The sequence below is a fragment of the Streptosporangium sp. NPDC002607 genome (assembly GCF_053592655.1).
Genome location: NZ_JBSFWD010000011.1, coordinates 57,672 through 115,342, shown reverse-complemented (window position 1 = coordinate 115,342; position 57,671 = coordinate 57,672). Strand labels below are relative to the sequence as shown.

Here is a 57,671-nt window from a genome sequence, read left to right as displayed (position 1 = left end):
CGCGGGCGGCACGGGAGAGTATTGACAATGTCCGCTCCTTCTTGCCGAGGTGGCGACGCCTGATCGGCCGGTGAGCCCGAGGTGGCCGGCAAGGGGGTAGGGGAAGACAGCGCTGTCGAGTTCACCCGGCCCGCTTACCGGACAGGAATCAGCGGCCGGCGGGGTAGTGGCCGGCGCGGCGGGCCGGGGAGGTGAGGCCGGCGACGGCGGCCACCACCTCGGAGGGGTTGGCGAGGTCGGGCAGGACCGCGTCCGCCCCGGCCTCGTGCAGCTCGGCCGCCAGGGAGCGCCCGGAGGCGACGCCGATCATCGCGGCTCCGGCGATCCTGGCGGCCTGGACGTCCCTGGCCGAGTCGCCGATCAGCACGGTGTTGCTCCCGTCGAAGATCGCCCCGTACTTCTGCTTGGCCCGGCCCTGCGCGACCTGCAGGAGGGTGGCCTTGGGATAGACCTCCTCGCCATAGCCGCCGATCGCGAAGTCGACGTACTTGTCGAGGCCGAACGCGGTCAGCTTGTGCACGGCGTTGCTCTTGATCGTGCCGGTGAGCACCGACTGGACCACGCCGTCGAGCTTTGCCACCGCCTTCAGCGCGTCGCGGGCCCCGGGCATCATCCGGCCGTCCTTGGCCAGGCGCCTGCGCCTGGCTCCGAAGGATTCGGCCAGCGCGTCGAGGAACCTGGGGAGGTGGTCGTCCCCGGCGACGATCCCGTTGATGGCGAGCATCTCGAAGACGATCTCAGAGTCCGGGCGCCCGTTGGGCTGGGTCAGCTTGACCAGGGGCCTGCCGGTGACAGCGCGGAAGGCCTCCGCGTATGCCTCGCGGGTGACGATGGACACGTCGACCAGGGTGAGGTCGATGTTCCAGAGAACGAGGCGGTTGATCGGAGCCTCCCGGAATGGGTGCGGATGCCCAGGGTACGGCCCGAGGCGCATGGCGACCGCCTCCGATGCCGAAAACATTAGTTTTTGGGTGGGATTGCCCTGTGGTGGTGCCCCCTCCACCATGCCGACCGGGAAACCCCACCGTTCACCTGTCCGGCCCGCGACCATTTTTCGGATACGGCGGCCTCCGCAGGCCCGAGGGGCAGAGCCTAGGCGTGGTCGAGGGCGTTCGCGAGGGTGTCGACGACCGGGACGCCGCAGGACATCAGGTCGGCGCGGCTGGTCATGCCGCCGGTGTAGAGGACCGCGCGCGCGCCGACGTGCTGGGCGGCGTGCGCGTCGTCCAGGCTGTCGCCGATCACGAGGACGTCGGCCGGGTCGATACCGAGCGCGGCCAGGTGGGCCACCATCGACTCGGCCTTGTGCCCGCCGGAGGCGCTGCGCAGACCGTCGATCCGGGTGAAGTGGTGGTCGATGCCAAACTCCGCGATCTTGGGAACCAGCCGGTCATGCGCCCACATGGACAGCAGCGACTGCCTGCCTCCCGTGTTCCCCCAGCTTTCCAGGGTGGAGAGCGCGTCGTCGGCCAGCCCGCACTCCAGCATCAGCCGGTGGTAGTTGTCGTGGAAGCCAAGATCGAGCATCTCCCACTCGCCCTCGTGGAGGGCACGGCCGAGCATGCGCTCGTAGGCGGCCCAGATCGGGCGCGTGTAGACGGCACGGAAGCGGTCCGCGTCGTAGGAGCCCAGCCCGTACGGCTCGAACACCGCGTTCGTCGCACCCACGACGGCGTCGATGTCGTGAAAGAGCGTGCCGTTCCAATCCCAAACAATGTGTCTCATATTGCCTCCCAGGATAGCGAAAACCCTCGCCGGAGCGGCGCCATGACAGGGTGGTCGACCCGCTCTCCGGACTCCGGACGCGAGAGGGGATCAGCCGACCAGGTCGGGAATCTCCTGGGTGGCGTACCAGAGGAGCTCGTTGGCCTCGACGCCGTCCACGGTGAACCTGGCGTCGTCGTCGCCCCGGTCGGCCGCGGGCAGCGCCGCGACGGCGGCCTCGACGTCCTTCACCGCCGACAGGTCGTCCACATGGACGGCGGCGATCCGCGCCAGCGGCACCGCCGCGGCGAGTCGTACCCGGGCGCGCTCGTCCAGATCGGCGCTCACGCTCACGTCGCCCTCCGGTACGTCGACGGCGACGACCACCCGCCGCGCGGCGACCTCCACCCCGTCTGCGCGGTCGGCGGCCAGCATCCGCAGGGAATCCCTGGCCGCCTCGGTCAGTGCGACGTACTCCAGTTCCTCGGTGTCACCCGAGACGTACCACTCGATCAACGCGGGTGTCACCGCGTAGCCGGTCAGCGGGGCCGGGCCGAGCTCCCCCACGGTGGCCACGCGGGCCAGCGCCGGGAGCGTACACGGCAGGTAGACGCGCATCCATGCCTCGATCTATCTCTTAAGACATCGGTGCCGGTTCGGCGCCGATTCACGCATCGAGTGTGCCAGTACCGGCGCCCCGCGGTGGTACCGCCCGCGCGGAGTGACCCGATCCGCTCCGGACCGGACGGGCGTCAGCGCAGCGAGACCCGCAACAGGGTCTCCAACTCGGCGATGGTCACCTCGGGGTCGCGGTGGTGCACGCCGACGATGCCGAGCCGCCGGGCGGCCTCGATGTTGGCCTCGATGTCGTCGACGAACACGCACTGCTCACCGGCCAGGCCGATCCTGCCGAGCGCGTGCTCGAAGATCCTCTGCTCGGGTTTGCGCATGCCGATCTCTCCCGAGATGACGACCTCGTCGAAGACGTCGTCCCAGCCCTCGCGGGGATACTCGTTCGCCCAGGAGTTGGAGAGCAGGCAGGTTCGCAGCCCGGCGGCACGGGCCACCCGGAGCATCTCGTACATCGGCTCGACCCGGTGGAAACGGGAGAACATCCTGTCCAGCAGGCCCTCGGCGACCGGCGGCACGCCGTCCGTGGTGACCAGCCGGGCGGCCAGGTGGCGTTCGAAGTCCAGCCCGGAGATCTCCCCCCGCTCCAGAGCGTGGATCACGTTCTCGCTGTTCTCCAGGCCCTCGTACGCGTGGACGACGAGCTCGCGCATCACCTGCCGGTAGTGGTCCGCGTCGAGTCTCTCGGCGACGATCCACTCCGCGACCGCCTCGGAAAGGCCGACGGTGAGCACGCCACCCCAGTCGATCAGCACGCCCTTGAGCATCTGTCCTCCTTAGTGGAACGGGTTCCAGGGTAAGTGTGGCCGGTGAACGATCGGAGAAGGGGTGGTGCCAAACTTGCCGCCATGGACTTCGCGCTCAGCGACAAGGCTCAGGAATACCTCGCCAATCTGACCGATTTCATGGCAACTCACGTATACCCGGCGGAGCCGGTCTACCATGCGTGGCGGCAGGCCAGGGGCTACGACAACCACGAACTGCCGCCGGTGGTGGAGGAGCTCAAGTCCGAGGCGCGCTCACGCGGCCTCTGGAACCTGTTCCTGCCCGATGAGTCGAACATGTCGGTGCTCGACTACGCCACCCTGGCCGAGGTCACCGGCCGTTCCATCGACCTCGCGCCCGAGGCACTGAACTGCGCGGCCCCCGACACCGGGAACATGGAGGTCCTGCACATGTTCGGCTCGCCCGAGCAGCGGGACCGGTGGCTCAAGCCCCTGCTCTCCGGGGAGATCCGCTCGGCGTTCGCGATGACCGAGCCCGCCGTGGCCTCAAGCGACGCGACCAACATCGCCACCTCCATCCGGCTCGACGGCTCCGAGTACGTGATCAACGGCCGCAAGTGGTTCATCACCGGGGTCGCCGACCCGCGCTGCGAGATCCTGATCGTGATGGGCAAGACCGATCCGGACGGCCCCCCGCACCGCCAGCAGTCGATGATCCTGGTCCCGATGGACACGCCGGGTGTGGAGGTCGTCCGCCACCTACCGCTCTTCGGCTACCAGGAGCAGCACGGCCACTCCGAGATCGTCTTCACGGACGTCCGGGTACCCGCCTCGAACCTGATCGCGGAGGAGGGTGACGGCTTCCGCATCGCCCAGGCCCGTCTCGGCCCCGGTCGCATCCACCACTGCATGCGTGCCATCGGCATGGCCGAGCGCGCCCTGGAGCTGATGTGCACCCGCGCCGCCAACCGGGTGGCCTTCGGCCAGACGCTGGCCCAGCAGGGCGTGGTGCAGCAGCAGATCGCCGAATCACGGCTGGCCATCGAGCAGGCCAGGCTGCTCACCCTGAAGGCCGCCTGGATGATCGACACGGTCGGCGTGAAGGCGGCCGCCTCGGAGATCTCCGCGATCAAGGTCGTCGCTCCGAGGATGGCGTGTGAGGTCATCGACCGCGCCATCCAGGTCCACGGCGGCATGGGTCTCGCCGACGACGTCCCACTCGCCACGATGTACGCCCAGGCCCGCGCGATGCGCATATTCGACGGCCCGGACGAGGTTCACATTCGCACCGTGGCCCGTCGCGAGCTCAAGCCGTACCTCTCCTAGGACGCTCCTGAACGGGGTGCATACGGTCCGATGGATTGGAGATTCCTCCCCCAATATCCGATTCAAAGGCCGGTACGAGTTTCACGGCTCCAATTCGAGGAAGATTACGAACATGGCACTCAGGCCATATAACTGCACGTAGAAGGCGTGATCGGCCTCCTGCGGGCTCCATTTGCACCTTCCCTCGGTTCCCATGAGGAGGGATCATGGCAGTAGCTCAGGCGAGCCGGTCACGCGCCCATACGGCGCGGAAGCCGACCACACCCGCCGCGTCCACCACGCACACACCGTCAGGCCGGAAGCAGGACAACCCCTCACTGAAGTTGAACCTTCCAATGATGACCGTGCAGTTCCGGCCGCCGCATGTTCACATGCCACACGTCAGCCGGCAGGAAGCGGGCCAAGCCGTCGACACCGCCAGGTCCTTCCTTCCGCCCCCTGAGCGCATCGTCTACTACGGAGGGCTCGGCGCCCTGGCTGTGGCGGGGTTGATCGAGTGGCCGGTGGCGGCCGCCATCGGGGTCGGGACGATGATCGCTCAGCGTGCCCGCGGGAGAGGCCGGGCCCCGGTCTCCGCGCCCCGGGCTCCGACGCCCACCGCACGAGCCGCCAAACCCACGGCGCGCGCCGCCAAACCCGCGGCACGGGCCACCAGGCCCGCGGCACGGGCCGCAGGCACCACCGCACGGCCCACAAGCACCACCGCACGGGCCGCCAAACCCGCGGCACGAGCCGCCAAACCCGCGGCACGGGCCACCAGGCCCGCGGCACGAGCCGCAGGCACCACCACGCGCGCCGCCAAACCCGCGGCACGAGCCACCAGACCCACCGCACGAGCCGCCGGCACCACCACGCGCGCCGCCAAACCCGCGGCACGAGCCACCAGACCCACCGCACGAGCCGCAGGCACCACCACGCGCGCCGCCAAACCCGCGGCACGAGCCACCAGACCCACCGCACGAGCCGCCGGCACCACCACGCGGACGACGTCCCGGACCACGAAACCCACCGCACGGACCGCCAAGACCACGTCACGCGCCACCAGGCCCACCGCACGAGCCGCAGGCACCACCACGCGGACCGCCAAGACCACATCGCGCGCCACCAGGCCCACCTCGCGAGCCGCGGGCACCACCTCGCGGACGACGTCCCGGACCACGAAGCCCACCTCGCGGACCGCCAAGACCACGTCACGCGCCACCAGGCCCACCTCGCGAGCCGCGGGCACCACCTCGCGGACGACGACATCCCGGACCACGAAACCCACCGCACGAGCCGCAGGCACCACCTCACGGACCGCCAAGACCGCGTCGCGCGCCACCAGGCCCGCGTCACGGGCCACCAGATCCGCATCGCGGACCTCGGCGTCCGTTTCCCGTGCCGCGAGCTCCGCCTCCAGGGCCACCAGGTCCGCCGCCCGCCCGAAGACCTCGACCCGCAGGAGCACCTCCAAGTGATCACAGTGATGGGGCCGATCGGGCCACGTGTAACCACGGCCTGATCGGCCTCGTCATCTCGTCTACTGGAGATCCGGATGTTCCTGCCCCGTCTGCTCTCACTTCCCGCGGAAACTCTCTGGGGTGCCATGCCCGAGGTGATCCGCAACGCCCTGAGGCATTCCCGAGGGAGGCGAATCTGTCCTGGTGGGCTCCGTATCGACCTGTACGTGATCGGCGGTCCTGGCAGCGGGCGGACGGCGCGACGGCTGGAGAACTCGCTGCTGAAGGTGGAGGGGGTCGAGCGGGCGGAGGTCAACGGCGCCCTCGGGATCGTGTTCGTGGGGTGCGACCCCGACTCGGTCGACCTGGAGAAGCTGGTGGCGGTCGTCGATTCGTTCGACAACGCTGACGACGGCGACGGCGACGGCGACGGCGAGCCGGACGTGGACGAGGACGCCGAGTTTGACGACGAGTCGCTGCCGGGCCCGGTGTCCCTCGCTTCCGAATACGCGGAGCACCGCATCGCCAACCCGGTGCGGAGCCACACGCGCATGGGCATCCGGCTCGGCGGGAGCCTGGTCGGAACGAGCATGGCGCTCGCCGGGCGGGTGATGCACGTGCTGCCGCTCACTCCGATCATTCCCGCCCTGCTGAGCCTGGCCGAGTCCACCCCGAAGGTCCGCACCGAGCTGGACCGCCACCTCGGCGTTCCGACCGCCTCCGCCCTGCTCGAGACGGCGGACATCGTCACCTACACGCTGGCGCTGCGTCCACTGGGGATGCTCGTCCAGTCGGCCACCGCCGTCGGCCGCTACCTTGAGACGCGCGACACGCGACGGGCCTGGGAGAGGCACGAGCACGAACTGGGTTCGTGGGGGGGCTCCTACCGCCACATCCGCGCGGCCAGGAAACCGCGCCCGTCCCCCATGTCCACCAGCCCCGTGCGACGGTTCGAGCACGTCGCGAGCCAGGTGGCGGTGGGCGCCACCGGGCTGACGTATCTCCTCGGCAAAAACCGGGAACGGACCATCGCCATGCTCACCGCGGCGACCCCCAACGCCGCGAAGCTGGGCCGCGAATCCTTCGCCTCCGCGATCGGGCGCGCCCTGGCGCGGCGCGGGGCGGTCGTTCTTAACAGCCGCGCCCTGCGTCACATGGACGGCATCGACACGGTCATCCTCGACGCCGACGTGCTCGACACGGGTTCCTGGGAGATCGACCGCATCGTACCCCTCGGCGACGCCGACACCGACGGACTGCACGCGCGGCTCTACGCCCTGCTCGACCTCGCCGACCCCGGCGCGCGGCGGGAACACGAGGAGTGGACGGCCGAGCCGGTGCCGGGCCCGGCCGGGCTCATCGCGGCGGACGCCGAGGAATGGGAGGCTCGGGGGCTCCGGGCCGTCCGCGTGGCGAGGCAGGGCGTTCCGGTGGCCCTGGTCGGCATGGCGCCGCAGGTGGGCCCGCTGGCCGACGCGATCGTCACCGCGGCCAAGGCCGCGGGCACCGTGCTGCTGGCGGGAGGTGATCTGGGGCTCGGCCTGCGGCTCGGCGTCGACGAGTTCGTACTGGACGCCTCCCGGCTGACCCGGTCGGTCCGCGAGCTCCAGGCGGACGGTCACGGGGTCGCCGTGGTGTCGGGACGCCGCATGACCGCGCTGGCCCACGCCGACCTGGGTATCGGCGTGCTGTCCCGCTCGGGCCGGGTGCCCTGGGAGGCGGACGTGATCGGCGCACTCGAGGAGATCCACCTGCTGCTGAGCTGCCTGGCACCGGCGAGGAAGACGAGCGAGCGGTGCGCATGGCTCGACGCCACGGGAGCGACCGCCGGAGGCGCGCTGACCGCCCTCGGGCCGCCGTCGCGGTCACTGGGCAGGGCGCAGCTCTCAAGTGACTGCACCGCGATGGCCGCCATCGTCACGGGTGTGTGGGCGGGCTGGCACGCCGGGCAGGAGACGCCGCCGGTCCGGGTGGACCAGACTCCCTGGCACGCGATGTCGACCAAGGACGTCCTGTCCCTGCTGGGCTCCTCGCCCAGCGGGATCACCGAGGCCGAGGCCATCCGGCGCAGGAGCTCGGCGGGATCCGCGGAGTCTGAGCGTCCCGCCTCGCTGCTCCGCGCGTCCGCCGAGGAGCTGGCCAACCCGCTGACCCCGGTCCTGGCCACCGGGGCGGGCCTGTCGGCCCTGGTCGGCTCGGTCTCCGACTCGGTGATGATAGCCACGGTGGTGTTCGCCAACGCGTTCATCGGAGGGGGCCAGCGGTTCACCGCCGAACGGGCGTTGCATCGCCTGACCGAGTCGGTCGCGATCCGGGTTCGGCTGCGCCGCCCCAACGAGGGCGTGAGCGTGACGGTCGAAGACCTCGTACCGGGCGATGTGCTCGAATTGCGCGCGGGCGACACCGTGCCGGCCGACTGCCGGGTGCTCAGGGCAACGGGCCTGGAGATCGACGAGGCCGCACTGACCGGCGAGTCCCAGCTCGTCACCAAGTCGCCGGCGCCCGTCAACGCACCCGCCGTCGCCGACCGGAGCTCGATGGTCTACGAGGGTACGACCGTGGCGGCCGGTAGCGGGCTGGCCGTGGTGGTCGCGGCGGGCGAGGCGACCGAGGCTGCCAGGACCGCCAGGCTCGCCAAGGAGCGGCCACCCGTCTCGGGCGTGCAGTTGCGACTGCGGAAACTGAGCCGCCGGATCCTTCCGGTCGCGGTCGGCTCCGGCTTCGTCCTGCTCGCCGCCGACCTGCTGCGCGGCAGGTCGATGGTCGAGGCGCTCGCGCCCGCGGTGAGCCTCGCCGTCGCCGCCGTGCCCGAGGGGCTGCCTTTCGTCGCCTCGGTCGCGGAACTCGCCGCCGCCCGGCGGCTGTCGACCCGCAACACCCTGGTGCCCAACCCCTCCACGATCGAGGCCCTCGGCCGGGTGAACGTGCTCTGCTTCGACAAGACCGGGACGCTCACCGAGGGGCGCATCAGCCTGCGGTGCGTCTCGGACGGGCAGGACGAACGTCTCGTCGAGGCGTTGACGCCCGAGATGAGGCACATCGTGGCCGCGGGGCTGCGCGCGTGCCCGCGGCACGATGAGGGGCGTCCCATCGCACACCCCACCGATCGCGCCGTGGTGAACGGGGCCGAGCAGCTGGGCGTGGTGCCCAGGGAGGGCACGGGGAGCTGGGAGAGGGTCGACGAGCTTCCCTTCGAGCCCGGGCGCGGCTATCACGCGGTACTCGGCGCGAGCGACTCGGGGCCGCTGCTGAGCGTCAAGGGCGCTCCGGAGGTCGTGGTCACCCGCTGCACGTCCGTACTCCGCGACGGCCAGGTGGTCCCCCTCACGGATTCCCTTGAGGCGGAGCTGGAGAAGGAACTCGACCAGCTCGCCCGGCAGGGCTACCGGGTGCTCGCGGTCGCGGAGCGCGCCGCCTCCGACCGTCGCGACCTCGACGAGTCCCGCATCCAGGGCCTGTGCTTCCTGGGCTTCCTCGGCCTGGCCGACCCGGTGAGGCCCACGGCGGCCGAAAGCGTCGGCCGGCTGACACGGGCGGGCGTACGCATCATCATGATCACGGGCGACCATCCGAGCACGGCGGAGGCGATCGGCGTCGAGCTGAACGTGCTGAACGGCGGGCAGATCATGACGGGGCCCGAGCTGGACGGGATGGACGACGAGACCCTGCTGGAGGCTCTGCCGGACGTGACGGTCTTCGCCAGGACCACCCCGGCCCACAAGGCCAGGATCGTCGGCTGTCTGCGCCGGGCCGGCAAGGTCGTGGCGGTCACCGGGGACGGCGCCAACGACGCCCCCGCGATCCGGCTCGCGGACGTGGGGATCGCCCTCGGCTCCCGCGCGACCCCGGCGGCCAGGGCCGCGGCCGACATCGTGGTGACCGACGACCGCATCGAGACGATCGTCGATGCGATCATCGAGGGCAGGGCCATGTGGGGGTCGGTCCGCGACGCCCTGAGCATCCTGCTGGGCGGCAACATCGGCGAGATCGTCTTCGCGGTCGGATCCAGCCTGATCAGCGGCCGGAACGTGCTGAACGCCCGGCAGCTGCTGCTGGTCAACCTGCTCACCGACATGCTGCCCGCGATGGCGGTGGCCTCCCGGCCACCGACCGCGACCAGTCCGGAGAAGCTGCTGGAGGAGGGCCCGGAGGCCTCGCTGGGAGCCTCCCTGACCCGGGACATCTACCTGCGGGCCGCCACCACGGCGAGTGCGGCGGGCGCGGCCTGGGCGATCGGCCGGATGACCGGCACGCGTGGGCGGGCGGACACGATGGGACTGGTCGCACTGGTGTCGACGCAGTTGCTGCAGACCCTGGCCCTGGGCACCCGGGATCGCACCGTGGTGCTGGCCTCGCTCCTGTCCCTCGGCGTTCTGGGCATGACCGTCTCGGTTCCCGGGCTCTGCCACTTCTTCGGCTGCCGCTTCCTCGGGCCGGTAGGGTGGTTCATCGCCCTGGGCAGTGCCGCCGCCACCACGGCCGCCGGAGTCGCCTTCCAGGCATCCACTCGACAGGTGTCACCGAACGTTCACCGAACGGTAATCTCCTAGCTGGTGACTTAGTCCTGTTTGGTATGGATTATCGCATTAAGCGATCCTTCTCCCTGCGAGGTTGTTATGTCCGGATTCCTCTCCACGGTGCTCGCCAAGGCGGCGGTCATGCTGATCGAGGCCCTCCTCATGCGCGTCATCCAGTCCCTCGTCGTCTCGCTGGCCAGGACCGGCAGCCTCCAGGCCGCCTGACCCGGTTCCGCGGCACGGACCCGGCCGTGACCGCGAGAGAACCGTGACCATGAGAGAACCATGGCCGGGTACACGACCATGACCACGGCGACCGGGGCCCAGGCCGCGGTCGCGATCTTAAAGCTCGCTCAGCGGGCCCGCGAGTTGATGAGCCGGGCGACCTTGAGGTGCCCGGCCGAGCGCAGTACCTGCTCGGCCCTGGCCGGGTCGGCTACCGGCGCCCTCTCCAGCAGGCCACGGGCGGCCTTCAGCTTCAGCAGGCGCCGGACGGACTGGTCGAGCCGCGCCTCCGAGATCTTCCCGGACTTCACCGCGGCCAGCAGCGCCCCACGGGCCTCGCGGTAGTCCGGCGGCATGAGCAGCAGGTCCACCCCGGCCTGGATCGCCCGTACCGCCACCTCCCCGTCGCCATACCTCTTGCGCACCCCCGCCATGTCCAGCGCGTCCGTCGAGACGACCCCGTCGAAGCCGAGCTTCTCCCTGAGCAGCCCGGTCAGAATCGGCTTGGAGAGGGTGGCCGGGTCGCCGGAGGGGTCGAGCTTCGGCATGACGACGTGCGCAGTCATGATCGCGTCGACGTCCTTGCCGATGGCGGCGGCGAAAGGCGGGGCGTCCAGCCTTTTCCACTGGGACAGCGAGTGCTTGATCACCGGCAGACCGGTGTGGCTGTCGACGTTGGTGTCACCATGGCCGGGGAAGTGCTTGGCCGTGGCCGCGACCCCCGCGTCGTGGAAGCCGCGGACCGCGGCGGCGACCATCGGCGCGACCTTCTTCGGATCGGAGCCGTAGGCGCGCGGGCCGATCACCGGGTTGCGCGGGTTGATGTTGACGTCGGCGACGGGGGCGAAGTCGAGGTTGATGCCCAGGACACGCAGCTCGCGGCCGGTCACCTCAGCGGCCCGGCGGGCCAGCGAGGGGTCGCCGGTCGAGCCGATGACCGAGGCTCCCGGCAGGTTGGTGACCAGCGGGGCGAGCCGGGAGACCTGGCCGTTCTCCTGGTCCGCGCCGATCAGCAGCGGGATCTCCGGCGACGCCTTCTGCAGCCCGTTGGTCAGCGCCACGACCTGCCTGACGTTCTTGACGTTGCCCGCCCAGGGGAACAGGATCACCCCGCCGGGGCGGTAGCGGGCGACCATCTTCGCCGGGGTGTCCACGCCGAACCGCGCCTGGTTCTCCCCCGACACCGTGTCGGCCGCCTGACCGTAAAGCACCGGCATGAAGAGCTGGCCGACCTTCTCCTCCAGGCTCATCGAGGCGAGCACTGCCTCCACACCGGCCGGCTTCGCCGTCCCGGGCTTCGCTGTCTCGGGCTTCGCCGTCTCGGCGGGCGCGGCCGCCGGGCCCGCGGACTCCGCCTGGCTCACGCTCGCGGAGGACTCACCGCCCCCGACCGCACCGGACGCCGGTGGAACGGCCCCTCCGGTGCCGACACACCCGGCCGCCATCGTCGCGATCACTGCGATCCCCGTCACACGCATCCACCGAGCCATGCCTCTTACGCTATCCGGGCGGATGTCCCGGTGCCCGCGCTCCGAACCGGCCGGCGAACCAGAGGCACCTCGGCTCACGGCGCCGACGCGATGCCCGCCAACTGGTCGAGAAGCTCCTCGGCGCCCTCGCCCTCGGCCCTGATCACCACTATGTCCCCCCTCCTGACGTCGAGTGCGAGGACCGACAGGATGCTCTTGGCGTTCACCGGTGAGCCGGCCCCCTTGGCGATGGTGACGTCCAGGGACGCCTTGGTCGCCGCCCGCACGAACGTCGCGGCGGGCCGGGCGTGCAGGCCGACCTCCGACGTGACGGTGACATGGCGCTCGGCCACGTGTTCCTCCTCAGAGTCGACAGTGCGGTCTAGACCACACGGTGTGTTTACCGGCCTTTGGCCATCCGATGGCTCAACACCATTTCACATTCTTCGCCATCTCCCGGTCCCGCGGGCCGTCAGACCGGATCGCTCCACTCGAAAAGCCGGTCACCGGCGTCCACAACCCCCTCGGCGAGGCCGACGACGGCGCTCGCGGTGGCGTCCAGCGCCACGACCGGGCAGATCGGACGGCGCCCACCCGCTTCGATCCCGGCCGGGTCCCACGCCACCACCGGCTGCCCGGCGCTCACCCGATCGCCCTCCGCGACCAGCAGCTCGAAACCCTCGCCCCTGAGCTGAACCGTGTCGATGCCCAGGTGGACGAGGACTCCCCTGCCGTCGTCGCCGACGACCACGAACGCGTGCGGGTGCAGCTTGACGATGGTGCCCGCGATGGGGGAGAACACCCGGCCGGGCGCCCTGTCCGGCTCGATCGCCATGCCGGGTCCGACCAGGCCCTCGGAGAAGACCGGGTCGGGTACCGAGTCGAGTCTCACGGCCACCCCCGCGACCGGTGCCAGAACCGTGGTCACCGCACTCCCCTCGGCATGCCCCCGTCCGCGAGAACACCTCCCTCAGCCGATGATGTCCTCGATGTCGCCGGCGATCGTGTCGGCCTCGGGGCCCACCACCACCTGCACGACGCCGCCGGCCACCATCACGCCGTGCGCGCCGGCCGCCCGCAGGGCCACCTGGTCGACCTTGGAGGCGTCACGCACCTCGGTGCGGAGCCGGGTGATGCACGGTTCGATCTCGATGATGTTGTCCGCACCACCGAGTCCAGCGATGATCGCGTCGGCGTCGGCCGCCATGTCGCCCTCCAGTTGTGATCACCCTGTCCCCAGGGCTATGGGCAGGCTAGAGGAGGTATCGCGATCAGTCGGTCTGGGTCACCTTGTTGAGACCACGTGGGGCGTCCGGGTCGATCCCCAGCCTGCGCGCGAGCGCCTCGGTGAGCAGCTGACCGGGGACGATCAGGCCCAGCGGCGCGACCCACTCGGGCAGGTCGGGGCCGTTCAGCGCGGCGGTGGAGACCGAGGAGAGCGCGGTACCGCCGCCGACCGTGTAGGCCGAGGCTCCCGCGCCGGTCACCCGCTCGGCGAGCGCCACGGTGCCGGCCAGGGTCGGGCCCTCGCCCGCCGCGACCAGGATCGCCGGGGTGTCGGAGTCGACCACGGCGATCGGGCCGTGCAGCAGGTCCGCGTACGACAGGCCCATGGCGTGCAGGTAGCACGCCTCCTTGAGCTTGAGCGCCAGCTCCAGCGCGGTGGAGAAGGCCAGCCCCCGGCCGGAGACCACGACGCCGGGCTTGTCCGCCAGCCCCTCGACGATCGCCTCCAGATCGCCCGGGTCGCCGACCAGCTTCTCGACCGCGTCCGGGACCCGCCGCAGGTCGCCGGGGTCGACGTCCGCGCCGAGACCGAGGGCGAGCACGGCGAGGGCGGCGAGCTGGGTGGTGTAGGTCTTGGTGGCGGGGACGGCCTTCTCCTCGCCCGCCACCGTGCACAGGGCGAGGTCCGCGGCCTGGGCCAGGGGGCTCTGCTCTCCGCCGTTGGTGATGGCCACGGTCCGGGCCCCACAGTCCTTCGCCCAGGCGAGGGTCTCGACGATCTCCTCGGTCCTGCCCGACTGGGAGAGGGCGACGGCCAGCACGCCGTCGAGGTCCAGCCTGCGCCGGTAGGTGGTGGCGATCGAGGGGGCGGCGAGCGTGGAGAGCCTGCCCGTGTGCGCCTCGGCCAGATAACGGCCGTAGACTGCGGCGTTGTCGGAGGTGCCACGGGCGATGAACAGCAGCTGGCGGGTCTGCCCCGCGAGCCGCTCCACCTCCCCGACCCTGGGGAGGAGGGCGTCGAGCGTGGCTCGCAACGCGGCGGGCTGCTCGGCTATCTCGCTGCGCATCTTGGTCGTCATCTCGCGCTCATCCTTCGGCTCGGACGGACGAGATCGGGCCGTTATCGATCCGTCTCCGGTCCGTACGTTGACACCCTTTTCCGGCCTGTGGTCTAGTCCGGACTAGACCAGTACGAACCATAACTCATCAGACACCTCAGATCGAGGGGGGAGGATCCTGTGGCCCAGATCGATCCGGACAGCCCGGTGCCCAAGTACTTCCAGCTGCGGGAGATCCTGCTCGATCTCATCGAGAACAACGAGCTGGCGATCGGCACCGCGATCCCGTCCGAGCGCGAACTCTGCCAGCGCTTCGGCCTGTCCCGCATGACCGTCCGGCAGGCCGTCGACCACCTGGTCTCCGAGGGCAGGCTCCAGCGGGTCGCCGGCAAGGGCACCTTCGTGGCCCGCCCCAAGATCGAGATGGCCCTGCGGCTGACCTCCTTCAGCGAGGAGATGCGCACCAGGGGCATGGAACCCGGCTCCCGCGACCTGGACCGCCGGGTGGTCAGGGCCAGCGCGCACCTGGCCAGGGAGCTCGGCATCCAGCCGGGCGACGAGGTCCACTTCATCGAACGGCTGCGGACCGCGGCGGGCGAGCCCATGTGCATCGAGCGGGCGCACATTCCCGTCTCCATCGCACCCGACCTCGACACCCACGACCTGACAGGCCGCTCCCTCTACGCCCTGCTGGAGACCCGCTACGGCCTGGTGCTCGACGCCGGCGAGCTCACCATCGACGGTGGCATCGCCGACCCCGGCGACGCCGACCTGCTGAAACTGCCACGCGGCGGGGCCGTGCTGCTGCTGCAGCGGCGCTCCTACGCGGGAGGCGTCTGCGCCGAACTCGGGGTCTCCACCTATCGCGCCGACCGCTACCAACTCCGTACGATCCTGGAGCTACCGACCCGCCGCGCCTGACCCCACCCTTCGCCGCACTCCTCCCTCCCACCCCCTGGAGGAAAGCCCGATGAGTCCCCCCTCGGCGGACGCGGGCCTGTCCGCCGCCCACCGGCCCGGGTCCGCCGCGATGAGCGTGCTCCAGCGCCTGGGACGTTCTCTGATGCTGCCGATCGCGGTCCTGCCCGCCGCGGGCCTGCTGTTCAGGCTCGGCCGGGACGACCTCCTCGGCCGGACCGACAGCGTCCTGCTCGACGATGTGGCCCGCGTCGTCGGCACGGCGGGCGGCGCGCTCTTCGACAACCTGCCCATCCTGTTCGCGATCGGTGTCGCCATCGGGTTCGCCCGCAAGGCCGACGGCTCCACCGCCCTGGCGGCGCTTGTCGGCTATCTGGTCTTCCACGCCGTCAGCATGAACATGTTCTTCATCCTGTTCGACGCCGACCTGAGGGAGTCCATCACCACCGAGGTGTTCGAGCGGGCCACCCCTGGCGTTCCCAGCGTGGTACTCGACCTCGGCGCGCAGAACCCGACCAGGGTGCTCGGCGGCATCATCATGGGCCTGGTCTCGGCACTGCTCTGGCAGCGCTACCACCGCACCAGGCTGCCGACCTGGCTGGCCTTCTTCGGCGGGCGCCGCCTGGTGCCGATCCTCACCGCCTTCGCCGGGCTCGTGATCGGGGTGTTCCTTGGCTTCGTCTGGCCGGTGCTCGGCGGCTGGGTCCGCGCCTCCGGGACCTGGCTCGCCTCCAACAGCGAACTCGGCGCCGGGGTCTACGGCATGGTCAACCGCGCCCTGCTCCCCCTCGGCATGCACCACATCGTCAACAACGTGATCTGGACCCAGGTCCCCGAGTGCGTGGTCGACGGCAAGAAACTCGCCGGGGACCTGATCTGCTTCAACAGCGGTGCCGTCGGCTACGGCGGCTTCGAGGCCGGTTTCTACCCGGTCCTCATGTTCGGCCTGCCGGCCGCCGCGATCGCCATCTGGCGGGCCGCACCGCCGCACCGGCGCACCGCGGTCGGCTCGATCATGATCTCCGCGGCGCTCACCGCCTTCCTCACCGGGATCACCGAGCCGATCGAGTTCGCCTTCATCTTCGTGGCTCCGGTGCTGTTCGTGATCCACATCGTGCTGACCGGCATCTCCTTGGCCCTCGCCTCCGCCCTGGGCGCCAAGCTCGCCTTCAGCTTCTCCTCAGGGCTGATCGACCTGGGCCTGTACGGGACCGCGCCCAACGCCCGGGGCATACCGATCGTCATCGTGATGGGGCTGGTCTACGCGGTGATCTACTACTCCGTGTTCAGCTTCCTGATCAGGAAGCTGAACATCATGACCCCCGGCCGCGAGCCCGAACCCGACATCGACTCCGGCGAGCCGGCCGCGCCCCCCGGTGCGGCGCCTGGCGGCCCTGACAGCGGGCCGCCCGGCTCCTGAAGCGGTTTCGGCCGTCCAGCGAAGATCACGGCTCGGGCCGGAACCCGCCCCCCTCGGGGATGGACCACTCCAGCTCAAGGTCACCTTCTCCGCCCGAAGGGACGAACCAACCGGGATTTTCAGAAAGTTGGCGGACCGCGTATCTGGGCAGTGGGCCGGAAACTCCTTCAAGTGTCAGTTTCCCCACCCGCAAGCCGAGCCCAATCGGAGTCACCCATGTCGCCCCCACGACGTCCGGCGCCGCTCCCCCGGATCGCGCCGTCCCCCGCCGCCGAGCCGCCCTACGACGAGGACCGCCCCGCGACGGACATCCCGGCCATGCCTCCGTACGTGCAGGGAACCCTCGCCCTCGCCCTCGAACCCGAGACTCCGGCACCTCCGACCGGGAAGCCGCTGATCTGGGGCCCGCCGGGGGCGATCCCCGACGAGCGGCGGCTGCGCGCCCTCGCGCAGGCCGTCGCCGAGATCCTGGCCGGCAGGCGACCGCCGGCGAGCGTCTCCTGTCACCTGACCGGCAGGGCCCAGGCCGAGCTGACCAGGAGCGGGAAGATCATCAACAGCGCACGCCCGCCCCGGGCGGGCAGGGCCCACATCTCCCAGCCCGAGGACGGGGTGGTGGAGATGTGCGCCGTGGTCGACTGCGGTGACCGCTCGCGCGTCCTGGCGCTCAGGCTGGAGCGCAGGGGCGTGCGGTGGCTCTGCACCGAGTTCGAGACGACTCCCTGACACGCCGGAGGGCCCGCACCATGGTGCGGGCCCTCCGGTCAGCGATCAGGCCTCGACGTTCTTGGGGTCGCCGTGGCAGCGCTTGTACTTCTTGCCGGAACCGCAGGGGCACGGCGCGTTGCGCTCGACGTTGCCGTACGCGTCACGCTCGGCCTTGGTGCTGATCCGGGTGTGCTCCACCTCACCGCTCTCCCCCGGAGCCGTGTACTCCAGCTCGGCGGGGCGCTGCGGGCCACGCAGGCCACGGGCGATGATCGAGCGGGTCTCCGCGACCGCCGCGTCCTCGGAGGGCTCGGCCTCCTCGACGATCGGGTTGCTCTGCACCTCGACCTCAAGGTTGAACAGGTAGCCGACCGACTCCTCCTTGATGCCCTCAAGCATCTGGGTGAACATCTCGAAGCCCTCGCGCTGGTATTCGATCAGCGGGTCGCGCTGGGCCATCGCGCGCAGGCCGATGCCCTCCTGGAGGTAGTCCATCTCGTACAGGTGCTCGCGCCACTTGCGGTCGAGAACCGACAGGATGACGCGGCGCTCCAGCACCCGCATGCCCTCCGGGTTCATGGCCTGCGCGTTGATCTCCTCCTCGCGACGGTCGTAGGCGGCCATCGCGTCGGCCTTCACCCGCTCGTTGAGGAACTGGGCGGTGAGCTCCTCGCGGCCCCCGGCCTCCTCGATGAGCTCGTCGGCGGTGATGCCGATCGGGTAGAGCTGACCGAGCGCCTTCCACAGCTTGTCGAGGTCCCACTCCTCGGCGAAGCCCTCGGCGGTGGCACCCGCGATGTACTCGTCGATCACGTCGTTGACGAAGCCGCGGATCTGCTCGTGCAGGTCCGCGCCCTCCAGCACCCGGTGGCGCTCGGCGTAGATCACCTTGCGCTGCCGGTTCATGACCTCGTCGTACTTCAGAACGTTCTTGCGGATCTCGAAGTTCTGCTGCTCGACCTGGTGCTGCGCGGAGGCGATGGCCTTCGAGACGATGCCCGACTCGATCGGTACGTCGTCCGGGATGTTGAGGCGCGTCATGATCATCTCGACCCTGGCCGAGTTGAACAGGCGCATGAGGTCGTCCTCAAGCGAGAGGTAGAAGCGCGACTCGCCCGGGTCTCCCTGACGGCCGGAACGGCCGCGGAGCTGGTTGTCGATGCGCCGCGACTCGTGCCGCTCGGTGCCCAGGACGTAGAGGCCGCCGAGTTCGGTGACCTCGTCGTGCTCGGCCTTCACGGCCTCCTTGGCCTTCTCCAGCGCCTCGCCCCAGGCCTTCTCGTACTCCTCCGGGGTCTCGACCGGGTCGAGGCCGCGGCTGCGCAGCTCCAGGTCGGCACGGAAGTCGGGGTTGCCGCCGAGCATGATGTCGGTGCCTCGACCGGCCATGTTGGTGGCCACGGTGACGGCGTGCTTGCGGCCCGCCTCGGCGATGATCGCGGCCTCACGGGCGTGGTTCTTCGCGTTGAGGACCTCGTGCTTGACGCCCTTGCGCTTGAGCTCCTTGGCCAGGCGCTCGGACTTGGCGACGCTCGTGGTGCCGACCAGGACCGGCTGGCCCCGCTCGTAGCGCTCCTTGATGTCCTCGACGCCGGCCAGGAACTTGGCGTCCTCGGTCTTGTAGACCACGTCGGCCTGGTCCTTACGGATCATCGGCCGGTTCGTCGGGATCGGGACGACGCCGAGCTTGTAGGTCTGGTGGAACTCGTTGGCCTCGGTCGCCGCGGTGCCGGTCATGCCGGAGAGCGTCTCGTAGAGGCGGAAGTAGTTCTGCAGCGTGATCGTGGCGAGAGTCTGGTTCTCGTCCTTGATCTTGACGCCTTCCTTCGCCTCGATGGCCTGGTGCATACCCTCGTTGTAGCGGCGGCCGTGCAGGACGCGACCGGTGAACTCGTCGACGATCAGGACCTCACCGTCGACGACGATGTAGTCCTTGTCCTTCTTGTAGAGCTCCTTGGCCTTCAGCGCGTTGTTGAGGAAGCCGACCAGGTGGGTGTGCTCGGGCTTGTAGAGGTTCTCGATGCCGAGCCAGTCCTCGACCTTCTCCACGCCGGACTCGAAGATGCCGACCGTGCGCTTCTTCTCGTCGACGGCGTAGTCGCCGGTGTTCTCCTCGCCGTCCTTGCCCTCGGTGCCCCTGCGGAGCCGGGGAACGATCTTGGCGAACTCGGAGTACCACTTGCCGGACTGCTCGCCGGGCCCTGAGATGATCAGCGGCGTCCTGGCCTCGTCGATGAGGATCGAGTCGACCTCGTCGACGACGGCGAAGTGGTGACCGCGCTGGACGCACTCCTCCAGCGACCACGCCATGTTGTCGCGCAGGTAGTCGAAGCCGAACTCGTTGTTCGTGCCGTACGTGATGTCGGCGTTGTACTGCTTGCGGCGCTCGTCGGAGGGCATGTTGGCCAGGATCACGCCGACCTCGAGACCGAGGAAGCGGTGGATGCGGCCCATCTCGTCGCCGTCGCGCTTGGCCAGGTAGTCGTTGACCGTGATGACGTGGACGCCCTTGCCCGAGATGGCGTTGAGGTAGGTGGGCAGCGTACAGGTGAGGGTCTTGCCCTCACCGGTGCGCATCTCCGAGATGTTGCCCATGTGCAGGTTGGCCCCGCCCATGATCTGCACGTCGAAGTGGCGCTTGCCCAGCACCCGCCGGGACGCCTCGCGAACGGTGGCGAAGGCCTCGGGAAGCAGGTCGTCGAGAGACTCACCGTCGATGTAGCGCTGCTTGTAGTCGGCGGTCAGCGCGCGAAGCTCGGCATCGGTCAGGCTCGTGAAGTCGTCTTCAATGGAGTTGACCTGGTCGGCGATCCGCTTGAGCTTACGCAGAAGCTTGCCTTCGCCGGCGCGAAGAATCTTATCGAGAAAGGCTGGCACTTTAGGTAAAGCTCCTCGCAGGTCTTCCGCGGCCGGACCGGCCCGGCTGAGGACGAGACATGGTTCTCCGCTGCCATCGTAGGCGGTTCCGCCACCAGACACAGCCACCCTGAAAGACGCTCTTGCGGCCTGTGGAGTTCCTTGCCCGCTTCTTTGAGAGAGTACGGCCAACTTCAAAGGGTATGTCGTCTTTTGTCATGTCCGCATCAGGTGATCGTGGGGACACGACACCGCCCCCCGGAGGGAGAGGCCGTGACGGCGAGGCAGAACCACTGGGGCAGGGCGTCATCCTGGCTGACGGTGACCGTGATCATGTTGGGTTTCGCCATCGCCGGAACCGGCCTCTGCATGGGTCCCGACTGGTTTCTCCTGTGGGCGGGCACGACGGTCTGCGTCATCGGGGTCATCCTGGTGCCGGTCTTCCGGGTCTTCCAGGACGTCGTCGTGGACGGGCCCCGCACGACGCGCGACCAGAGCGCCCGGGGCGTCCTCGGCTGACGCCGGGTGCGGTTCGCCCTCACCCGACCCGAATCCACCCCGTCCGGCGACGTTCTGACACCGGCATAGCATTTTCGTCGGTGTCAGGCGCTAGCCTCAGCCGCACACCGTGTTGTCTTCTCCCGGGGCGGTCAATGAAGCTCTCCCTCTCTTCGGACGAAGCCCGTCGTATCATCCTCCGCGCTCAGGGGTTCCTCGGCGCGGAGTCCCGGCGCGGCGGCGCCTCCGCGGCCCTGCGCCGCCTGGGTGCCGTCCAGCTCGACACGATCTCCGTGCTGGCCCGCTCCCACGAACTGGTCGCGTACGCCCGCCTCGGCGCCGTCGGCAGGCGGGAGGTCGAGCGGGCCTACTGGGACGAGCCCGCCAGGGCCTTCGAGTACTGGTGTCATGCCGCCTGCGTCCTGCCGATCGGCGACTGGCCGCTGTACGCCTTCAGGCGGAGGTATTTCCGGGCCAGGAAGTTCCGCTGGCACGAGGTGCCCGACAGTGTCGACAAGGTGCTGCAACGGGTCCGCGAGAGCGGCCCGATCACCACCGCCGACATCGGCGGAGCCAAGAAGGGCGGCCCGTGGTGGGACTGGTCCGACTCCAAGATCGCCATTGAGTGGCTGCTCGACACCGGCGAGGTCGTCTGCACGCGCAGGGTGGGCTGGCGCCGCGTCTACGACCTGGCCGAGCGCACGGTCCCCGGGCACCTGCTGGCCGAGGAGCCGTCCGACACCGAGTGCGTCACCCGGCTCGCCGGCATCGCCGGGCGCGCGCTCGGCGTGGCCACCCGCGCCGACCTCGTCGACTTCCTGCGTCTGAAGGCGCCCGAGGCGCTGCTGCTCGACAGGTGCCTGCGCGACGGGTCCGCCGGGCTGGTCCCCGTCCGCGTCCCCGAATGGCCCGAGCGCGCCGCCGACGCCTGGGCCGATCCCACCGCGCTGGAGACCGAGCCGAGGGGCCGGCACCGTACGACCCCGCTCTCCCCGTTCGACTCCCTCGTCTGGGATCGCGCGCGCACCGCCCGCGTGTTCGGTTTCAACCACCGCCTTGAGGCGTACGTTCCCAAGGAGAAGCGCGTCCACGGCTACTTCACGATGCCGGTCCTGGCCGGAGGCCGGCTGATCGGGCGTGTCGACCCCGCCCGCGAGGGTTCCACCCTGGTGGCCCGCCAGGTGAGCCTTGAACCCGGCGTCACCCCCGGCAGGGGCGCGACCTCGCTGGCCGGGGCGTTCTGGGAGGCGGCGAGCTGGGTCGGCTGCGATGCCGTCCGGGTCGAGCGGGTGGATCCCCTGCTGGCCGGTCCCCTTCAGGACGCCCTGAGCCGGGTGCGCTGAGCACGGGCGCACCGGGCCGACCGCTGAGCCGTGACGCTGAGCCGCCGGGCCGCCCGGGCGCCGCAAGGCCCCGGCCGTCGCACCCGTACGGCGGCACGGGTGCGGTGACCGTCCCGCGGTCACCGCACCGGGGGTGGGTCAGGTGATCTCAAGCATCCGCTCGCGGACCGCGTAGACCACCGCCTCCATCCGGGAGTGGAGCTGGAGCTTGTCCAGGATGTTCCTGACGTGGTTCTTCACTGTGTTCTCGGAGATGAACAGCTGCTTGGCGATCTCGCGGTTGTTCATCCCCTTCGCGACCAGGCGGAGCACCTCCATCTCCCGATCGGTCAGGCGCGGGACGGGGAGTTGTGGGGGCCGCTCGGCCTCCTTGCGGCTCATACTGGCGAACTCGCTGATGAGTTTGGCGGCCATCGCCGGATTGATCAGCGACTGTCCTTCGTGGACACCGCGTACGGCCTCCGGCACCTCGTCGAGCTGGACGTTCTTCAGCAGGTAGCCGGTGGCACCCGCCTTGATCGCCTCGAAAAGATCTTCTTCCTCGTCACTCACGGTCAACATGATGATCCGCGTGCTCGGCACCGAGGCCTTGATCTCACGAGTGGCCTCGATACCGCTTCTCCGTGGCATCCGGACGTCCATGAGCATGACATCCGGAGTGAGGCGGTCGGCGAGCTCGACCGCCTCTTGCCCGTCGCTCGCCTCGCCGACAACCTCGATGTCCGTCTCCGCGGCCAGCGCCATCTCCAGACTGCGGCGGATCAGCGCGTGATCGTCAACGATCAGCACGCGGATCGGTTCGCCGCGTCCGGTCGAGCTGGTTGCGTCGTCGGGTTCCGTCACGCCTCCTCCTCGGGGGGCCAGAGCCGGTGGACCGCCATGATTACACGGGTTTCATGGTCCTCGGTTGGTCGGAGAGGATCTTCGAGCGCGTCCGTCAGGGCTCGACGAGCCGCAGCACGCCGTAGTTGTACCCCTGACGCAGGTATACGACGCTCGGCTGCCCGCTCTCCTTGTCACGGAATAGGTAGAAGTCGTGCCCCACCAATTCCATCTCGAGAAGTGCCTGGTCGATCGTGATGGGATCGGCCTTGTGGAACTTCTCCCTGACCATCAACGGCCCGTCTCCGTCCATCTGGATCGGGATGATGGTCTTGTCCTCGGAAAGGTCGGCCTCGGCCGGCTCGGTGAGCGACCGCTCCGGGGCGCTCTCGAACGTCTCCGCGAGCGCGGTGGCCGTCAGCTCGGCGACCGAGGGGGGGCAGTGGTTGCCGTGGTGGATCTTTCTCCGGTCGGCGAGGCGCCGCAGCCGTCCTTCGAGCTTGCCGAGTGCGATGTCAAGGGCGGCGAAACGGTCGTCGGCCGAGGCCTCCGCCCGGACCGCTGGACCACGTGAATGAATGGTGAGCTCGACGCGCTCTCGCTGATCGACGATACGGGGATTACGTTCCTTGGACACCTCCACGTCAACGCGAATGAGCTTGTGGTCCAAACGCTCGATCCTGGCCAGCTTGGTGTTCACGTGGTCACGGAATCGGTCACTCACTCCGGTGTGCCGACCCTTGACGATGATCTCCATGCACGGCCCCCCTTCGAATCTCGACGGTGGTACTGCGGCACCCGCTCGGCCGACCTGGTCTTCGTCCCCACATCCGCCTGCTGAGGGTTTCGCAGCTCTTTGCCACTACATGCCCTTCTCTTCTGGCGAGGAACATCTGGCTCCCCGGGAAGGCAGGACTTACCTCTAAGCCGCACCGTGATCGATCGACGAAAAGTCGTCTTACGTGGACCGTTTGGCCTGCGGCTGGCATCGGCTAGCCGTGCCGGCCTCCTGTCGGAGGTCGGTCCGGCGCAACCACGGACCCGAGCGGGTGCCATGGCTCAGACGCTATCCGCATCCCGGCCGAATGTCAGCTTGGCGATCGGGTCAAGGATCACTTTGTGTGGTTCACAGCCTGGCGGCCGATCATCAGAGACCCTGCCCCCACGGGTGGGCGGTGCCGGAGGCGAGGGCCGCTCGCCACCGCTGAGCAGCCCAGAGGGCACGATCGAGACAGTGAGGTGTGGCGCTGGAGTGAGATGGGACGGCGAACCGCTCTTTACCCTCCGTCACGTTCGCCGGTTCGGACTCTCCGGCGTGTCGCGGCGACCGTGGCGGCGAAGGACGGCGTCACGCCGACCTCGCGCATCGCCCTCGCCGCCTCCGCGAGCGTCGCTCCGGTGGTGACGATGTCGTCGACCAGCACAATCGCCTCTGTGCCACCCCAGGAGCGCGGCACAGGCGCGTTGCGGCCGACCGTGACAGAGAAGGCCGCGGACAGATTCGCGGCCCGCTGGAGCGAACTCAGCCCCGCCTGGTCGGCGACACGCCGCCGCTGGGCGAGCACCCTCGCCACGGTCGCGGGCCAGCCGGCCTGGCGGAGGCAACCGGCCGCCAGCTCCGCGAGCCTGGCCACCGGATCGTGCCCGCGGCGCCGGTGGGCCGCTCGGGCGCTGGGCACCGGCACGAGCAGCACCGGCCGCTCGCCGGCCGCCGTGGCGACGGCCAGGGCGAGGGCCCCGGCCAGGGGAGGGGCGAGGGCCGTGCGGCCGCGCTCCTTGTAGGCGATGACCGTCCGCCGTACGGCAGGGGTGTATTCGGCCGCCGACCAGCACTCCGGCAGGCCCGGCGGGGCGGGGTCGGGCATCCGGCGCGCGGGCGTTCCGTGCAGCTCCGCCGCGCAGCGGGGACAGACGAGGGAGCCCGGCGCGTCGCATCCGGCGCAGCGGGGCGGCAGGATCAGGTCGAGCATGGCGGTCGTCACCAGCCCAAGGTGTCATATCGCACCGACAAAAAGCCCAGCCCAGGGCACCGGCCGGGACACCACCCCCGTCGCGGGAGGCCCGAGGCGGCCCGTGGCCGGCCCGTGGTCAAGGCGGCTCAGCCCAGGGGGAAGGCCGGCGAGGACGGGCCGTTCTCGGTGAAGTCCGTCGAACCGGTCTCGTTCTTGACCAGCGGCTCCCACTTGGTGGAGGTCCAGTAGAGGACCTGCCGGTTGCCCTGGTCGTCCTTGGCCCCGGCCAGCAGGATGCTGTCCAGCGCGGTGATGCTCTCTATCCCTATCCGCGAGTCGAAGGCCAGGGGCTTCGGCTCGGCGGTGACCGACGCCTCCAGCAGTTCCGACTTGCCGGTGAGCGCGTAGAGGGTCTTGCCGTCCTTCCAGGCTATGTCCTCGATCGTCCGCTTGCCCTCGCTGTCCACCACGATCTGGAGGTTGGCGATGCGCGTGTTCTCCCGCTCACCGATGACGGTGCCGACGTGGACCTGCTCGCCCAGCCCGTCCTTGACCACCACCGCGACGTGCACGCCGTCCCGCGCGACCTTCAGCGACTTGACGTAGACCGTCTCCAGGTCGGGGGCCGACACCCGGTAGCGGTGCTTGTTGTCACCGTCGTGCCTGGTCACGATCGAGGTGTGGTCGTTGGGCCGGTCGACGGTCCAGAGCGTGTTGTAGCGGTCCCACGACGGCTGGATGAGGGATTCGCCGGTGGCCCACACCCGCCACTCGCCGCCCGCGGCGAGTGGCGCGACGGAGACGTTCTTGCCGTCCTGGGCGAGCGCCGCCACCTGCTGCACCGGCTGGCCGCTGATCGCCGGGCGGGTGAGCCCGCTCTTCTTCTGGCCGGCCCTGCCCGGCACCGGCCGCCCGACGTTCTCCTTGTCCAGCAGCCACAGGGCGCCGTCGGCGAGATAGAACGAGGTGACGGTGTCGGGGGTCGTCCACGGGTCGAAGTGCGACTGCTCCTGGGCGTCGATCTGCAGCGGCGTGTCGGCGTAGTACGACTCGCCGTTGACCTTGACCTCGAACCCCCAGCCGCCCTTGGTGAGCGCGGTGAGCGTCGCGGCGAGCTGGGCCGACATCGGGTCGATCAGGTCGGGGTCCACCCGCCTGGTGAGGTCGACGACGACCCGGTTGTTCTCGGTGGTGACGTCGATGAGCCCGGTGTCGGCGAGGGCGGAGCGCACCGAGCCCTTGAGGGAGCTGCTCGGCCCCCGAAGCAGCCGCTCCACGGTCGTCTTGGCGAAGTTGGCGGCCGGGTCGATCGGTACCCGCACCTGATCGACCACCAACCCCTTCCAGTGGGAGTCGAGGAAATAGAGATCCACGGGGAGGTAGCCGCGGGCGACGTCGGCCTCGGAGAGCAGGAGCCCGTCGGGGGCCGCGCTGATGCGCCACTCCCCGCCCGCTTCCTTGGCGAGCGTGAAGGGCTGGTTCAGGGGGCCGCCGCTCGGACGGTAACGGCCGTCCTGATCGATGATGGCGGTTTTAGTGCCCTTGAGCGTGACCTGGGCATGCTTGTCCTCCTCCCGGAGCGGCGCGAACTTCTCGTAGTCGCCCTGCCGGTAGACCGTGACGCCGCCGTGCGGGTTCCACTTGTCCGCGAAGTCACCGGTGAGGTATTGGCGGGCGACCTTGAAGTCGGGGTCGTCGGGGCTCGCCATCGCGGCGCGGAAGCCGGTGACGACCTCCTCCGGCGACCACGCGGCCTTCGGCGGCATGGCGATGACCCGCGCGTACGGGTTGTCCAGCGGGTTGCCCTTGCGCTCGTTGTCGACGGCGACGACGGACTTGCCGCCGGTGGGGATGACCGAGCAGGCCGACGCCCCGCAGACCAGGGTGACGGCCAGGATCGCCGTCCCCGCCTTCCGCACGTTCTCAGTCCGCATCGCGTCCCCCGTCGGCCACCGCCGGCGACAGCACCGGCGTCATGTGCCCCCGCCACGTGCGGCGCATCTCCACCTCCGGCGGTACCAGCGGCAGCGGCGAGCCCCGAAGGACCGCCCCCGCCACCCTGGGCAGCGAGAGCCGGAACTGCGACCCCTCCCCGTGCGAGCCCCAGGCCTGCAGCCAGCCGCCGTGCAGGATGGCGTCCTCCCTGGAGATCGCCAGGCCCAGTCCCGTACCGCCGATCGTGCGCGCCCTGGACGGGTCGGCCCGCCAGAACCGGTCGAAGACCAGGTTCTCCTCGCCGGGTTTCAGCCCCACCCCGTGGTCGCGTACCGCCACCGCCACCGCGTCCCTGTCGGCGGCGACCGAGACGACGATGTCCCGGCCCTCGCCGTGCTCTATCGCGTTGAACAGCAGGTTGCGCAGGATGCGCTCGACCCTGCGGCTGTCCATCTCCGCCATGCAGGGCTCGCCGGGCAGGCGCAGGTCGAAGCGGGTGGAGTGGCGCTCGGCCAGCGCCTCGGAGTCGGCGACGGCGCGCAGCACCACGTCCCTGACGTCCACCGAGTCGACGTCGAGGTCGGCCGCGCCCGCGTCGTAGCGGCTGATCTCCAGGAGGTCGGCGAGCATCGCCTCGAACCGGTTGAGCTGGTTCTGCATCAGCTCGGCCGACCTGGCCGCCATCGGGTCGAAGTCCTCGCGGGCGTCGTAGAGCAGGTCCGCGGCCATCCGCACGGTGGTCAGCGGGGTGCGCAGCTCGTGCGAGACGTCCGAGACGAACTGCCGCTGGACCTGGGAGAGCTCCTCCAACTGGTGGATCTTCAGTGCCAGGTTGGCGGCCATCTCGTTGAAGGAGGTGGCCAGGCGGGCCAGGTCGTCCTCGCCGCGGACCTTCAGACGCTCGTCCAGCCGCCCCGCGGCCAGCCGCTCGGCGGCCTGCCTGGCCAGCCGCACCGGCGTGACGACCTGGCGGGTGACCAGGGAGGAGATCGCGGCCAGCAGCAGCACGAGGCCGGCGCCGACAAGGATGATCATCTGCTGGACGGAGGCGAGCGTCTTCTCCTCCTTGTCCAGCGGGACGAGGTGGTAGATCTCGTACGACGAGTCGAGCCTGGTCCCCCAGGTGTCGAGGCGGGTGCCGATGATCATCCCGGGCACCGGCTGGTCCGGCTGCCCCTTGTAGTACAGCGGGGTGTACCAGGTGCTGTCCTCGCCCGCCTCCTTCTTGAACAGCTCGTCGCGCTGCCTGGCCGGGATGCTGACGGGATCGATGTTCGTGGTGCCGTAGAACTCCCCCGGCAGCCCCTCGTTACGGATGATCACCGAGTAACGGCTGGCGGACCCGGCCCGCCGCGCGAGCGCCTCGGTGGCCTGGCTGAGCGGGCCGCTTCCCCCTGGCTGGAGCGCCTGGCCCGACTCGACGGGCTGCTTGGCGGCCTCGGCCGGCTGGTTGAGATAGCCGAGCACCGCGTTCCTGTCGGCCTGGGCCTCGCTCTTCGCCGCGCTCTCCCTGGTCTCCAGGGTGGTCCTGACGATCTGCTGCATGAGGAAGACGCCGAGCACGGCGACGACCACGATGGAGATGACCATCGTGCTGGTGACCACGCGCAGCTGGAGCGAGCGCCAGAAGACACGGCGCACCCTCCCGGCCGCCCGCCGGGTACGACGCCGGACACCCCGCAGCAGCTGGCGCGGGGTGCGGCGGCGTTTCTTCGGTGCGGGAGGCATCTCGGGCTCCGGGGGGAGTCTCGGCTAGGCCGGGCCGGCCTTGTAACCGACCCCCCGGACCGTCACGACGATCTCGGGATGCTCCGGGTCCTTCTCGATCTTCGCTCGCAGTCGCTGGACGTGCACGTTGACCAGGCGGGTGTCGGCCGCGTGGCGGTAGCCCCAGACCTGTTCGAGCAGGACCTCGCGGGTGAAGACCTGGCGCGGCTTGCGGGCGAGGGCGACCAGCAGGTCGAACTCCAGCGGGGTGAGGTTTATGGTCTCCTCCTCCCGCTTGACCGAGTGCCCGGCGACGTCGATGGTGATGTCGCCGATCTGCAGGATCTCCGGCGTCGGCTCGTCGGTGCGGCGCAGCCTGGCTCGCACCCTGGCGACGAGCTCCTTGGGCTTGAAGGGCTTGACGATGTAGTCGTCGGCCCCGGACTCCAGGCCGAGCACCACGTCGATGGTGTCGCTCTTGGCCGTCAGCATGACGATCGGCACCCCGGACTCGGCCCGGATCCGGCGGCAGACGTCGATCCCGTCGGCGCCGGGCAGCATCAGGTCGAGCAGTACAAGATCCGGCCGAGTGTCGCGGAACGCGTCAAGCGCCTTGTCACCATCGGAGACGAAGGAAGGTTCGAAACCCTCCCCGCGCAGCACGATACCGAGCATCTCGGCGAGAGCGGCGTCGTCGTCGACGACCAGCACGCGTCCTTTCATGGCCCCTCATTCGGTTTACGCAGTTCGGGAGTTATTGGGATAAACCGCTCGGTCGTCGAAGATTACCCTTGCCCGTCAAGTAGATGACACCGGCCGACGACCAGCCTTCCAAATGACGAACTTTAGGCGCACACAACGTGAAGCGCGCAATGGTGCCCCCGCACGGTCACCACCGGTCCCGGCGACTGCGAACGCCGGGCGGCGATGACCACGCTCCCAGTCTGCGGTAAACGACGGTGTCTCGGCCATCCCTCTGGCATCTCCGCCGCTCTCCGGGGAGATGAAACGTCCGCGTGATCGCCCGATCACCACGAACGGTGTGACCACATGCCAGGATTGGGATATGTCAGACGGTCACGGCTCCGCTCCCGGTACGCCCCCGGGCTGGGCGTCCAACCAACCTCCGCCGTACGGCGATGCCCCGGGATCGCCGTGGACCGCACCCGGCTCGGCCCCCGGCTCCCCAGCGGGCCCGCCGCCTTCCGGGCCGCCCCACGACCAGGCACCGCACCAGCAGGGCCCCTACGGCCCGCCGCCCTACGGCGTGCGCCAGGAGCCCCCCGCGATGCGCCCCGGGATCATCCCGCTGCGCCCGCTCGGCCTGGGCGACATCCTGGACGGCGCGATCAAGCTGATCCGCTCCAACCCCAAGAGCATCCTGGGCCTGTCCGCGATCGCCGCGGCACTGAGCGCGATCCCCTTGGCGATCGGGGAGGCGCTCCTGCTGGGCTCCAGCGCGGCGACCCTGGAGAACCTGACGGACCCGACCGCGCCGGTGAACCTCCCGGAGGCGAGCTTCCTCGCCGAGTACGGCGGCACCCTGCTCTCCTACGCGGTGCAGCTCGTGGCGGTGACGCTGCTGACCGGCGTGCTGACGCGCATCCTGGGCCGCGCCGTCTTCGGCGGCAAGATGACGGCGGGCGAGGCCTGGACGCTGACCCGGAGCCGGGTGCCCACGCTGTTCGGGCTGGTGATCGTCAGCACGGTGGCCATACTCGCCCCGCTGCTCCTGATCGTCGGACTGTTCGCCGCGCTTGACGCGGCCGGTGCCGGACTCTCCGTGATGGTCATCGCGGGCCTGCTGGCGCTGCTGGCCTTCGTGGCATATGCCATGTTCATCACCACCCGGCTGGCGCTCGCCCCCGCGGCCGCGGTGCTGGAGCGGCTCGGCGTCGTCGAGTCCCTGCGCAGGTCCTGGAACCTGGTCTCCGGCGGCTTCTGGCGGACACTCGGCATCCTGCTGCTCACCCAGATCCTCGCCGGTCTGGTCGGCACGTTGCTCTCCTTCCCGTTCACCCTGGGCGGGAGCCTCCTGGGCCTCCTGGGCGGAGGTTCCCTCGGGGCGCAGATCGCCACGGCGGTCCTCATCGCCGTGGGCGCCACCGTCGGCGCGATGATCACCTATCCCTTCCAGGCCGCGGTCAACGGCCTGCTCTACGCCGACCGGCGGATGCGCACCGAGGCGTTCGACCTGGTGCTCCAGACCGCGGCGATCGAGCAGCGACGGCAGGGCTGGGTGCACGCCTCGGCCGACGACCTGTGGGACCCCTCCGTCACGCCCACCGGCCCCGCGCGGCATGGGTTCCCCGATCAGGGAGCTCCGTGGTCCCACTCCTGACGTTCCCGTTCCTGACGTCCCCGATCGACATCGAGCGCGAGGAGGCTCGACGCCGGGCGATCCAGGAGCTGCTCGGAGCCGAGTACGCCAAGGAGTCCCTGGTCGACCGCCTCTGGCGAGGGGTGAACCAGTTCCTCGGCGACCTGCTCGACCAGGAGTCCGCGGGCGTCGTCGGCAGCCTGGCGGCGCGGGTCGTCCTCATCGTGATCGTGATCGGGATCATCGTCGCGGTGTTCCTGGTCGCCCGCAGGACCGCCAGGGGCACCTTCGCGGGCACGGAGGGTCTCTTCGGTGACCGCCGCCTCACCGCCGCCGAGCACCGCGAGGCCGCCGAGCGGCTGGCCGCGGAGGCGCGGTGGGCCGAGGCGGTCCGCGAGCGGCTCCGGGCCGTCGCCCGCGACCTGGAGGACCGCGTGATCGTCGACTCCACGCCCGGCCGCACCGCCGGGGAGCTGGCGGCCGAGGCCGGGCGCGCGCTACCCGCGCTCGCCGCCGAACTGGCCGCGGCGGCCCGGGTGTTCGACGACGTGACCTACGGCGAGGTGCCCGGCACGCCCGAGGCCTACCGGGTCATGTGCGCTCTCGACGAGCACCTGCGCGCCGCCCGCCCGGCGCCGCCCGTACGGATGGAGACGCCATGAGCCTGGCCGCGCCCGAGCGAGCCGGGTCGACCTCCACCTCACCGACCGCCCGCGGCCTCTGGCGCGGCGGCAGGGGCGCCCTCCTGGTGGCGATCCTCGTGGTCGCCGTCGCCGTCACCGGCGTGCTGCTCGGCGGCTCCGGCCAGGCGGGAAGGCCTCTCGACCCCGCCGACACCTCGCTGTCCGGCGGCAAGGGCCTGGCCCGGCTGCTACAGGCACGGGGGGTGCGGGTCGCGCGGGTCACCTCGGTCGCCGAGGCCGAGTCCCAGGCCAGACAGACCGGTTCCGCGGGTAGCACCCTGCTGGTGAGCGACATCTCCCCGCTCGACGAGGCGGAGGCGGATCGGCTCGCCGCGACACCGTCGGACCTGCTGCTGGTGGGCGTACGGTCACATCTGGAGCGGCTCGCGCCGGGGGTGAGCCCGGTGCGGGAGGTGCGGGCGCGCTCCCGCGAGCCCCGGTGCGCGCTGCCGGCCGCGACGAGGGCGGGCAGCGCCTACCTCGGCGGCACGGCGTTCGCCCTGCCCGCCGGGGCGACCGGCTGCTACCCCGCCGACGGGCGGCCCACCCTGGTCTTCCACCCCACCGGGGACCGGAAGGTCACCGTCACGGGCGACGGGCAGTTCATGACCAACCTGCGGCTCGCCGAGGACGGCAACGCCGCGCTGGCGATGAACCTCGCCGGCGGCCGGCCCACCCTGATCTGGCTGACGGCCCCCGAGACCGCCCCACAGGCGGGGGGCCAGGCGGGTTTCTACGATCTGGTCCCCGAAGGGGTCAGGTGGGCCGTGGTGCAGGTGCTCGTCGCGGTGCTGCTGCTGGCGCTCTGGCGGGGCCGCAGGCTCGGTCCCGTGGTGGCCGAGCGGCTGCCCGTCGTCGTCAGGGCGGCCGAGACCGTCGAGGGACGTGCCAGGCTCTATCGTGCGAGGCGTGCCCGCGATCGGGCCGCCGCGGCCCTGCGCGCCGGCTTCATCGACCGGGTGACCCCCCGTCTCGGGCTGCCCTCAAGGGCGGGAGCCGACGCGCTGGTGAACGCGATCGCCGAGCGGACCGGCCAGCCGGTGCCACATGTGGGCGCCGCCCTGTACGGACCTCCGCCACTCGACGAGGCGGGGCTGGTAGCCCTGGCCGAATACATGGACATCGTGGAAAGGCAGGTCGGAAAGTCGTGACCACACCACCGGGGAACGGCGATCTCGCCGAGGCGACCTCCGTCGTCAGGACCGCGCCCGGCGCACCCGCCGCGCAGAGCGCGGACGGCGCCAGGGAGGCGCTGGGAGCCCTGCGCGCCGAGGTCGCCAAGGCGGTCGTCGGCCAGGACGCCGTGGTCACCGGGCTGGTGATCGCGCTGCTCTGCCGGGGCCATGTGCTGCTCGAAGGCGTGCCGGGCGTCGCCAAGACCCTGCTGGTGCGTACCCTGGCGGCGGCGCTCTCGCTCGATTTCAAGCGCGTGCAGTTCACCCCCGACCTCATGCCGGGCGACATCACCGGTTCGCTGATCTACGACGCGAAGACCTCGGAGTTCGAGTTCCGCGAGGGTCCGGTCTTCACCAACCTGCTGCTCGCCGACGAGATCAACAGAACCCCTCCGAAGACGCAGGCCGCGCTGCTGGAGGCGATGGAGGAGCGCCAGATCAGCGTGGAGGGTGCGGCGCGCGGGCTGCCGGACCCGTTCATCGTGGCCGCCACCCAGAACCCCATCGAGTACGAGGGCACCTACCAGCTGCCCGAGGCGCAGCTTGACCGGTTCCTGCTCAAGCTGACCGTCCCGCTGCCGCCCCGTGACCAGGAGATCGCGGTGCTGGAGCGGCACGCGCTCGGCTTCGACCCGCGCGACCTGTCGCACATCAGGACCGTGGCCACCGTCGCCGACCTCGCCGCGGGACGCGCGGCGGTCAGCCAGGTGCACGTGGGCCCCGAGGTGCTCGGCTACATCGTGGACATCGCCAGGGCCACCCGCCAGTCGCCCTCGCTCCAGCTCGGCGTCTCGCCACGTGGCGCGACCGCGCTGCTGGCCGGGGCACGGGCCTGGGCATGGCTGTCGGGCCGCGCCTACGTGACGCCCGACGATGTCAAGGCACTGGCCAGGCCCGCGCTGCGGCACCGGATCCAGCTACGCCCCGAGGCCGAGCTGGAGGGCGCGACCGCCGACGGCCTCATCGACGCCGTCCTCGCCTCCGTCCCCGTACCCCGCTGACCCATGGCGCTGACAGGACGGGCCGCGCTACTGGCCCTGCTGGGCACCCTGGTCGTGCTGTTCGCCCCCCGTGGGGGGCCTGCCGTGGCCGGGGTGGCACTGCTGATCGCGGTGCTGGTCGTGATCGACCTGCTGCTGGCCGGAAGCGTGCGCCCGCTGCGCTTCACCCGCTCGGGCGAGCGGCTGGTACGACTCGGTGAGTCGGTCACGGTCGAGCTGATCGTGGAGAACCCCGGTCCCCGCAGGGTGCGCGGCGTGCTCAGGGACGCCTGGCCCCCGTCCGCCGGGGCCACCCCCCGGCACCTGCCGCTGGACGTGCCGGCCGGCGAGCGCCGCCGGCTGGTCACGACGCTCACCCCCACCCGCAGGGGTGACCGCGAGGCGGTCACGGTGACGGTGCGGGCGCTGGGGCCGCTGGGCATCGCGGGCCGCCAGGGCTCGCACCGGGTGCCCTGGTCGGTCCGGGTGCTACCGCCCTTCCTCAGCCGCAAGCACCTGCCCGCCAAGCTGTCCAGGCTCAGGGAGCTGGAGGGCCAGCATCCGTCGATGGTCAGGGGGCAGGGCACCGAGTTCGACTCGCTGCGGGAGTACGTGGTCGGCGACGACGTCCGCTCGATCGACTGGCGGGCCACCGCGCGCCGCAACGACGTCGTGGTCCGCACCTGGCGGCCGGAGCGCGACCGGCGGGTGCTGATCGTGCTCGACACCGGCCGTACCTCGGCCGGGCGGGTGGGCACCGCCCCGATCCCGCTGGCCGGCGAGGTACCGAGGAGCGGTCAGCAGGGCAGGTCGCGGGTGGTGCCCGGCTGGCCCCGCCTCGACTGGTCGATGGACGCGGCGCTGCTCCTGGCCGCGCTGGCCTCCCGCGCGGGCGACCGGGTCGACTTCCTGGCCCACGACCGCGCGGTGCGCGCCTGGGTGTCCGGCACCAGCCGTACGGAGCTGCTGTCCTCGCTGGTCAACACCATGGCTCCGATCGAGGCCGAGCTGGTCGAGGCCGACTCGGCCGGGATGGTCGCGGCGATCATGTCACGAGCCAGGCGGCGCTGCCTGGTCGTCGTGCTGACCGACCTCAACCCGGCAGCGCTGGAGGAGGGCCTGCTGCCGGTGCTCCCCCAGCTCTCCGCCCGGCATCTGGTGCTCCTGGCCGCCGTCTCCGACCCGCAGGTGGCCGAGATGGCCGCCGGGCGCGGCACCTCCGAGCTGGTCTACGGCGCGGCGGCGGCCGAGCACCTGAGCGCGGGGCGGCGGCGGATCACCGCCCTGCTGCGCCGCCAGGGCGTGGAGGTGGTGGACGCCGCCCCCGAGCAGCTCGCCCCCGCCCTGGCCGACGCCTACCTGGCGCTGAAGGCGTCCGGGCGGCTCTGATGGTCGCCCGGACGCGCTGACTAGCGTGTCCGGGCCGCCGACGATGTCCGGGGAATCTGAAGGCCTCCGGCCAGGCGCGTCGGCCCGGGGACCGTCACGTCACCGGCCCGGCGAGGCCGGGCGGGCCCGGAACGTCCGGCGGGGCGCTCAGCCGGCGCTCGGGGCGAGGTCGGGGGCGCGCTCCACGTCGCCGGTCTCGCCGGCGGCCACGGCCCGGCGGCCAAAGAAGATCACGTAGGCCAGGAAGGCCGCCTCCGCGACCACCCCGATGCCGATCCGCGCCCAGGTGGGCAGCCCCGAGGGGGTGACCAGCCCCTCGATCAGCCCGGAGATCAGCAGCACCACGACCAGGCCGAGTGCCACGCTCATCACGGCCCTGCCCTGCTCGGCCAGGGCCTCGACGCGCCTGCGCGGACCGGGGTCCACGACCGTCCAGCCGAGGCGCATGCCGACGGCGGCGGCGAGGAACACCGCGGTCAGCTCCAGCAGGCCGTGCGGGGTGATCAGGCCGAAGAAGATGTCGAGCTTGCCGCGCGAGGCCATCAACCCCGCGGAGACGGCCACGTTGACCGCGTTCTCCCACAGCACGTACGGGATCGGCAGGCCGAGCAGGATGGACATGATGATGACCTGCATCGAGACCCAGGCGTTGTTCACCCAGACCTGGCCGGCGAAGGAGGTCGCCGGGTTCTCCGAGTAGTAGTCGGCGAAGTCGTGCTCGACGAGCTGGGTGATCTGTTCCGGGGTGGCGATCGCCGCCTGGACGCCGGGGTTTTTCGCCACCCAGACGGCGACGATCGTGGAGACCAGCAGGAACGCGGCGGTGGTGGCCATCCACCACCAGCGGGCCCGGTAGGCGACCACCGGGAAGGAGACAGTGAAGAAGCGGATGAACTCCCGCCAGGCCGGGGTGTGCGCCCCGGTCACCGCCGAGCGGGCCCGGGCGACGAGCGCCGACAGGCGGCCCACCAGGATCGGGTCCGCCGAGGCCGAGCGGACCAGGGACAGGTGCGTGGCCACCCGCTGGTAGAGGTCGACGAGCTCGTCGACCTCCGCGCCGTCCAGCGAGCCACGCCGCCGGACCAGATCCTCAAGGCGGTCCCAGGCGGGCCGGTGCGCGGTGACGAAGGCGTCGATGTCCACGCGGGCAGCCTATCCAGTCACGGGTAGGGTGCTGATTGTGTCCGATGTCGTAACCGGCGAGGCCGTGGTCGTCGAGGTCCGTGTCGCCCAGCTCCCGAGCAGGGCCGCGGCGCTGCTGATCGACATGGCGGTCCAGGTCCTGATGCTGCTGGGGATCTCCCTGCTGGTCGGCAGCCTGGGCCTGCTGAGCGACCCGGCTCTGACGACGATGGTCTACCTCGTGCTCACCGTGCTCGTGATCGTGGGATACCCGGTGGCGTTCGAGACGCTCACCCGCGGGCGCAGCCTGGGCAAGTTCGCCCTCGGACTCCGGGTCGTCAGCGACGACGGCGGTCCCGAGCGGTTCCGGCAGGCCCTGTTCCGCGGGCTGGCCGGGGTCCTGGAGTTCTGGATGCTCAGCGGCGCCCCCGCGCTGATCAGCTCACTGATCTCGGAGAAGGGCAAGCGGCTCGGCGACATCTTCTCCGGCACCATCGTGATCTCCGAGCGCGCTCCGCGGCAGTACGGGCCTCCGCTGGACATGCCGCCGCAGCTCGCCTCCTGGGCGGCGACGCTGGAGCTGTCGCGGCTGCCCGAGCAGGTCGCGGCCACCGCGAGGCAGTACCTCATGCGCTGGCACGATCTGGCCCCCGCCGTGCAGCACGGGATGGGGGTGCGCATCGCCACCGAGATGTCGGCCTTCGTGTCCCCGCCGGCCCCGCCCGGCGTGCCGCCGTTCGCCTACCTGACCGCCGTTCTGGCCGAACGCCGGCGCCGCGAGCAGGCGCGCCTGGCGCAGCAGACCGGTACGCACCGGCCCGCCCAGCAGTGGCCCGGCCACGCCTCGCCCCAGCCCTACCTGACCGCACCGTCGCCCCGGCCTTATGCGCCTCCCGGAAGCGGAGGCCGGCCGTACGCCCCTCCAGGGGCCGCCCCCGAGCCCTACGGGCGGCCCGCCTACCGGCCGCCACAGCCGCGGATCCCGCTCCCTCCCCCGGCCGGGCCGCCGTATCCGACGCCCCCGCCGCCCGCGGCCCGGCCCGTCGAGCAGGCACCCGGCCCCACGCCGGGCGGTTTCGTCCCTCCGGCCTGACCTCCCCGGACAGGCACGCCGTACGGGCGGCGAGACATCGCCTTCGCCGCGCCTTCCCCAACGAGCCGTCCACGGGCGAATCGCGAGAACGCGGCGCCACGGGTGCCCGGCAGGCGAAGAGGGATGGCGGGAGACCCGCCATCCCTCCTCTCACCGGACCTGCGAACCCGGCACCGCTCTCACCTCAGGGCGCTCAGTGACCGCCCTGGTAGGAGGCCTGGGTCTGCACGTTCAGCCGGTCCAGGCGCACGTTCCTGGCCGGGTCGGTACGGCGGTCGTCGATCTTGATGACCTCCAGGCCCCGGTAGAAGTCGCTGGCGTAGACATAGCCGTTGTAGTAGTACGCCGACCAGATGCCGCCGCCCCCGCCGCTTGGCTCGGGGCCGCGCTCGAAGAAGCCGAACTCCTGCGGGCGGGCCGAGTCGGTGAAGTCCACGAAGGAGACACCGCCCTGGTACCAGGCCTGGACCAGGATGTCCTTGCCCTTGACCGGGATCAGCGAGCCGTTGTGCGCGACACAGTTCTCGGTGTCGGCCTGGTAGCGGCCGATCTTGAAGTAGCTCCTGAAGACCAGCTTGCCGCGGACGATGTCGTAGATGGCGTCGGCGCCGCGGTTCGGGCCGATCGCCTCGTTGCAGGTGGCCGCGCCACCGCCGCCGAGCTCGTCGGTGAAGATGACCTTGGTGCCCCTGTTGTTGAACGTCGCCGAGTGCCAGAACGCGAAGTTCGGGTCGGTGGTCCGCGCGGTGACCACCGGGTTCTCCCGGTCGGAGATGTCGAACAGGACGCCGTCCCCCATGCAGGCTCCGGCCGCGATGTCCTTCTCCGCGTAGACGGTGATGTCGTGGCAGCCACTGGTCGGGCGCAGCAGGCCGGGCTGCGTCTCGTTGCCTCCGTCGGGGAAGACGACCGGCGTGCTGACCACGGCCGCGTCGGTCGGCTTGCGCAGCGGCACCTTGATGATCGAGATCTTGTCGTGCGGCGGCAGGCAGTCGGGGAACGAGTCGCTCGGGGCGTAGGAGGAGACGTACAGGTAGACGTTCTTCTTGTCCCTGCCCTTGCCGGGAACCAGCGTCAGGGTGTGCGAGCCACAGGCGGTTTCCACCGCCTTGATGTACTTGGGGTTCTTCTTGTCGCTGATGTCGAAGATCCGAACCCCTTCCCACGACTCCTTGATGTCGGCGCCCTGACCGACGCTGTTGCAGGAGTCGTCGCTGCGGGAGTTGTCGACCGCGCCGAACAACAGGTCGCCGTAGACGGAGACGTCCATCTGGGAGCCGGGGCACAGCACGCCGCTGACCAGCTTGGCCCGCTTCGGGTTCCTGATGTCGTAGATCGAGAAACCGCCGTAGTTGCCGACGTAGGCGTAGTCGCCCTGGAAGGCGATGTCGCTGTTGACGGTGGTCTCAAGGCCGGGAAGCTTGGGCAGGGTGGCCACGTGCGTCACGTTGGGACTGGTGACGACCTCACCGGGCGGGGGAATGTCGGCGGCCTGCGCGGAAACCGTGGTCATCAGCATCGCGGCGGCCGTCGCCGCCACGACCAACGCCCTGACGGTCCTTCGTGGAGCGAACACTCGGGTGCCTCCTTGGAACGGACATAAGGCATGCATAAATTAGCAAATTGTCCGTACTGACACCCGGGTCGACAAGGCATGACTTTGTCACAATAAAATATGATTCAACCTCTTTACTGAGGCCGTGAAAAAGTTTACTCTCTACCTCCTTTTCTCGGTTCGCTCCGGCGCTCCACCCCGTCACGGGTGATGGCCACCGGGCACCCGACGGGTGCCCGGTGGCCATCACATCAGAGGTCAGTGACCCTTGTTGTCGGGCTGGTAGGAACCCTGGGTCTGCGGGTTCAGGTCCTTGAACTTGACCTTGTCGGCCTTGTCCGTGAGCTTGTCATTGATCTTCAGAACGTCAAGACCAAGGTTGAAGTCGCTGCCGTAGATGTGGCCGTTGTAGTAGTACGCGGACCAGAAGCCACCGCTGAGCCTGTGGGCGCTGTCGGGGCCGCGCTCGAAGAAGGCGATCTCCTTGGCGTTGGCCGAGTCGGTGAAGTCCACGACCGAGATGCCACCCTGGTACCAGGCCTGGACCATGATGTCCTTGCCCTTGACCGGGATCAGCGAGCCGTTGTGCGCGACACAGTTCTCGGTGTCGTCCTGGTGGCGGGAAATCTTGAAGTAACTCTTGAAGGCGAACTGGCCGCCCTCGATGTCGTAGTAGGCGTTGGCGCCGCGGTTCGGGCCGATCGCCTCGTTGCAGGTGGCCGCGCTGCCGCCGCCGAGCTCGTCGGTGAAGACGACCTTGGTGCCCTCGTTGTTGAAGGTCGCCGAGTGCCAGAACGCGAAGTTCTCGTCGTCCCGGACCGTGGCGGTGACCTTCGGGTCGACCGGGTTGGAGATGTCCATCAGGATGCCCTCGCCCATGCAGGCGCCGGCCGCGATGTCCTTCTCCGGGTAGGCGGTGATGTCGTGGCAGCCGCTCGTCGCCGAGGTGCGGTAGGGGTAGGGCAGGCTCTCGCCGGGGTTACCACCGTCCGGGAACAGAACCGGCGTGGCGACGACCTCGGCGGCCGTCGGGTTCTTCAGCGGCACCTTGATGATCGAGATCTTGTCGTGCGGCGGCTGGCAGTCCGGGAACGACGCGCTCGGGCTGTAGGAGGAGACGTAGACGTAGACGTTCTTCTTGTCCCTGCCCTTGCCGGGGACGAGGGTCAGGGTGTGCGAGCCACAGTTGGTCTCGACCGACTTGACGTACTTGGGGTTCTTCTTGTCGCTGACGTCGAAGATCCGGACGCCCTCCCACGACTCCTTGATCGCGGCGCTCTGGCCGACGCTGTTGCAGGAGTCGTTGTTGCGCGAGGAGTCGACCGCGGCGAAGAGCAGGTCGCCCTCGATGGCCATGTCCATCTGGCCGCCGGGGCAGACCACCGAGCTGACCAGCGAGGTCTTGTTCGGCTTCTTGATGTCGTAGATCGAGAAGCCGCTGTAGTTACCGACGAAGGCGTAGTCGCCCTGGAACGCCATGTCGGTGTTGATGTCCGTCAGGTTGGCGGGCTTGGGCACGTTGGTGACGTGCTCGATGTTCGCGCTCTTGGCGATCTCGCCGGGCGCCGGGATGTCGGCGGCCTGCGCGGGTACCGCGGCCAGCACCGTGGCGACGGCGACCCCGGCCACAAACAGGAAACGGCCGGTCAGGCCCTTCCCAGAGGGGGTGGACACTCGTGAACCTCCTAGCTACATGCACTGATAAAGCGTGCATAAATGTCTAAATCGTTCATCCTGCACGGTCGGTCAGGCAAGCCGTCACAGTGTCAGCAACTGTTTTCGACATGCGGCCTTTACGGACCGCCCCGGGAGGGGTTACGGTCTTGCGGCATTGGACATACAGCCCGAAATACCCCGCATCTTCGGTGCGGGGCCCCCTCTCGTCATATCGGCCCGACCGGTTAGGGTTAGGGCGTTCCGCGGCAGCCACGTTGGACATGGCGTTCCAGACGGGACAGGGTGTGCCGTGTTCGCGTGCGGGCTTCGGGCGTTCCCGGCCTGCGGATCGACAGATCCAACCGGCAGGCCGGAAGCTGAGATCCCCGGCTTTCCGGCCGTGGAAGGACGTCAATGGACATTCACCAAGGAGGCCGGGTGCGCGTCGCGCTCATCGCCGTGATCGCCGCACTGTCTCTCAGCGCGTGCACCTCGGAGCCGGAACCGTCCGCGGCCCCCCAGGCCCAGGCCTCGGCGCCGGTGATCGCCCCGGGCAGGCCGGGTGAGGTCGCCAGGACCGTCGACCCGAGCGAGGCCGCCACGCTCGTGCCCCTGCCCACCGCCAACGCGGCCGACGTGAAGTACGTCCAGGACATGATCGTTCACCACCGTCAGGCCCTCGACATGTCCGCCCTGGCCCCGACCCGGTCCGAGCACACCAAGCTGAAGGGCCTGGCCTCCCGGATCAAGGACGCGCAGGGGCCGGAGATCCAGTTCATGACCACCTGGCTCCAGCAGCAGGGTCAGCGGGTTCCCGAACACCATGCCGGGCACGGCGACATGCCCGGCATGGCCACGCCGGAGCAGATGGAGGCGCTCAAGGCCGCCTCGGGCAAGGATTTCGACCGGCTCTTCCTCCAGCTCATGACCGCGCACCACCAGGGCGCCATCACGATGTCCGAGCAGGTCCTGACCTCCGGCTCACACGTGCGGATCGAGGAGCTGGCCAACGACGTCTCGGTCACCCAGAGTGCCGAGATCCGCAGGATGCGGGAGATGCAGGCCGAACTCTGAACCGCTCCCCTTCACGAACGACTCCGTTGGCCGACCGCCATCGGTCGGTGTCCGATGTCGTTCATCCGATGCGGGACGCCCAGGGTGAGCGGAGTCGCCGACGGGGGATCCCCCTGCGCGGCCCGTTCGCCCGTTCAGGGTGATGCGTGGATCGCGGGCCGAGGTGCGGACGTGACTACGAGCCGAGCCGCCACGAGTGGAGATACTCCTCCTGCTCGGGGGTGAGCTCGTCCGTCTCGATCCCGGCCGCGGCCAGCTTGAGACGCGCCACCTCCACGTCGACCTCCCCCGGCACGTCGTAGACCCCCGGCTCCAGCCGCACCCGCTCACGGGCCAGCCAGGCCACCGAGAGCGCCTGCGCGGAGAAGGACATGTCCATGACCGCGGCGGGATGCCCCTCGGCGGCCGTCAGGTTCACCAGGCGGCCCTCGGCGAGCAGCAGGATCCTGCGACCGTCCGCGAGAACGTACTCGTCGGTGTTGGGGCGTACCCCCCGGTGGATCTCCTGTGCCAGGCCGTCCAGGGCGCGGACGTCGATCTCGACGTCGAAGTGTCCGGCATTGGCGAGGATCGCGCCGTCCTTCATCTCCGCCAGGTGCTCGCCCCTGATCACGTCGCGGTTGCCGGTGACCGTGACGAACACGTCCCCGGCGCGGGCGGCCGCCGCCATCGACCGTACGTCGTAGCCCTGCAGCAGGGCGTCCAGCGCCTTGACCGGGTCGATCTCGGTCACCACCACCCGCGCGCCCAGGCCCCTGGCCCGCTCGGCGACGCCCCGGCCGCAGTAGCCGAAACCGGCGACCACCACGGTCTTACCCGCGAGCAGCGTGTTCGTGGCGCGCATGATGCCGTCCATGGTCGACTGGCCGGTGCCGTACCGGTTGTCGAACATCCGCTTCGTCCGCGTGTCGTTGACCGCCACCACGGGGAACCTCAGGGCCCCCTCCGCGGCCATCTGGCGGAGCCGGATGATGCCGGTGGTGGTCTCCTCGCACCCCCCGGACACCGTCTGCAGCAGCTCGGTCCGCTCGGTGTGCAGGATGTTGACCAGGTCGCAGCCGTCGTCCAGGACGATGTCGGGGACGATGTCGAGCGCCTGGTGGATGTGCTGGTAGTAGACGTCCCTGGTGACCCCCGCCCGCGCGTGCACGACGACGCCGTAGTCACGGAGCGCCTCGGCGACGTCGTCCTGGGTGGACAGGGGGTTCGACGCGGCCAGGGCGATCTCAGCCCCGCCCGCCCTGAGCGTGCCCATGAGCACGGCGGTCTCGGCGGTGACGTGCAGGCACGCGGCGATCCGCAGCCCCTCCAGCGGCCGCTCGGCGGCGAACCGCTCACCGAGGGCGGTGAGCACCGGCATCGCCCGCGCCGCCCACCCGATCCTCCGCTCACCCGCGGCCACCAGAGCGCTGTCCACGTCTCTCCCCAGATCGCCCGCCAGATTGCCCGAAGGCCCCCGCGAAACCGCGGGGGCCGATGAGACTCAACCGCAGGTGTCAGTAACGGTAGTGCTCGGGCTTGTAGGGACCCTCGACGTCCACGCCGATGTACTCGGCCTGGGCCTTGGTGAGCTTGGTGAGCTTCACTCCCAGGGCGTCGAGGTGGAGGCGGGCGACCTTCTCGTCCAGGTGCTTGGGCAGCACGTAGACGCCGATCGGGTAGTCGTCGGTCTTGGTGAACAGCTCGATCTGCGCGATCACCTGGTTGGTGAAGGAGTTGGACATGACGAACGAGGGGTGACCGGTGGCGCAGCCCAGGTTCATCAGGCGGCCCTCGGCGAGCACGATGATCTGCTTGCCGTCGGGGAAGCGCCAGGTGTGGACCTGCGGCTTGACCTCGGTCTTCTCGATACCGGGAATCCTGGCCAAACCGGCCATGTCGATCTCGTTGTCGAAGTGACCGATGTTGGACACGATCGCGTTGTGCTTCATCTGGGCCATGTGGTCGGCCGTGATGATGTTGAAGTTGCCGGTCGTGGTGACGAAGATGTCGGCGATGCCGACGACCTCGTCCAGCGTGGTGACCTGGAAGCCATCCATGGCGGCCTGAAGCGCGCAGATCGGGTCGATCTCGGTGATGATGACCCGGGCCCCCTGGCCCTTGAGCGCCTCGGCGCAACCCTTGCCGACGTCGCCGTAGCCGGCGATGACCGCCACCTTGCCGCCGATCAGCACGTCGGTGGCGCGGTTGAGGCCGTCGAGCACCGAGTGCCGGCAGCCGTACTTGTTGTCGAACTTGGACTTGGTCACCGAGTCGTTGACGTTGATCGCCGGGAAGAGCAGCGTACCGGCCTTGAACATCTCGTACAGGCGGTGCACACCGGTGGTGGTCTCCTCGGTGACGCCCTTGATGCGCGAGGCCACCTGGGTCCAGCGGCCCTCGTCGGTGACCGTGCGGCGGAGCAGGTCGAGGATGATGCCCCACTCCTCCGGGTCGTCCTCTCCCGTGCTGGGCACGGCGCCGGCCTTCTCGTACTCGGCGCCCTTGTGGACGAGCAGGGTGGCGTCGCCGCCGTCGTCGAGGATCATGTTGGGGCCGTCACCGCCGGGCCACGCCAGGGCCTGCTCGGTGCACCACCAGTACTCCTCCAGCGTCTCGCCCTTCCAGGCGAAGACCGGGACGCCCTTGGGGTCCTCGGGGGTGCCCTCGGGGCCGACGACCACGGCGGCGGCGGCGTGGTCCTGGGTGGAGAAGATGTTGCAGCTCACCCAGCGAACCTCCGCGCCGAGCGCGACCAGGGTCTCGATGAGCACGGCGGTCTGGATGGTCATGTGCAGCGAGCCCATGATCTTCGCCCCGGCCAGCGGCTGGGCCTTGGCGTACTCCTCGCGGACGGCCATCAGACCCGGCATCTCGTGCTCGGCGAGCTGGATCTCCCTGCGCCCGAAGGCCGCAAGGGAAAGGTCGGCGACCTTGAAGTCCATGTGTGGTTACCCCTCTGGTTGATGGGCGGCGTCTGCCTCACACCCTCGCCGATCGCGCTCGTCTCGCGATCACGCTTCGCTCTCGGGCCGGGCTCACCACTCCACCGGAAAAGTCGACGGTTGCGAGTTTAGGCGGCCGGGGAGCCTTCGCGCACCTTCTGAGCGGGTAACCTGACACAAGAATGTAAGCTTTCCCGAAAACCTGCGGAGAGGGGGCGGCGATGCGGATCACCGAGGCCGCCAGGAGGCTCGGTATGTCCCCCCGGATGCTCCGCTACCGCGAGGCACTCGGCCTGCTCCCGGAGATCAGGAACCAGGGCGCGCACCGGCGGTTCGGCCCCGAGGAGCTCTCCGCCGTCGCCCAGAGCGTCGAGCTGGAGAAACGGTTCGACATATCCCCCGCCGAGCTGGCCTTCGCGCTGCGAACGCTGAGCGAGCCCGCGGTCGCCCAGGCCGTACGGGACCTGGGCCTGCGGATCGGCCGTCTCCAGGCGCCCCGCAGGGCCCTGGACTTCGAGAAGGAGAAGGCGCTGCGGCTGCTCCAGCGCCCCCAGCCGTCTCGTCCGGATTCAGACTGAGCCGTTGACCCTGGATCTGTCCAGGTCGGGCTCCAGGTAGATGACACGGGCCTCGGGGACGGCGGTGCGGACGCGCTGCTCGGCCTCGTCGATGCCCCGGGCCACCTCCGCGGCCGTGTCGTCGTGCTCCACCGCGATCTTGGCGGCGACCAGGATCTCCTCCGGGCCCAGGTGGAGCGTGCGCATGTGGATGACCCGGGTCACCTCGGGCGCGCTCTCCAGGGCCTGCGCGATGCGTGTCTCGACCTCGGGGCCCGCCCCCTCGCCGATCAGCAGCGACTTGGTCTCGACCGCCAGGATGACCGCGATGATGGCCAGCAGGACACCGATCATCAGGGTGCCGACGCCGTCCCAGACGGGGTTGCCGGTCACCACGGCCATCGTCACGCCGAAGAGCGCGAAGATCAGGCCGCACAGCGCGCCCAGGTCCTCAAGCACGATGACCGGCAGCTCGGGCGACTTGGAGCGGCGGATGAACTGCACCCACGACTGGTCTCCCCGGACCGCGTTGGACTCGACGATCGCCGTCCTGAACGAGAACGCCTCGGCGATGATCGCGAAGGTCAGCACGCCGAAGGCCCATATCGGGGAGTTGAGCTCCTCCGGAGCGGAGATCTTGTGCCAGCCCTCGTAGAGCGAGAACACCGCGCCGATGGTGAACAGCACGACCGCCACCACGAAGGCGTAGAAGTAGCGCTCCCTGCCGTATCCGAAGGGATGCTGGGGCGTGCGCGCGCGCTGCGCGCGCTTGCCGCCGAGGAGCAGCAGCGCCTGATTGCCCGAGTCGGCCACCGAGTGGACCCCCTCGGCCAGCATGGATGACGACCCCGTGAAGAAGGCCGCCACGAATTTGAATACCGCGATCGACAGATTGGCGGCCAACGCCGCGATGATTGCCTTGGTACCGCCGCCCGCGCTCACGGCAGCCTCCGCTCAGCTCATTGTTCTGGTAAAGAGATGAGACAGGATCCTATTGTGAAATCCTCGCCCTGACTTCTGTGATCGCCGACACAGTGGTCGGGTCGATCCCGTACCCGAGAGCGAGGTACGTACTCGCGAAGTCTCCGAGTGCGATCAGCGCGGCGAGCCGCTCCAGCGGGTGCTCCCCCTCGGCGGCGATCTGCGTGACCGGAACGCCGCGATCCTCCGCCAGACGCACCGACGCCTCCCGGTGCCGTACGACCCGGGAGTGCTCCTCCACGTCGCGCAGCACGAACAGCCGGAGCGACCTGCCGCTCTCGTCGGCGAAGATGTCGCGGTGGGCGAGCGGGCCGTCGAGGGCGGCCACCTGGTTGTGGTCGACCTCGGGGAGCTCTCCCCACATCGCCGGATACTTACCGTTCATGTTGAGCTGGTAGGCCCACCAACGGGCCGCGACGGCCGCCACCGGGGAGGACCCCCAGATCATCGGCACGGTCTCGGCGATCTCCATGGCGAGCGACTTGCCGGGATTGATGAACGATTCGCTCGTCGGGCGGCAGCGGTGCGCGAGGTCCTCAAGGCGCTTGGCCACCCCCTCGAACACCTGCTCGCCCGCCTCGACCAGGCCGAGCCGGGCGGCGGCGGCGACCAGCGGGACCGACAGCGCCCACAGCGAGGCACGCGGCCGGCCGCCGTCCGTGACGGGCACGAACGGCGCTCCCGCCTGCCTGGCGATCGCGTGGAGCGGCGACTCGGGGGCGCCGACGGCGAGCAGGCGGCAACCGCGGCGGACCGCCTCGGCGGCAACCGCGAGCGTCTCCTCGGCTCTGCCGGAGCGCGACACCGCGATCACCAGATCGGTCGCGCCGATCCAGCCGGGCAGCCGGTAGGACCTGACCGTCACGATCGGCAGCGGGGCACCGTGGCCGCACACCACATTGAGGACGTCACCGGCGATGCCGGAACCGCCCACACCGGCGACCACGATCGCCCGGGGCCGGCCGTCCTCGGCGAGTGAGGACAGACCCGACTCCATGGCGACCCGGTGGGAGGTGCGGACCTGCGCGGCCGAGTCGGCCACCGCCCGCAGCATGCCCGACGGGTCACCGTCGGCCAGCTGTTTCCCGTCGTCGAGCCGATCGGGCTCCCAGTTCACGACTTCCGGGCCTCGTCGACCAGCAGGACCGGGATGTCGTCCCGGACCGGGTAGACCAGGCCACAGGAGGCGGAGGTGCAGGACAGCTCGTCCACCTCGGGCTCGGCTCGCAGCGGGGACTTGCAGTTGGGGCAGGCCAGGATCTCCAGCAACCAGTCGTCGATCTTCACTCGTTCAGCTCCTCACGACAGCAAGGACCTCGTCCCTGATCGCTGCCATCTGAATCTCGTCTGCCGCCTCGGCGTTCAGCCTGAGCAGCGGCTCTGTGTTGGACGGACGGAGGTTGAACCACCATCCTGGGCCGGAGACGGTCAGGCCGTCCAGCTCGTCGAAGGTGACGCCGTCGCGGGCGGCGAACGTCTCGCGAACCCGCTCCGTCGCCGCGGCCTGGTCGGCGACCGTACTGTTGATCTCCTCTGAGGCCGCGTAGCGGGTGTATTCGGCCAGGATCTCCGAGAGTGGCTTCGCCTGCTCGCCCAGCGCGGCCAGCACGTGCAGCGCGGCCAGCATGCCGGAGTCGGCGAACCAGAAGTCCCTGAAGTAGTAGTGGGCGGAGTGCTCGCCGCCGAAGACCGCGCCGGTCTCGGCCATCTCGGCCTTGATGAACGAGTGACCCACGCGGGTGCGGACCGGCCGGCCGCCGAGTTCGGTGACGATCTCCGGAACGCCCCTGGAGGTGATCAGGTTGTGGATGATCACGGCGCCGGGGTGCTTGACCAGCTCGCGGGCGGCGACCAGCGCGGTGATCGTGGACGGCGAGACCGATTCGCCACGCTCGTCGACCACCCAGCAACGGTCGGCGTCACCGTCGAAGGCCAGTCCGATGTCGGCGCCCACATCGAGCACCGCCTTCTGCAGGTCGCGCAGGTTGTCCGGCTCGATGGGGTTGGCCTCGTGGTTGGGGAAGGTGCCGTCGAGCTCGAAGTAGAGGGCGGTCAGCTCGATGGGCAGCCCCTCGAAGACCGTCGGGACCGTGTGCCCACCCATCCCGTTCCCCGCGTCGACCACGACCCGCAGCGGCCGGATGCCGGAAAGGTCGACCAGGCCGCGCAGGTGGTCGGCGTAGCCACGCAGCAGGTCGCGCTCGGAGACCGTCCCGCCCCCCTGGCCGCCGAGGCCGCCCGACGCCAGGATCGCGGCGGCCCGGTCACGGATCTCGATGAGCCCGGTCTCTCCGCCGATCGGCACGGCGCCGGCCCTGCACATCTTCATGCCGTTGTAGCGGGCCGGGTTGTGGCTGGCCGTGAACATCACCCCGGGCAGGCCGAGGCTGCCACTCGCGTAGTAGAGCAGGTCCGTGGAGCCCAGCCCGGCGTGGATCACGTCGGCCCCCCGCGAGGTGGCCCCCCTGGTGAAGGCCGCCGCCAGAGGCGCCGACGACTCGCGCATGTCGTGTGCCACCACGGCGGTCGCGGCCCCGGTCACTTCCACGAAGGCCGCGCCGACCGCCTCGGCGGTCTCCTCGTCGAGTTCGTCCGGCACGACGCCACGAACGTCGTACGCTTTGAAGATCTTGACAAGGTCGCCCACTCCAGCTCCGCCCTCTGCGTCGTGTCCGCTGCCGTTGCCTTCCAGTTAGCGCTGGTCAGCGCATTGTCGGGCAGTCCGCGCCTTACGACGCGAACGTTCTCCCTCGCGGGAGTTCTCGCTTCACCGCCGACCGCCTGACCTTGCGGCCCGGTCTTACACCGGCTCCACGAGCGTTTAAAGTCTCCCCGCAACCCTGGGCGACCTGACCGTGAGCACGCTCAACGCTTCAGGAGACCAAAACCCTCGCCGGCTACGGCGAGGCCACGGCCAACCGGCCGTACCACTCTCCCAAGCATGCCAGAGCATAACGGCGCACACTCATATCCGAGCAGCTCTTGCTCCCCAGCCTAGTAGGGTCAGCGGTCGCGCTGGGGCTGAGCGGAGCGGAGCACCCGCAGATGACCCCGGCGCCCGACCTCGACGCCCTGGCCGACCGGCTCGGTGCCGCCGCTGGGGGCGGGTCTCGCGGCCTCGCGGACCGCGTTGGCGAGGGCCTCCAGGTCGTCCGTACTCGGTGTGGCGCCGTCGGTCGGCAGGCGGACCACCTCCCAACCGCGGGGGGCGGTGAGCCGCTCGGCGTGCTCGGCACACAGGTCGTAACAGTGCGGCTCGGCGTACGTCGCCAAGGGCCCGAGAACAGCGGTCGAATCGGCGTAGACGTACGTGAGCGTGAAAACGGCAGGCTGACTGCACGCGGTGCGGGAACAGCGGCGGACGGGGCTCACGGTGGGACCGTATCCGGTAAGCGTCCGGGGCGCCACTATCTGAGCGCTCTTAACGAGCGTGTCGCCACAATTCGGACACGTGTCCCGGCTTCCACCCGCCTGTATGGCTTACGCCCCTCCTCCGCGCTCCCGCCACACGGCCTCCCCGGTCCCACATTCGGCACACCGCCCTCCGTCATCGGCACTCCCGCCCCACGCACTCGATACGACACCTTCCGTCACCGGCACTCCCGCCCCCGCTCGGGTCACGTCTAAGCTGGGGCCGTGAGCCCGGCACCCGGCAGACCTCGTTCTCCCCGCAGGCGCGACAGGCACGGCCGCGGCCTGCGCGGTCCGCTCGCGCCCTCGCACGTGCCGATCGCCAAGTCCCGCAGTGAGCGGTTCGACGATCTCGTCCTGGACGCCGTCGACCGGCTCAAGCCCCGGTGGGCCAAGCAGCTGGCGGCCGTGGAGTTCGCGGTCGAGGAGGTCCCGCCGATCAGCGAGCTGGGCGACGGCCCCGGGCTGCTGACCGGCGACCCGATCCCGTTCGGGCGGGCCAAGCCCGCCGACGGGAACCGCCCGGCCGTTGTGATCATTTACCGTCGCCCCCTGGAGAGCCGGTCCCGCGATCGTGACCACCTCGGCGCGATGGTGCACGAGGCGGTGGTCGAGCAGGTCGCGGGCCTGCTCGGGCTCTCTCCAGAATCGATCGACCCCGGCTTCGACGATCACGACTGACCCGTCCAAACCGCCTCTCAGGGCAGGACCGTCGCGGCGGACTCCGCGATCGGCGGGATCAGCGCCCACATCCGGGCCGCGGCCAGTGGCTGCACGGTCAGCGCCAACCCGCCCTTGAGCCGCTCGTCCATGACGCGCCCGCCGTAGACCGGCCCCGAGCCGGGCATCGGCTGCACGACCACCGCGAAGGCCCCGTCCACCTTGGGCAGTTTGACCTGCTTGGTACGCGAGGCGGAGATGTCCACCTGGAACGGCTCACCCGGATCGCCCTTGCGCGGAACCACCTGCACGCTCACCTTGCCCGCGGTGTCCGGCGCGGTCAGCAGCAGCCGGGAGGTCACCTTGCCTCCCGTACGGTTGTCGGCGACGACGCTTCCCAGGTCGACGGGGTCCGCCCCGGCGGTGAAGGCCACGTCGGCCTTCGCCCCGGTGCCGGTGGCGACGAGTCCCGCGACGATCGGGGTCTCCGAGGTGAGCACCAGCGCGGACGGCTGGCCGCCGATCCCGGTGGACAGGTCGAGGGTGGCGACGGAACCGGCGGGCACCTCGACGAGCTCGCGGCCCTTGAGCGCGTACGTCCCGTCGGGGGTGAGCGCCCTGACCTCGACCAGCGTGTCGACCTCGGCGTCGGAGGCGACGAGCAGCTCGCGTTTCCCGCCGCCGCCGGGGATGCCCGGCACGACGACGCGGGTGGCGGGGGCCGTGGAGACGGGCAACCAGTCGACGCCGCGCCCGCCGTTCATGATCGCTCTGGCCGCGGCGGTGACCCGCCCGGAGCTGGTGCGCACCTGGATCGCCAGGACGAGCGCCGTGGGCGCGAGATCCCCGACCTTGATCGAACGGTTCTCGCCGGGTTTCAGGGTGAACACACCACCGCTGTCGGCGACCACGGGACCCTCGCCCGAATAGACCATGATCTCCGCGATGGCCGGGGCGAGGTCGGCGTTGGTCAGGTAGAGCGTGACCTCGGCCGCGGCCGGTCCCGGGCCGACCAGCCAGGTGCTCGCCACCGGCTCGGTGCAGCGCACCCCGGCCAGCCCTCGCTGCCTGCCCGACTTCTCCTTGCGGGTCTGCGCCACCTCCAGGCCCGCCGCCATGCTCCCGGTGGCCGTGATGACAAGGGGCGGCGACGAGGCGGGGACCTTCTCATGCCAGAGACGGCCGGGGGTGTCGAGGGTGGCGAGGGTCTTGTCGCCGGTGACCAGTGCCGCGGCCCCCTGCGCCCGGCTGCCCGGCGGCGCCACCACGGCGACGGAGGTGTCGCCGGGCGATGGGCAGACCGTCGTCACCGAGGCGACGGGAACCTTCTGAACCTGTGGCGCGGGGGTGGCGACCGCCTGCGGCTGGGTGGCGGAGGCCACCCCGTACAGGGCGAGCAGGGCCACCAAGACCAGCACCAGCAGGCTGAACCGGTTCTCGATCAGGGATTTCACCGGGGGGCCAGCTCTCTACGGGACTCGGGCAGGTCCTGTGGGGCGGCGGGCTGGTCGGACTCGGTACGCGAGCCGGGCGCGGCCAGCACCAGGACGACCAGCACCAGCGCGGCCTGAATCCACAGCCAGCGGCTGTGCCAGGGGTCGCCGGGCGGGGTGACGGGAACGGCGATCGGCTGGGTCAGCCGCCACACGCCGACCGAGCGGGACAGGCTCATCCTCGCCAGCGAGGGCTGCGAGTCGAGGGCGGCGCTGATCGCCGCGTCGACGGGCGCGGTCACCACGACGAACCGGACACCGTGCGCCGCCAGCACCCGGGCGTCGTCGCCGCCCCTGCCGGACACCAGCCCGGCCGTGGCGACGCGGACCCGCTCCCTGGGCCCCTCGGGCACGGGGATGTCGGCCTCGCCGATCACCGGGGTACGCCCGCGCAGCACCGTGAAGAGCAGACCGTTCGGCGAGGTGCGCAGCAGCAGGGTCCGCTCGCCACCGGCGGAGTTGACCGCCGCGAGGGCGGGCATGACGTCGCGTACGGTTCCGCGGATCGGGCCGTTCACGCCCTCGACGATCCACATGCCCGCGGCGAGCAGCGGCGTGGAGAACGCGACCAGCACGACCCCGAGCGCGGCGAGCCTGCGCAGCCCGCCGGCCGCCCGGAACTCCACGACCCGGTCGGCGGTGAGCGCGGCCACCACGAGCATGCCGGTGGCCGCGAAGGCCAGCGGCACACCAGGCCACGCGGGGGCCTCGACATCGCCGTTGATCGAGGTGACGGGGGTCCTGCTGACCAGGATGGCCACCAGCACACCGAAGAGGGCGACGCCCCAGCCGACCGCGATGACCATCCGGTTGCGGCGCATCAGCAGCGCGAGCAGGCAGGCGGCGATGAGACCGCCGGTCACCCAGAGTGGCGGCATGCCGGGCCCGCCCGGGCTGAGCAGCAGCAACGACCGCGCGGGCAGTCCGGGGTCGACCAGCGCGGGCTGGTGCAGCCCGGCCTCCAGCAGCAGCCGCTTGGGATCCGCGACCAGCTGGGCCAGCCAGGGGAACAGCAGGACCACGGGCACGGCGAACGCCACGAGCATCGAGACGGCGACGCCCCGGCGCGGGAAGGCCAGCGCCGCCAACGCGCCGAGGATAGCGGTCAGCGGGTAGACCAGCGGGGCGAAGGCGGTGCCGACGGCCAGCAGGAGCCCCAGGCCCCAGGCGGCGCGGCGGGCACGGCGCCGCTCCCCGGCGAGCACCGTGGTGGCGAGCGCCGCGTAGACGGGAAGCAGCACGAAGACCACCGCGGTGCCGAGCCGGCCCGCGGCGACCGCGCCGGTGGCCACCGGCAGGAGGGCGTAGGAGGAGGCCAGCCAGACCCGGGTCCAGCGGCCCGGGATCATCGACCGGGTGGCCGCGTACGCGGAGATCCCCGCCAGCGGCACGCAGCCGAGCAGCAGCAGCGAGACCGCGAGCCACGTCTTGCCGAACAGCACCGTGGAGAGCACGGCCAGCACCGCCACGTACGGCGGAGCCCACGCGTCGGTGCCCAGGCCCGTCTGGTGGTGACTCTCACGGTAGAGATCCCACAGGTCGGAGGCCCCGCCGATCACCGGGACGAGCGCGCCGCCGCCCAGCCTGGCGCCGCCGGTCAGGGCACGCTCGGCGATCAGCGTGACCAGGGCGAGCGCCAGGAAGAGCAGGACACCCGGGTTGCCGAAGACACGCTGCATCACGCCGGCGTCGGTGAGCAGTTCCTCGCCGTCCTCCTGCTGCGGATGCGGCGAGGCGGCCACCGCGTGGTGGCGCCCCTCGGACTCCACGAACCCGCCCCCGGCCAGGTAGTTCTGGGCCCGGTCGACGAGCCGCCGGTAGCCGGCACCGGGTGGGGTGAGCAACCGGCTGATCGCCGCGTACCCCTGCCTACGCCCCTTGGCCCGCACCCGCCGAGCCTTGATCATCCGAATGGGATGGCCGAACACCGAGCCGAACGCGAGGAACTCGTCCAGCGCGTTTGCGGGCTGCTTGGCCACCAGGAACAGCACCGTACGGAAGATGGAGCCGAACGCGTTGCGTACCAGCGCCCACAGCAGCGGTCTCAGCGGCAGATTCGCCATGACGACGAAGAGGGCGTTACGCCGGTCCAGGCGGCGGGGGTGGTCACCGCTGGCGGTGATCCGGCGACGCCGCCTGGCGGCGGCCTCGGCGTGCCAGGCGACCGCCCGGGTGACGTTCTGCACGCGGTATCCGACGGCCCTGACCCGCCAGCACAGGTCGAGGTCGTCACGGAAGAGCGGCAGGGCCGGATCGAGACCGCCGACCTCGTCCCAGACATCCCTGCGGATCAGCATGCCCGCGGTCGAGACCGAGAGCACGTCCCTGATCCCGTCGTACTGCCCCTGGTCGAACTCACGGGCCTCCAGCCCGGTGTTCCTGCGGCCGGTGCGGTCGACGGTGACGCCGACCTCCAGCAGGATCCGCCGGTCCAGCCAGTCCCGGAGCTTGGGGCCGAGCACCGCCGCCTTGGGATCCGCCTCGGCGGCCTCCAGCAGGATCCGCAGGGCATCGACGTCCGGCGCGCAGTCGTCGTGCAGCAGCCAGATCCACTCCTGCCCCCCGCCGGGACCGAGCCTGTCGAGTACCTCGGCGACGGCCTCGCCGAAACCGGTCGAGCGCGGCAGGGTGAGCACGGCTCTGGAGCCGAGGGCTCCGGTCAGCAGCGCGGCGCTGCCGTCCCTGCTGCCGTTGTCGACCCCGACGACCCGGTCCACGGGACGGGTCTGCCGGAGCAGGGCTTCCAGGGTCTCCCCCAGCCAGCGGGAGCCGTCGTGGGAGACGACGATCGCGGTGACCGTGTGGTGGGGGTGATGGGGGCGCTGGGAGTCGGTGATGGACATACGTCCCGTGTTCAGGAGGTGTTGGTGATCGGCGCGACAACGATACGGCACCCTATGTCTGACTATGTCGTACACCTGGTCGCGCGCATGAAAAAGGGTCACGTGACCGACGGTCACGTGACCCCATGGACATATTCATCAAGCGCCCCGAGGGGCGTCACATGCTTCCTGTCAGACCACTCGAACTTCTTCGGCGTTTCTTCAGTGGTTGGATTTCCAGACCGTCCGGACCTCGGCGTGCCCAAGCCTTCCAGCCGTCCGCTTCCCGGACGGCTCAGACCGCCTCACGCTTGATCCGCCGTCGCTCCCGCTCCGACAGTCCACCCCAGATTCCAAACCGCTCGTCGTGTTCCAGCGCGTACTCAAGACACTCGGCACGCACCTCGCAGGAGCGGCAAACCTTCTTGGCCTCGCGGGTGGAGCCTCCCTTCTCCGGGAAGAACGCCTCCGGGTCGGTCTGCGCGCACAAGGCGCGCTCCTGCCAGCCAAGCTGCTCTTCAGCGATGCTCTCCTGTGCGATGACCAGGTCGGCCACTGCACACCTCCCTGCCGCACGCCCGCAAATGGAGCCCCCCTATGAACGCCTCCCCCTTACCCACCCAGAGAAAGGCGTAACAACACGTGTGTAATTACACGCGCGTGCCCGGTGTGGCGTCAAGCGGCATGCTGGTATCCGGGGAAAGACCTGCTCTCCCCGGTTGTGGGTCGTGTGCCTGCCACGACGGCAATTGCACCAGGTGATCGCCGCGATCGCCAGGGGCTCAGTGCTCTCGGCGGTCGGAACCGTACCAGGACATGTTCTGATCCTGACCGGGGCCCACCCTCTCTCTAGCCGGGCTTTCCTAATCCATGCCCTGACCTGGGCGTTGTTCGGGCTTGTAGATCGCGGTGGGGTCTATCGGCTGCGAGTCCCACGTCCTGACGGCGAGCGCGGGGTCGCTCAGCGGGTCTCCGGAGTAGGTGCTCGGGTCGAACCTGAGCGTCGCCTCCGAGCGCGGGTCCCACTGGTGACCGCCGCCCTGCGGCTGGTACGGGGCCTGCGGGGCCGGGGGGTTCTGCGGAACCTGAGGGGCCTGGGACGCCTGTTGCGGATGCCCGAACGGGCCGTCGTAGCCGGAGGAGCCGTACTCGGGGACACGAAGCTGCGGCTCGGTGCCCTGGGCCTGCTGCTGGTAGCTCTCCGCCTGCTGGTACGCCTGGGCCATCTGCTGTGACCTGAGGTCCACCGGATCGGGCGCGGAATACTGCGGGCCCGGCTCGGCCGGCCGGGCGAACTCCGCGCCCGAGTAACCGCTGAACGGCTGGCCGTAGTTCTCCGGAGGCTGCGGGAAGGACTGCGCCTGGCCGTCGAACGCCTGGCCCTGGCGGCCGTCGACGGGCGGGTAGGGTGCGGGGGCCTGCTGCTCGGGCTGGTGACCGTAGCCGGACGGCTGCGAGTCCTGCTGCCCGAAGCCCTGCGGCTCGGACTGCGGGTAGCCCGGCGCCTGCGACTCCGAGCGCCAGCCGGAGCCCGCGGGCTGCGACTCCTGACCGTACGCCGGAGAGTCCGGCTGCTGGCCGAAGCCCTGCGGCTCGGGCTGCCCGTACCCGGGAGGACCGGCCTGCCCGTAGTCCGGCTGCCGCTGCTCCGAGCGGAGGCCGTACGCCGAGGAGTCGGCCTGCTGGCCGAAGCCCTGCGGTTCCGGCTGCCCGTACGCCGGGGAGTCGGGGAACTGCGGATAGCTCGGCAGCCTCGGGCTGGAGTGCCGCCCGGAACTCACCGGCTGCGACTCCTGACCGTACGCCGGAGAGTCCGGCTGCTGGCCGAAGCCCTGCGGCTCGGGCTGCCCGTACGCCGGGGAGTCGGGGAACTGCGGATAGCTCGGCAGCCGAGGCTCCGTCTGGGGCTGCTGATCCACCGGAGCGGCGTAGACCGGCGGGTCATAGGCGGCGGCCGGCGGCTCGTACGGCTTGGCCGGGGCCGGGGGCTGGACGTCGGCCGCGACGTACGGGCTCGGGGTGTAGCCCCCGGTCTGCGCGACGGGCTGTGGCGACTGCGGCGGCTGCGGCACGGACTGCGCGTACCCCTGCCCCTGCGGCTCCGGCTGCTGGGGGGGCTGCGGGTAGGCGCCGGACGGGGGAGCGTACGGCTGGCTCTCGACGGGCGACGGGTAGGGAGGCTGGGGGTGCCCGTCGCCCGCCTGCGGCGCGGACGGCGCGTAGGAGGCCGCCTGCTGCCCGTACCCCTCGGAGACGTGCGCGGGCGCGGGCGGAAGCGCGGGGAGGTTCTGCGGGGGCTGCGGGACCTGGGCGGGCGGCGCCTCCTGCGGGTAACCGTGGCCGCCCAGCGGAGCCTGATCCTGCGGGTGGTGGACACCCTGCTGCGCCATCTGGCCCTGGGGGTACCCGCCCTGCCCCTGCGGGTGGTCCTGGAAGGGAACCTGTCCCTGCGGGTGGTCCTGGAAGGGAACCGGCCCCTGCGCGGGAACGGGCTGCTGGGGGTAGGCGTACCCCTGCTCCCGGGGGCGCTCGGCGGGGCGGCCGAAGCCGCCCTCGGCGCGGAGGGCCCCGGCGCGCGAACCGGCGGGGACCGCCTTCGGCAGCACGTAGAGCAGTGCGACCGCGGTCAGCGCGAGGGCGGGCAGGTGGACGAGGAGGATTTCGATCTTCTCCTGGAGGTCCGTCGCACCGCCGAACAGCGCGGTGAGCAGGCTGACCGCGCCGAAGAGCACGGAGAGCCCGAGCACGCCGGCCGCCACGAGGGCCATCGGCTTCAACCGCTCGATCACCGGACCGAGGTGGGTGGCCAGCAGCACGGCGCCGACGAGCAGCGCGGCGGTTGTCGGCGAGGTGAGCTGACCCAGGTAGCCCGTCGCGCGCACGGCGAAGGACGATCCACCGAACAGCAGGCGTTCGATGCCGACGAGAACGCTCGCGGACGCGACGGCTACCATGAGCCACGCCGCCGGTTCCCGGAGCCGGCCCGCCTCGACATTGATCACAACTACCCCCATAGGGTCTTTAGGTAAACCCGGGCCAGTTTTGCACATGGCTGACTTTGCTGTTGGTAGTCCCAGGAAGCCCACCAACCTCGTAAGTGCTCCATTGCACCTTATATGTCCATAATTCGGGCATCAGGTTAGGCGATTCTGCCAGCACGGACAGCCCTCATAACGATCATGAAAAGACTGCGTCCCCCCTCTCCCGGCACCCCGCCGACATCCGTAACGACCTAGTGGAACACTGGACGGCATGCGCATCGTGTCCCTCGCCGGCGGAATCGGTGGTGCCCGCTTC

General features: G+C 70.3%; 50 protein-coding genes (2 of these 50 cut by a window edge). 19 read left to right on the top strand and 31 right to left on the bottom strand.

What is annotated here, in order from left to right; translation table 11 throughout:
- A protein-coding gene (locus ACWD3H_RS15605; RefSeq protein WP_451955438.1) for a tetratricopeptide repeat protein crosses the window boundary here: on the top strand, window positions 1-74 show its 3' portion. The gene continues 2,236 nt to the left of window position 1, outside the view; 74 of the gene's 2,310 nt are visible here — the last part of the coding sequence; its start codon lies beyond the left edge, outside the window; it ends in the stop codon at window positions 72-74.
- A 74-nt stretch (window positions 75-148) separates the two neighbouring features.
- On the opposite strand, the gene ACWD3H_RS15600 is transcribed toward ACWD3H_RS15605, so the two are convergent.
- The 4 genes from ACWD3H_RS15600 to ACWD3H_RS15585 all read right to left on the bottom strand — a co-directional run bounded on the left by ACWD3H_RS15600 (window position 149) and on the right by ACWD3H_RS15585 (window position 3,101).
- Window positions 149-934, bottom strand: a complete 786-nt coding sequence (locus ACWD3H_RS15600; protein ID WP_451955492.1) for an HAD family hydrolase — start codon at window positions 932-934, stop codon at window positions 149-151.
- 158 nt (window positions 935-1,092) lie between these two features.
- Entirely contained in the window at window positions 1,093-1,725 is a 633-nt protein-coding gene (locus ACWD3H_RS15595) for an HAD family hydrolase (protein ID WP_350920899.1), read from the bottom strand.
- Window positions 1,726-1,815: 90 nt separating this feature from the next.
- Window positions 1,816-2,322, bottom strand: coding sequence for a DUF6912 family protein (locus ACWD3H_RS15590; RefSeq protein WP_350951567.1), 507 nt, complete (start codon window positions 2,320-2,322; stop codon window positions 1,816-1,818).
- A gap of 134 nt (window positions 2,323-2,456) precedes the next feature.
- Window positions 2,457-3,101: an HAD family hydrolase gene (locus ACWD3H_RS15585; protein ID WP_355558168.1), complete on the bottom strand. Its 645-nt coding sequence runs from the start codon at window positions 3,099-3,101 to the stop codon at window positions 2,457-2,459.
- A gap of 81 nt (window positions 3,102-3,182) precedes the next feature.
- Here ACWD3H_RS15585 and ACWD3H_RS15580 point away from each other — a divergent pair, with 81 nt between their 5' ends.
- Window positions 3,183-4,385 (top strand): acyl-CoA dehydrogenase family protein, encoded by a 1,203-nt coding sequence (locus ACWD3H_RS15580; protein WP_350920890.1) that lies wholly within the window; start codon window positions 3,183-3,185, stop codon window positions 4,383-4,385.
- Between the two features lie 538 nt (window positions 4,386-4,923).
- Here ACWD3H_RS15580 and ACWD3H_RS15575 read toward each other — a convergent pair.
- Window positions 4,924-5,838, bottom strand: coding sequence for a hypothetical protein (locus ACWD3H_RS15575; protein ID WP_451955437.1), 915 nt, complete (start codon window positions 5,836-5,838; stop codon window positions 4,924-4,926).
- Between the two features lie 81 nt (window positions 5,839-5,919).
- Between ACWD3H_RS15575 and ACWD3H_RS15570 the strand changes: the two genes are divergently transcribed.
- Together ACWD3H_RS15570 and ACWD3H_RS15565 are read left to right on the top strand one after the other, a co-directional pair.
- Complete coding sequence (locus tag ACWD3H_RS15570; RefSeq protein ID WP_451955436.1) at window positions 5,920-10,374, top strand: HAD-IC family P-type ATPase; 4,455 nt, start codon at window positions 5,920-5,922, stop codon at window positions 10,372-10,374.
- 66 nt (window positions 10,375-10,440) lie between these two features.
- A complete protein-coding gene (locus ACWD3H_RS15565) occupies window positions 10,441-10,566 on the top strand; it encodes a hypothetical protein (protein WP_355558159.1) in 126 nt (41 codons plus the stop codon).
- Window positions 10,567-10,694: 128 nt separating this feature from the next.
- Here the strand turns inward: ACWD3H_RS15565 and ACWD3H_RS15560 are convergent, their stop codons facing one another.
- The 5 genes from ACWD3H_RS15560 to ACWD3H_RS15540 all read right to left on the bottom strand — a co-directional run bounded on the left by ACWD3H_RS15560 (window position 10,695) and on the right by ACWD3H_RS15540 (window position 14,341).
- Window positions 10,695-12,038 carry a glycoside hydrolase family 3 protein gene (locus ACWD3H_RS15560; protein WP_451955435.1) on the bottom strand — a complete coding sequence of 448 codons (1,344 nt, stop codon included), beginning with the start codon at window positions 12,036-12,038 and terminating at the stop codon, window positions 10,695-10,697.
- Between the two features lie 92 nt (window positions 12,039-12,130).
- Window positions 12,131-12,388 (bottom strand): HPr family phosphocarrier protein, encoded by a 258-nt coding sequence (locus ACWD3H_RS15555; RefSeq protein ID WP_355558153.1) that lies wholly within the window; start codon window positions 12,386-12,388, stop codon window positions 12,131-12,133.
- A 119-nt stretch (window positions 12,389-12,507) separates the two neighbouring features.
- Entirely contained in the window at window positions 12,508-12,963 is a 456-nt protein-coding gene (locus ACWD3H_RS15550; protein WP_355558150.1) for a PTS sugar transporter subunit IIA, read from the bottom strand.
- Between the two features lie 42 nt (window positions 12,964-13,005).
- Window positions 13,006-13,242, bottom strand: coding sequence for a glucose PTS transporter subunit EIIB (locus ACWD3H_RS15545; RefSeq protein ID WP_350920870.1), 237 nt, complete (start codon window positions 13,240-13,242; stop codon window positions 13,006-13,008).
- A 64-nt stretch (window positions 13,243-13,306) separates the two neighbouring features.
- Window positions 13,307-14,341, bottom strand: coding sequence for an SIS domain-containing protein (locus ACWD3H_RS15540; RefSeq protein WP_433373623.1), 1,035 nt, complete (start codon window positions 14,339-14,341; stop codon window positions 13,307-13,309).
- Between the two features lie 159 nt (window positions 14,342-14,500).
- On the opposite strand from ACWD3H_RS15540, the gene ACWD3H_RS15535 reads away from it, so the two are divergent.
- The 3 genes from ACWD3H_RS15535 to ACWD3H_RS15525 all read left to right on the top strand — a co-directional run bounded on the left by ACWD3H_RS15535 (window position 14,501) and on the right by ACWD3H_RS15525 (window position 17,384).
- Window positions 14,501-15,241 carry a GntR family transcriptional regulator gene (locus tag ACWD3H_RS15535; protein WP_350920864.1) on the top strand — a complete coding sequence of 247 codons (741 nt, stop codon included), beginning with the start codon at window positions 14,501-14,503 and terminating at the stop codon, window positions 15,239-15,241.
- 49 nt (window positions 15,242-15,290) lie between these two features.
- Window positions 15,291-16,658, top strand: a complete 1,368-nt coding sequence (locus ACWD3H_RS15530; RefSeq protein ID WP_355558143.1) for a PTS transporter subunit EIIC — start codon at window positions 15,291-15,293, stop codon at window positions 16,656-16,658.
- A 216-nt stretch (window positions 16,659-16,874) separates the two neighbouring features.
- Entirely contained in the window at window positions 16,875-17,384 is a 510-nt protein-coding gene (locus tag ACWD3H_RS15525; protein WP_355558140.1) for an Rv3235 family protein, read from the top strand.
- A gap of 45 nt (window positions 17,385-17,429) precedes the next feature.
- On the opposite strand, the gene secA is transcribed toward ACWD3H_RS15525, so the two are convergent.
- Window positions 17,430-20,243 (bottom strand): preprotein translocase subunit SecA, encoded by a 2,814-nt coding sequence (gene secA / locus ACWD3H_RS15520; protein ID WP_451955434.1) that lies wholly within the window; start codon window positions 20,241-20,243, stop codon window positions 17,430-17,432.
- A gap of 252 nt (window positions 20,244-20,495) precedes the next feature.
- Between secA and ACWD3H_RS15515 the strand changes: the two genes are divergently transcribed.
- Window positions 20,496-20,741, top strand: coding sequence for an HGxxPAAW family protein (locus ACWD3H_RS15515; protein WP_355558737.1), 246 nt, complete (start codon window positions 20,496-20,498; stop codon window positions 20,739-20,741).
- Window positions 20,742-20,875: 134 nt separating this feature from the next.
- Entirely contained in the window at window positions 20,876-22,063 is a 1,188-nt protein-coding gene (locus ACWD3H_RS15510) for a winged helix-turn-helix domain-containing protein (RefSeq protein ID WP_451955433.1), read from the top strand.
- A 138-nt stretch (window positions 22,064-22,201) separates the two neighbouring features.
- Here the strand turns inward: ACWD3H_RS15510 and ACWD3H_RS15505 are convergent, their stop codons facing one another.
- From ACWD3H_RS15505 to mtrA, 6 genes are all read right to left on the bottom strand, one after another.
- Complete coding sequence (locus ACWD3H_RS15505) at window positions 22,202-22,906, bottom strand: response regulator (RefSeq protein WP_030907303.1); 705 nt, start codon at window positions 22,904-22,906, stop codon at window positions 22,202-22,204.
- A 94-nt stretch (window positions 22,907-23,000) separates the two neighbouring features.
- Window positions 23,001-23,642 carry a ribosome hibernation-promoting factor, HPF/YfiA family gene (gene hpf, locus ACWD3H_RS15500; RefSeq protein ID WP_451955432.1) on the bottom strand — a complete coding sequence of 214 codons (642 nt, stop codon included), beginning with the start codon at window positions 23,640-23,642 and terminating at the stop codon, window positions 23,001-23,003.
- A gap of 520 nt (window positions 23,643-24,162) precedes the next feature.
- Entirely contained in the window at window positions 24,163-24,867 is a 705-nt protein-coding gene (locus ACWD3H_RS15495) for a ComF family protein (protein ID WP_451955431.1), read from the bottom strand.
- A 116-nt stretch (window positions 24,868-24,983) separates the two neighbouring features.
- On the bottom strand, window positions 24,984-26,771 hold the full coding sequence (locus ACWD3H_RS15490) for an LpqB family beta-propeller domain-containing protein (protein ID WP_451955430.1): 1,788 nt from the start codon (window positions 26,769-26,771) through the stop codon (window positions 24,984-24,986).
- A complete protein-coding gene (gene mtrB, locus ACWD3H_RS15485; protein ID WP_355558722.1) occupies window positions 26,761-28,500 on the bottom strand; it encodes an MtrAB system histidine kinase MtrB in 1,740 nt (579 codons plus the stop codon). Before mtrB ends, ACWD3H_RS15490 begins: the two co-directional genes overlap by 11 nt.
- Window positions 28,501-28,524: 24 nt before the next feature.
- Window positions 28,525-29,202: an MtrAB system response regulator MtrA gene (gene mtrA, locus ACWD3H_RS15480; RefSeq protein ID WP_030907316.1), complete on the bottom strand. Its 678-nt coding sequence runs from the start codon at window positions 29,200-29,202 to the stop codon at window positions 28,525-28,527.
- A gap of 343 nt (window positions 29,203-29,545) precedes the next feature.
- Between mtrA and ACWD3H_RS15475 the strand changes: the two genes are divergently transcribed.
- The 5 genes from ACWD3H_RS15475 (at window position 29,546) to ACWD3H_RS15455 (ending at window position 35,026) form a co-directional block, all read left to right on the top strand.
- On the top strand, window positions 29,546-30,820 hold the full coding sequence (locus ACWD3H_RS15475) for a hypothetical protein (RefSeq protein WP_451955429.1): 1,275 nt from the start codon (window positions 29,546-29,548) through the stop codon (window positions 30,818-30,820).
- On the top strand, window positions 30,805-31,461 hold the full coding sequence (locus tag ACWD3H_RS15470) for a DUF4129 domain-containing protein (protein ID WP_451955428.1): 657 nt from the start codon (window positions 30,805-30,807) through the stop codon (window positions 31,459-31,461). Before ACWD3H_RS15475 ends, ACWD3H_RS15470 begins: the two co-directional genes overlap by 16 nt.
- Window positions 31,458-32,633: a DUF4350 domain-containing protein gene (locus tag ACWD3H_RS15465; protein WP_451955427.1), complete on the top strand. Its 1,176-nt coding sequence runs from the start codon at window positions 31,458-31,460 to the stop codon at window positions 32,631-32,633. Before ACWD3H_RS15470 ends, ACWD3H_RS15465 begins: the two co-directional genes overlap by 4 nt.
- A 101-nt stretch (window positions 32,634-32,734) precedes the next feature.
- Window positions 32,735-33,658, top strand: a complete 924-nt coding sequence (locus ACWD3H_RS15460; RefSeq protein ID WP_355558745.1) for an AAA family ATPase — start codon at window positions 32,735-32,737, stop codon at window positions 33,656-33,658.
- A 3-nt stretch (window positions 33,659-33,661) separates the two neighbouring features.
- Window positions 33,662-35,026, top strand: coding sequence for a DUF58 domain-containing protein (locus ACWD3H_RS15455; protein WP_451955426.1), 1,365 nt, complete (start codon window positions 33,662-33,664; stop codon window positions 35,024-35,026).
- A 147-nt stretch (window positions 35,027-35,173) separates the two neighbouring features.
- Here ACWD3H_RS15455 and ACWD3H_RS15450 read toward each other — a convergent pair whose 3' ends face one another.
- Window positions 35,174-36,169, bottom strand: coding sequence for a stage II sporulation protein M (locus ACWD3H_RS15450; protein WP_451955425.1), 996 nt, complete (start codon window positions 36,167-36,169; stop codon window positions 35,174-35,176).
- Window positions 36,170-36,206: 37 nt separating this feature from the next.
- Between ACWD3H_RS15450 and ACWD3H_RS15445 the strand changes: the two genes are divergently transcribed.
- Window positions 36,207-37,241 carry an RDD family protein gene (locus tag ACWD3H_RS15445; protein ID WP_451955424.1) on the top strand — a complete coding sequence of 345 codons (1,035 nt, stop codon included), beginning with the start codon at window positions 36,207-36,209 and terminating at the stop codon, window positions 37,239-37,241.
- A 193-nt stretch (window positions 37,242-37,434) separates the two neighbouring features.
- On the opposite strand, the gene ACWD3H_RS15440 is transcribed toward ACWD3H_RS15445, so the two are convergent.
- Window positions 37,435-38,817, bottom strand: coding sequence for an LVIVD repeat-containing protein (locus ACWD3H_RS15440; protein WP_451955423.1), 1,383 nt, complete (start codon window positions 38,815-38,817; stop codon window positions 37,435-37,437).
- 237 nt (window positions 38,818-39,054) lie between these two features.
- Window positions 39,055-40,470, bottom strand: coding sequence for an LVIVD repeat-containing protein (locus ACWD3H_RS15435; protein ID WP_355558698.1), 1,416 nt, complete (start codon window positions 40,468-40,470; stop codon window positions 39,055-39,057).
- A gap of 420 nt (window positions 40,471-40,890) precedes the next feature.
- On the opposite strand from ACWD3H_RS15435, the gene ACWD3H_RS15430 reads away from it, so the two are divergent.
- Complete coding sequence (locus ACWD3H_RS15430; protein ID WP_355558695.1) at window positions 40,891-41,526, top strand: DUF305 domain-containing protein; 636 nt, start codon at window positions 40,891-40,893, stop codon at window positions 41,524-41,526.
- 175 nt (window positions 41,527-41,701) lie between these two features.
- Here ACWD3H_RS15430 and ACWD3H_RS15425 read toward each other — a convergent pair whose 3' ends face one another.
- Both ACWD3H_RS15425 and ahcY read right to left on the bottom strand, forming a co-directional pair.
- On the bottom strand, window positions 41,702-42,943 hold the full coding sequence (locus tag ACWD3H_RS15425; protein ID WP_451955422.1) for an adenosylhomocysteinase: 1,242 nt from the start codon (window positions 42,941-42,943) through the stop codon (window positions 41,702-41,704).
- A 79-nt stretch (window positions 42,944-43,022) separates the two neighbouring features.
- Window positions 43,023-44,450 carry an adenosylhomocysteinase gene (gene ahcY, locus ACWD3H_RS15420; RefSeq protein ID WP_355558690.1) on the bottom strand — a complete coding sequence of 476 codons (1,428 nt, stop codon included), beginning with the start codon at window positions 44,448-44,450 and terminating at the stop codon, window positions 43,023-43,025.
- A gap of 221 nt (window positions 44,451-44,671) precedes the next feature.
- Here ahcY and ACWD3H_RS15415 point away from each other — a divergent pair, with 221 nt between their 5' ends.
- Window positions 44,672-45,028, top strand: coding sequence for a MerR family transcriptional regulator (locus ACWD3H_RS15415; protein WP_355558687.1), 357 nt, complete (start codon window positions 44,672-44,674; stop codon window positions 45,026-45,028).
- On the opposite strand, the gene ACWD3H_RS15410 is transcribed toward ACWD3H_RS15415, so the two are convergent.
- The 5 genes from ACWD3H_RS15410 to ACWD3H_RS15390 form a co-directional block, all read right to left on the bottom strand.
- A complete protein-coding gene (locus ACWD3H_RS15410) occupies window positions 45,020-45,949 on the bottom strand; it encodes a cation diffusion facilitator family transporter (RefSeq protein WP_451955421.1) in 930 nt (309 codons plus the stop codon). The genes ACWD3H_RS15415 and ACWD3H_RS15410 overlap by 9 nt on opposite strands.
- Before the next feature lie 49 nt (window positions 45,950-45,998).
- The gene (locus ACWD3H_RS15405; protein ID WP_451955420.1) at window positions 45,999-47,105 is read right to left on the bottom strand and encodes an SIS domain-containing protein; all 1,107 of its coding nucleotides are present in this window, start codon (window positions 47,103-47,105) and stop codon (window positions 45,999-46,001) included.
- On the bottom strand, window positions 47,102-47,275 hold the full coding sequence (locus ACWD3H_RS15400; protein ID WP_012888128.1) for a Trm112 family protein: 174 nt from the start codon (window positions 47,273-47,275) through the stop codon (window positions 47,102-47,104). The genes ACWD3H_RS15405 and ACWD3H_RS15400 overlap by 4 nt, the downstream gene beginning before the upstream one ends.
- 4 nt (window positions 47,276-47,279) lie before the next feature.
- Window positions 47,280-48,635 (bottom strand): phosphomannomutase/phosphoglucomutase, encoded by a 1,356-nt coding sequence (locus ACWD3H_RS15395; RefSeq protein ID WP_355558678.1) that lies wholly within the window; start codon window positions 48,633-48,635, stop codon window positions 47,280-47,282.
- 356 nt (window positions 48,636-48,991) lie between these two features.
- Window positions 48,992-49,360 carry a DUF3499 domain-containing protein gene (locus ACWD3H_RS15390; RefSeq protein WP_030907363.1) on the bottom strand — a complete coding sequence of 123 codons (369 nt, stop codon included), beginning with the start codon at window positions 49,358-49,360 and terminating at the stop codon, window positions 48,992-48,994.
- Between the two features lie 264 nt (window positions 49,361-49,624).
- Between ACWD3H_RS15390 and ACWD3H_RS15385 the strand changes: the two genes are divergently transcribed.
- The gene (locus tag ACWD3H_RS15385) at window positions 49,625-50,080 is read left to right on the top strand and encodes a metallopeptidase family protein (protein WP_355558675.1); all 456 of its coding nucleotides are present in this window, start codon (window positions 49,625-49,627) and stop codon (window positions 50,078-50,080) included.
- A gap of 17 nt (window positions 50,081-50,097) precedes the next feature.
- Here the strand turns inward: ACWD3H_RS15385 and ACWD3H_RS15380 are convergent, their stop codons facing one another.
- The 4 genes from ACWD3H_RS15380 to ACWD3H_RS15365 form a co-directional block, all read right to left on the bottom strand.
- Window positions 50,098-51,513 carry a DUF5719 family protein gene (locus ACWD3H_RS15380; RefSeq protein ID WP_451955419.1) on the bottom strand — a complete coding sequence of 472 codons (1,416 nt, stop codon included), beginning with the start codon at window positions 51,511-51,513 and terminating at the stop codon, window positions 50,098-50,100.
- A complete protein-coding gene (locus tag ACWD3H_RS15375) occupies window positions 51,510-54,395 on the bottom strand; it encodes a glycosyltransferase (RefSeq protein ID WP_451955418.1) in 2,886 nt (961 codons plus the stop codon). Before ACWD3H_RS15375 ends, ACWD3H_RS15380 begins: the two co-directional genes overlap by 4 nt.
- A 274-nt stretch (window positions 54,396-54,669) precedes the next feature.
- Window positions 54,670-54,930: a WhiB family transcriptional regulator gene (locus ACWD3H_RS15370; protein WP_037969494.1), complete on the bottom strand. Its 261-nt coding sequence runs from the start codon at window positions 54,928-54,930 to the stop codon at window positions 54,670-54,672.
- A gap of 307 nt (window positions 54,931-55,237) precedes the next feature.
- Window positions 55,238-57,388, bottom strand: a complete 2,151-nt coding sequence (locus tag ACWD3H_RS15365) for a hypothetical protein (RefSeq protein WP_451955417.1) — start codon at window positions 57,386-57,388, stop codon at window positions 55,238-55,240.
- 238 nt (window positions 57,389-57,626) lie between these two features.
- Here ACWD3H_RS15365 and cofD point away from each other — a divergent pair, with 238 nt between their 5' ends.
- On the top strand, window positions 57,627-57,671 hold the start of the coding sequence (gene cofD, locus ACWD3H_RS15360; RefSeq protein WP_350920780.1) for a 2-phospho-L-lactate transferase. It continues 921 nt past the right edge of the window; 45 of the gene's 966 nt are visible here — the first part of the coding sequence; it begins with the start codon at window positions 57,627-57,629; the stop codon falls past the right edge of the window.

Excerpts from the sequence above, each read along its gene's own strand:
- ACWD3H_RS15475 (WP_451955429.1), top strand. The coding sequence starts at position 29,546 with ATGTCAGACGGTCACGGCTCCGCTCCCGGTACGCCCCCGGGCTGGGCG.
- ACWD3H_RS15465 (WP_451955427.1), top strand. The coding sequence starts at position 31,458 with ATGAGCCTGGCCGCGCCCGAGCGAGCCGGGTCGACCTCCACCTCACCG.
- ACWD3H_RS15490 (WP_451955430.1), bottom strand. The coding sequence starts at position 26,771 with ATGCGGACTGAGAACGTGCGGAAGGCGGGGACGGCGATCCTGGCCGTC.
- mtrB (WP_355558722.1), bottom strand. The coding sequence starts at position 28,500 with ATGCCTCCCGCACCGAAGAAACGCCGCCGCACCCCGCGCCAGCTGCTG.
- ACWD3H_RS15590 (WP_350951567.1), bottom strand. The coding sequence starts at position 2,322 with ATGCGCGTCTACCTGCCGTGTACGCTCCCGGCGCTGGCCCGCGTGGCC.
- ACWD3H_RS15525 (WP_355558140.1), top strand. The coding sequence starts at position 16,875 with ATGTCGCCCCCACGACGTCCGGCGCCGCTCCCCCGGATCGCGCCGTCC.
- ACWD3H_RS15415 (WP_355558687.1), top strand. The coding sequence starts at position 44,672 with ATGCGGATCACCGAGGCCGCCAGGAGGCTCGGTATGTCCCCCCGGATG.
- ACWD3H_RS15455 (WP_451955426.1), top strand. The coding sequence starts at position 33,662 with ATGGCGCTGACAGGACGGGCCGCGCTACTGGCCCTGCTGGGCACCCTG.
- hpf (WP_451955432.1), bottom strand. The coding sequence starts at position 23,642 with ATGGAGATCATCGTCAAGGGTCGGCACACCGGAGTGAGTGACCGATTC.
- ahcY (WP_355558690.1), bottom strand. The coding sequence starts at position 44,450 with ATGGACTTCAAGGTCGCCGACCTTTCCCTTGCGGCCTTCGGGCGCAGG.
- ACWD3H_RS15570 (WP_451955436.1), top strand. The coding sequence starts at position 5,920 with ATGTTCCTGCCCCGTCTGCTCTCACTTCCCGCGGAAACTCTCTGGGGT.
- ACWD3H_RS15530 (WP_355558143.1), top strand. The coding sequence starts at position 15,291 with ATGAGTCCCCCCTCGGCGGACGCGGGCCTGTCCGCCGCCCACCGGCCC.
- ACWD3H_RS15565 (WP_355558159.1), top strand. The coding sequence starts at position 10,441 with ATGTCCGGATTCCTCTCCACGGTGCTCGCCAAGGCGGCGGTCATGCTG.
- ACWD3H_RS15580 (WP_350920890.1), top strand. The coding sequence starts at position 3,183 with ATGGACTTCGCGCTCAGCGACAAGGCTCAGGAATACCTCGCCAATCTG.
- mtrA (WP_030907316.1), bottom strand. The coding sequence starts at position 29,202 with ATGAAAGGACGCGTGCTGGTCGTCGACGACGACGCCGCTCTCGCCGAG.
- ACWD3H_RS15545 (WP_350920870.1), bottom strand. The coding sequence starts at position 13,242 with ATGGCGGCCGACGCCGACGCGATCATCGCTGGACTCGGTGGTGCGGAC.
- ACWD3H_RS15540 (WP_433373623.1), bottom strand. The coding sequence starts at position 14,341 with ATGACGACCAAGATGCGCAGCGAGATAGCCGAGCAGCCCGCCGCGTTG.
- ACWD3H_RS15375 (WP_451955418.1), bottom strand. The coding sequence starts at position 54,395 with ATGTCCATCACCGACTCCCAGCGCCCCCATCACCCCCACCACACGGTC.
- ACWD3H_RS15600 (WP_451955492.1), bottom strand. The coding sequence starts at position 934 with ATGCGCCTCGGGCCGTACCCTGGGCATCCGCACCCATTCCGGGAGGCT.
- ACWD3H_RS15510 (WP_451955433.1), top strand. The coding sequence starts at position 20,876 with ATGAAGCTCTCCCTCTCTTCGGACGAAGCCCGTCGTATCATCCTCCGC.
- ACWD3H_RS15365 (WP_451955417.1), bottom strand. The coding sequence starts at position 57,388 with ATGGGGGTAGTTGTGATCAATGTCGAGGCGGGCCGGCTCCGGGAACCG.
- ACWD3H_RS15585 (WP_355558168.1), bottom strand. The coding sequence starts at position 3,101 with ATGCTCAAGGGCGTGCTGATCGACTGGGGTGGCGTGCTCACCGTCGGC.
- ACWD3H_RS15595 (WP_350920899.1), bottom strand. The coding sequence starts at position 1,725 with ATGAGACACATTGTTTGGGATTGGAACGGCACGCTCTTTCACGACATC.